A 40,434-nucleotide genomic window follows, 5' to 3' on the forward strand; every position below is an offset into this window, starting at 1 on the left:
GTCCGGCCACTCCACGGCGTCGGGGTCGCTGCCCTGCTCAGGCAGCTCGCGCAGTCCTTTGCGGTAGGCCAGGACCTGAGCCTTTTGCCCATCGTCCAGCGGATAGTCAGGCATCACCGCGTAGTCAGATGCAGTCAGGTCGGAATCACGACTCTTGCGAATCATTTCCCACTTCAAATCTGGATGAAGGTACGGGTCTGGAAATATAGGTTTCATATAGGCTCCTTAGCCAAGTGCCAACATAGCGCCCCAAGCGCCTGGATGAGAAACAACACCTGTACATCCTCCAACCAGTGCCATTTCAACGACCCCTGAAGTTGAAACACGAATTGGGTGCAAGTGGGTGTAATGACCGAAAATGTTATTAGGCTCGTAAACATATGAGCACCAACGCCACTTTCCTTTGGCGGAGCCTGTCGCCCAAGTTCCGGTAATCTCACCGTCAACAATCCTGACAAAGGCGCCGACCGTGATAAACGAATTCATAGGAACAGAAGCAACGCCATTGTTTAAAATGCCGTCAGCAGTTCGCGGATAGACAAAATAAGGCGAAGCCCCTTTTACCGACCAAGTACCACGCCAGATACTGAAATCGCGCCGGAAATACTCAGCCTTCCGAATACTGAAATCTGGATAAACCTCGCGGACATCCGCTTCAATTTCGGCCAGTAATGCAACGTCCTCCGCAGGCCGCCCCGTAGCTTGAGATTGTTGGCTGATGGTTTTCACCTTCGCCCAGCTTACCTCGGTGTGATAACCAAAGTTGTCGGGGCGGCCCAAATTGCCGGGGTCTGACATTGCAAAGTTTTGCGTTACACCAAGCCGTGGGAGCTTGCTTGTCAGGGCTGCTAGTTGAGCGTTGTAAGCAGCTTGGGCAGCCACCACCTTTGCATCGATCTCCCCCACTTTACCGTTGACCGAACTGGTCAGGTTATTGGCGGCTGTTACCAGCGCCTGAATCTGCGTTTCTAAGCTCACTGTTTAAGCTCCTGTTCCATTGATCTTATTGGCCCCGCTATTGAAGGCAGCGGCCAGGCGAGTGAATCCGTCAGCGACCCCAGCTTCGAGCGAAGCTAACCCGGCGGCCGTGGCGAAGTGCGAAGGGAGATTGCCGCCCAACTTGGCAGAGTCCGTTGACTGGGCGGTCTTTAACAGAAACTTGCCGTCGGCCTGAGTGACGGTGTAGGTCGTTGCTTTGTCGGACTTGGCGGCCAAAGCCGTGGTCATGCTGGCCGCGAAGCCGGGGTCGTTGTTCATTGCCGCCGCCAACTCGGCCAGCGTATCCAGCGCCGCCGGCGACGTGCCTATCACTGCCTGTATGCGCGCGTCGATTTGCGCCGGCGTAAGCGTGTCGAGCTTATCGGCCTTATCCGCCAATGCCGGAATGCTCACCATCAACGTCAGCGCGTCCGAACCATCGAACCCGCCAGCCGCGTGAGCATCGCCGGCCAATGTGATAACCCTGGCCACTTTTAGACGCGTCGCCGTAGCCGAGTTTGCGCCTAGGGTCCGTGTCGGGTCGTCGATATCGGTGCGCGTGTAAACCTCAGCCTTGTCGACCTTGTTACGCAACTTGCCATCAATAACCCCCATCAGACCGTTAACGGCCGTCAGCAGGCTTTCGAGGGTCTCGGAAACTGCCCCCATCATTTGCCCCCTTGGGCGCTGATCGCGCCGGCGTGATAGTCGAAAGCGCCTTTGAGCTGCTGCATCAGTCGGTCCAGCACCTGCGCCGATTCAGTCGCTTGCGCGGCCGCATAATTCGCCGCTTGCTCGGCGGCCGCCGCGCGCGCCAGAACGTCCTCAGCCACAGCCCCGACAGGCCCCTGAAAGCCGACGGCGACGACATAGAAGTGCGGCTCAGGCTGAATCGCCACGGCTGCCAGGCGCTCCCCCTGGGTCAGCCTGCTCACTTGCAAAACAGGTCGCGTCAGGGTTACCGACTGCGTTTGGCTAATCACGAATCACCCCCTGATTGATGGCGAGAAAGCCAGAAGGCAGCACCGGATAGGCATCCCCCGAAGGGAAGTAAACGCGAAGCTCATAGACAGCCTGTCCAATAGGTCGTGACGACAGCCCCCGGGTCACGTCAGGGCCAAGCGAAACCTTGATCAGCCCGTCAGGCCCGGCAGGGATCTCAATGCCACGCCCGCCGGTCTGCGCATCGATCAGCAGTTCGTCAGTCTTGACGTCTCGCACTTGGAAGCGAGCGGTACACCCGGTTATGTCGATGGGGGCCAGAGCGTCGCCATTCTTTTGCTGCCAGGTGACGGAAAACGCGAAGGTTGTGCCGGCGGTCAGCTCTATATCGCTCGCTGCCATATCGCCCCCTTAACCTTTTTCCAACGCCATCAGGCGGAACAGCACGTCGACATGTCGCGCCATGTTATCGACGATGGCCGCCGATTGGGCCGCGAACTGCTCTCCCCAAACCGCAAGCGACAGGTTTGCCCCGGTTCCTACCACCGTTACAGAACCAGCGGGCAACGCATCCAGCACCAAATCGAATGCCAGCAACAACGGCACAAGCGCGGACTTATAGGCCAGCGCGCCGGTCGACGACCAGACAGCAAACAGGGTGCCGTCCTCCAGATAGAATCCGACCTCTTTAACCCAAAATTCACTATCGTCATCCGCCAGGGCGGTGACATGAATTTGCGTATCGCTGACACGCTGGCCATCCGCAATGGCGTAACGTTTCTTTTCAGCCTGAAGGCTGATTTGCCCCTTGCTGGGGATATAACCGCTTGTGCCGAGCGCGATGTGCGTGACTTTCGCCGCAACGCCCGTATTTTCTGTGTTCCACACGGCCGCCAGGCCCTTGGTGGTAATTACCGGTATAAGCGCCGTCACTCTTGCACCTCCATAGACACACGAACGACAGCGACCCCAACGCAGGCGCAACCCATCAGGACCGCCGCCGGACGCGGGGCCGCGTCGATGAATAATTCGCCAGCGCGCCGGCTCAGCGCGACAGACTCCAGAACAGGCACAGCCGCCAGGCGTGCAGTGCTTGCAAGCGGCTCTTGGGCGACCACAGCATCACGGCGCGTCGCTGCGCCCATGCCCGTGATGGCCGAACCAATTCGAAGGTTGTTCGGACCAAACTTGGCTCCCACCTTGAAAGTGAAGTGGGAGCGCGTGTTTTTGGCGTTATGCACGGCCGCGAACAGTTGGTCGTACAGCACGCCGTTCAGCATGCCGGCCTGGCCGGGCGTGATGTTCTCGTTCGCCCAAGCGATCAGGCTAAACGTGCCGGGCTCCTTGCGCGGCGAAGCCTCGAACCACTCGACCAGCTCGACCTCAACGCCCAATGCCTTCAACGCCTGGACGACCGCCGGCCGCGTACCCTTGATGCGGTGCAGCCCAAGACTACCGGCAACCACCCGGCGCTTGACCTGCTCGGGCCAGTCGCTACGCCACTGGTCTACCGACACAGCCCAGGCTAGGTATGGCAGTACGTCGAGCGGACATTTCCAGGGATCCCACAAAACCGCGATGGGGATCTCGATCAGCTCAATACGCGACAGCGCAGCGTCTAAGTCCTTCTCAAGGTCGGCTAGGTTGGCCGGCAGAATAGTCGCGCTCATACATAGCCACCGATAGTGACCGTCAGAGCCTCGCAGAAAGGCGCCTGACGGGCCGTACAGGCCACGTCAGCCCAACCGGTTAGCCGAACCTCTTCGACGCCCTCAACGCTCATAGCCGCGTGCAAAGCGGATTCGACGACGCGGGCTTTAAGTCGGTGTTGTTTATCCAGATATGCCCGAGCCCACTTCTCGGACGCCTGACGGACCAGCTCAGGGTCGGGGCCTTGCTTCAGGTAAAGCGCAGCCGTCACGCTGAATGGCACTACCTCGGCCGGCAACACCCTCAGCCAGTCGGTCAGTGGCCGACGCGTCTGTAGGTACGCATCAACAGTCGCCAGCAGCTCCGGCGTAGGTACGCCGCTGCCCTGGGTACTCAATATGGTTAGCTCAACCTCAACCGGTTTCGGGCTGAACACCGAGGCGCCTTTAACGTGAGGATGGGCACTTTTTGCCCCGAACTCGTAGGCCCCATCCGGGCCCGCCACCGAAAGCCCTTCGGGCGAATCCTGCAAGCGGGCCCGGTAATCGTCATCCTCTTCACCATCCAGGCGCGTGACTGGCGAGCCGTCCGGGTGCTGGTAGTAGGTCACCCCTAGATGGTCGAGCTGAGGCCCTACCGCGAACGCCAGCAACAGCCCGCGCGCCTGTTCGTTGGCGTCTTGGCGGACCATCAGTTCACGATAAGCGCAGGCCAGGGCCACACGAAACGCTGGGTCGGCTGGGCTCGCATTCTCCAGGCCCGCAGCGGTGGCCACCGCCTGCACAATTTCCTCGTGTGTCAGTTGCTTGATTACCGTCAGCGACGGCAGCAACGCCAGATTAATACCTTCCATAGGCGATCCCCTCTAATTCCACGTCTCGCGCCTGGCCATCAATCAGCAACTGACCGCTTATGAACAACTCAACGTGATTCGGGGCGGGCTGGTCGACGCGCATGGTCGACAGCCTGAAGTCGTCCAAACCGTTGGCCTTGTTGTTGATGGCCTCGGCCAAGCGAATATAGGTTTCCATGTAGAAACCGCTGTCGACGTTGCGGTCGAGCATTTCAAACAGCCGCGAACCGAAGTCACGGCGCCCGACCAGGGAGCCGACAGGCGTTGAAATAACGTCGCTAAGCCGCTGCCACAGATAGGGAATGCCACTGATCAGGCGCCCCGTGTTCCGGTCCGTGCCTTGTTTCATGATGTTCTCTACTGTTGCGGTTCAGGGGGCGGGCTGGAGCCGTGACGGTGAAGGTTGTAAAGGTCGCGGTCCTGGCTCATGTTGCGAACCGCATCGCCGATTTCCGCGTCACCCTTGATGTCTTTCGTTACGCGTAACGAACCAACGATTTCCGTATCGGCAATGATCTTCATGCCGCCCGGCGCCACCACCTCGGCGCGCCCGCCGGCTGGCAGGTCCAGGCGGTGCATATGAGCCTTCCGATCATAGGAAACCGAGCCGCCGTCGCCGTACTGGATAAGGAACAAATCCGGGTCGCTGGATGGCGCGGCAAAGTCTTTGTGATAGCTGCCTGGCAGGATCTCGCCCAAGGCCAAATCACCCTCGCTGATAACCGTGACGCCTTCGCCCTTCTCCGGGGCCCACCAGACAATCGCCTTTCCGGTGCGCAGGGGCTTCCACTGAAGCCAACCGGTAACCATGCCTGGCCCGTATTCAACCTGGGCGACATGGTTGGCCGTGTCCACGGCGTGAATTTTTCCACGCACCACCATTTGAGCGACCCGGCGTTCCAGCTCTTCCAAGCGCTGCAATACGTCCATCAAGGCACCTGCCCGGCATTCGGGTCGGCTTGCAACTCGCCGCCTATGTAGACGTCAACCGCCGGGGCATCGGCGGGCAGCTCCCAAACCTGCCCCAAATGCGCGGTTTGCTTCCAGTTCACGACCCAGCTTTCGAAACCCTTTTCCCCGGGCCTGAACAAACCCGGGAACGCCTCAAGCTCAACGGCACGCGTTACAGCCGTCCCGAGCCCCCAACTGTTGCCGTCGACAAGGCAAAGTACCTGGGCGGAAAAGTTGCGAACTTCACGCTGTACGTTGTCTGTCGCCGAACTCAGCACGCAATGCGCAGACCAGGCCAATTCGACCGGCGTGCGCCCACCCGTAACCCGCCCAGCGGGGCGCATTTCGACCAGCTCCAGCAGCACCGCCGGGGTTTTAATCGTCTTGCTGTCTACGTCGACGGGGTCGTACTCGGCCACTGTCTTAAGCCGTGGCCCGAAGCGGTCGCGCACGGCGGCGACTATCCGGTCGTGCAACAAACTCACATCGTCGATGGTTTGCCCTTCTTCAGCCTTTTCGCTCATGGTTCACCACGTAGTTGATTTCCTGCTCGATCAGCTCAGCGAACCGGGCCAAGGCTCGGCGCTCATAACGGCGGAACACCTCGCCGGCCATTTCGTCTAGCGCGATACCCACCCGCATAACCGGGAAACGGCCTCGGTTACTGGTATCACCAGCACCGCCATAATCCATAAACCGCTGATTGCCCCCGCCCTTCTGCCGGCTCATGGCTGGCAAGTTCAAGCCCAGGGCCTGGGCGCGCCGCTTGCGAATCCAAACCCGGGGCACGCCGTCGTAGACCGAGTGATAGAACGCACCATCAAAGCGCCGCCCGGCGACACTGGTGCCGCGCTTACCCTGCCGGGGGTTGCCGACGTTTTCCGCCGCCAAGGGCAAAGTGCCGAACCATAGAATGGTGACTTGGTCGTCACCCTGGCCGGCTGTGGACGTGCTCCAGCGGGCTTTAAGCCCTTTTTGCGGGATCTTTAAGGCCTGGCTCATTTCGCGCGACATACGCGTCGACAGCCAGCGCATGGTTTTGCGTCGCGCCCGGTCACCGGCCTTCTTGACCTGCTCGGCCGTGGTCTGTATTTGCGCCGTAACCCGAGTGATTTCCCGGGCAAAACTCAGTTGAAAACTAACGCCATTGGCTGCCACCGCGCACGATCTCCGCTTCGGTTGGGTCGTCCAGGCTGGTCGCAAGCCAGAGCGTTGCCCAGCCTGAACCGTCTTCGTAGGGCTCGGCGCAAAAGTACGATTTGCCCTTGATGATCAATCGCCATTGCTTGTTGATGCCGGCGACCTTCTTGTCAGCCGTGGTGAAAACCGGTTGCCGCTTTTTGAAGTTCATGCCGCCGGCACCGCTGCTGCCTTCGCGCTTATGCTCGAAGTCAATTTCCGCATTGTCGAAAATGCCGTCGACGTCAAAGCGCGCGCCTGTGTCGGTCACGACGTTGGCCGTTGCGTCCTTACAAATCAGCATGGTTCGGTCGACGATATCGAATCGGCTCACGGGATCTCCCTCTTTTCGCATGCGAAAAACCACCCACCGGGCGGGCTTTCGGCTGCGAAAAGCCCCGCACCTGGCGGGGCCCTTCGATTAGCTAAATAGCGCTTTAGCTCTAGTTAAATCACGTTTTGCAACAGCAAACCGCACTCCTTGGCGATCACCAGTTCCTTGACCTGCTCACCCACCCGCAGGCGGTAGCCGCCTTTCAGGCCGACGCTTTCGTCGTACCAGGTGCCAGCGAAGCGGTCGTCGTACTGAGCTGTCACACCCCAAGTCAGGGTCCCGGCCGGAATCTCAACCGTAGGCGCCTGATAGGTAAAGGCGGCATGGCCAGCCCATACGCGCTTCACTTCGGCCGGCTTGCCCTTCTTCGCGATGTTGACGCGACTTTCGCCAATGAAGATGTTGTCGAGTTCCAGCAACTCCAGCATCTGCGCAATGCTGACGACGCCTTTGTCGCCGCTGTTGCCGTGGGAGGCGGCCACCATCGAACGGTTTACGCGCAGTTGCGTCCATTCAGCACGGCCGATAGTCAGCGTGTTCGGGCGCATCAGGGGCTTGTCGAGTTCCTGCAACAGGAACGCCAACAGGTCGGCGTCGCGGTTACTGAACTTCTCGACAGCTTCCAACGATTTGCCATAGGCATGGTTGGCCGACGCGAAAACGGTGCGTGCGACACGAACTTCACGATCCAGCAGAATCAGGTCGGTCAACGCTTCGGACGCGTGGTCGAGCGGGTCGTAGTCGGTACCGGCAGCCTTGTCGATGTCGCCTTGCGGCACAACGTCGTCCAGGCCGTAATCAGCGGTCGAGGCATCTTTTTCCGTCGCGCTGAACTCGACTTCTTTGGCCGAACCTTTGCGGCTGATTTCGGTGTCAACGTAGGTCATGCGCTCGGCTTTGTCGTACTCCGACCACTTGAATTGCTCGCCGCCGACGCTCCGTCGCGGCATGACTTCATCCGCGATCAGCTTGTTATTTCGGTAGGCAATTACGATACCCGTGCGGACGGGATCAATAGGAAACGGTGCAGGCATGTTTGTATGCTCCTAGCTCAGGGCTGAGGGATGGTTAAGGGGCCACAGCGGCCGGCACGGTGCCGCGCTCGATGAACACGCGGCCGATGGTGCCCGCATCGCCGGCTTCGTCAGCACGGGCGATATAGGCTTCGCCGGGCTGGGCCACTACGGCACGGCCTGCAATGTCAGCCGTCAGCGGATCACCGAAACCGACGGCGCCGCCATACTCCAGCTCGGTAGGTCCGCTACGGATCACGTCGCAGACCGTGCCGGCCACCGCGCCCAGGCTCCCGGTAATACCCATCAGCGGCGAAGCGCTTGGGCCGGCGGCTTGAGTGAACTCGCCTTCGGTGTCGTCATACGCGGCGATACGGTAAGGCTCCACGTCTGCCGCAGCGCGGCGGCTCTCGATGTACTGGCGCATTAAGACTTGCTCCCCTGGATCATTCGCACTGCGGCGGAAATGGTGATTTTGTTGCCCTTGGTAGCCTCGGCGTCGACCAGGGCACGGGCCTCGGCGGCCAGCGTGCGCGGATCTACGGCAGACTTGCCGGTCTGGCTTTCAGGCCCGCCCTTGACGTTGTTGGCTTCGGTTTTGCCGGCTCCTTCCAGATAGTCAGCGCCGCCTTTTTTCTCGGCGGCGATGATCTGCGCGGCAGCCTCGCCGCCGGTGGTCTTGCCATCCAGGGCAAGCGCCTGGATCAGCTTTTCGTGACCTGGCAGCGTGACCGCGAACACGCTGGCAACCCGTGCGGTTTCGGCGGAGTGGCCTTCGGCGTAGCCCTCCAGCTTGCCAGCGGCATGGGCTTCTTTGCGGGCCACTTCAATCGCCGCGTCTTTGTCTGTAGCGCCGGTGGCGGCAATGGCGGCGAATGCTTCGGGGTGTTGGGCCTTCAGGGCCTCAGCGACGGCGGCCGCCGTCGCCCCTTCAGTGATAGTCAGAGGCATCGTGTTTGCTCCTTGGTTAGTCTTGGCGGCGGCTAGCGCCTTGGTTGGTGGAACGTTGCGGGGTTGGGCGCGGCCGCTTAGCTCGGCAATGAGCCCTTCCAGGCTGCCGAGGCGGTGCGCCATGCCCTGCTTGACTGCTTTGGCGCCAATGAAGGTGCCGCCCCTGCCGAAGTCGGCCAGGACCTTGTCACGCGTAACGCCCATGTTTCGCGTAACGGCGTCGATGAACACCGCTTCAAGGTCATCGACGGTCACTTGCACGGCGGCCTGGCCGGCTTCGCTGGTGGGGTCAAGGCGCTTGTTCGGCGCGTTGCTCGACACGATTTCGATGCGCTGCTCGCCTTCGGCCGCAGGACGAACGACAAAACCCGCCACTGTGCCGACCGAGCCCAGTTCGGCGGTCGCATCGATCACGACTTCGGAACAGGCCGACGCCATCCAGTAGGCCGCCGAGCACGCCATACCCCCGACATAAGCAACGATCTTTTTCCGGCCGCGGGCCTGATAAATCATTTCGGCCATTTCGTTCAGGCCGTTGACCTGGCCGCCTGGCGAGTCGATCCACAGCACCACAGCACGCACTTTTGAGTCTTCAATCGAAGCCGAAAGCGCCTTGGCCAGTGCCTCGGTCGACGTACCGCCGCAGATGTCGTGCATCCAACTGGCATAGCGGGAAACCACGCCCCGTACCTTGATCAGGGCCACGCTGTCGCGCACCTCGACTATGGGCGCGGATTTCAGCGACTCGCCGTCTTTCTCAGTCAGCGCGTCCAGTCGGCCCGCATCGAACTCGCGCCGGGCGATGGCTTCCATATCGGCCAGCATGGTCGAGGGCAGCGCCCAGGCCTGGGAGGCCAGGAACTGCAAGGCCATCAGCTTTTTCATTCGTTACCCCCTGGCAACAAAAAGCCCCGTTGGCGTTTGCCTTCGGGGCTGTTTTCATCGGCTTTACCGCTTTCATCTGGCGGCTCGGCCGCCGGGGCCGCCCGGTATTTGCGGCGCTCTTCGATAACGCGCCGGCTGTTAATCTGGTTCCAGTCCTGGCCCAGCAGGTGGCGGGTTTCGCGCTCGTGCGTACTGATCCCGATTTTCAAGCGTTTCTCAGCCGCGTTTACCGCCTTCAGTTCGTCCAACTCGCCCAGGTTCGGACCATGCCAAAGCGCTTGGCAGTAGGCCCGACGCACCAATGGGTCCTGAAAGAAACCCGGTAAGCGCAGGCGCCCCCGGGCAACCGCCTCGGCGATCACTGTTTCGTAGTACGGCTGGCACACGTCAACGACGAAGTTTGCCCGGTCGACCATGATGTAATGCGCGAACTGCAACAACGACGCACGGCTGGCCGAGTAGCTGGCGGTAAAGTGCTTGATCAACACTTCGAACGGAACACCAATCGCGCCGCCGATCATGCGCCAAAGCGCCGTGACGAAAGGGTCAAAGGCCGCATTTGGCCGCCCCGGGTTGGCTGTTTCGATGCTCTCGCCTTCGTCCAGCTCATACACCAGGCCATCACCCAGGCGCAGGTCGCGCGGGTCGTCATCGTCTTCGTCATCATCGCTAGCCCCACCGCCCATGCCTGCACCTGGGGCGTAGGCATCACCGCCGCCGCCATCGCGGTCAGACTTGATGAACACGGTGAATTTCGAGCTGATCACCGAGGCCATCAGCTCAGCGTCGATGTAACGCCCGGCCTGTTTGATCACCTCAATTACTGGCGCCAAGTCAGGAATGCCGCGTGTCTGGCTAGCCCGCATGTTGTGGTTCGAATGGATCAACACGTTGCGTCGACCCTGCTCGCCAAACAGCGGCACTCGCTGCCATTGTGCTTTCGAGCGCAAGAAACGCTTAGACGGGTTGGTCTGTAGAACCTGCACCGCAACGGCCGCGCCGTGTTCGTCCAGCTCGAAGCCGCCGGACATAGTGTCGCTGTCGGGCTTGTTATGCTGGTTGCAAACCCGGTCGGACTCGACCGACTGGAAATGCGTCGCATACGGTGACCCGTCACGCTCGAAGTGTGGCAGCAGCAAGAACGAGTCACCGTTAACCCGGGCGCTGTGAAATAGCTCCGCTTGTTTTTGATAGAACGTCTTGCGCCTGGCGGCGTCGGCCTCCAGGCAATCGGCCGCCAAATTGAACTCCCGCAGCATTTGCGCCTGGAGTGCTTCGGCCTGCTCCGATGTCAGCCCCAGGAACTCCGCGTCGATACTTGGCTCAGGCCTAAGCCCGGTACCGATTACGTAAATCGTTTTGGTTTTCATCGCACCATGAGCGATAGGGTTGTTTCGCTCCAGGTCACGCGAACGCGAACGCAAGGTCGCCAGTTCAGGATTAAGGTCGCCGTCAGCATCTTTTTTCGAGGTAAACCACGATTTCAGGGCCGGCCGGCTTTTTGATGCGCCGGCGAAGGAATCCAGAGCGTCCAGGCTCATACGATCCCGGGCACGATCCAGTCCCGCAGAGGCGGAAAAGAAACCGACCACACGGTCGATGATGTTTCGACTCATATCGGGATCCCTTGTCGCGCTATCGGCCCACCGCGCAAGCTGCGCCGCAGGCGGTCGCGCTGTGCGTACAGTGTTTTCAGGTCGGCCATTTGAACTTTTCGCGTGCCCGCAGCAGTGGTCACCTCAACGTTTTGGCCACCCTGCAGGACGGCTAAAATTGCATTGTCGATGGCGTCTATCTCCGCGCGAATGGCGCGGCGGTTGTTGCGGCTCATATCTGGCACTCGCTCACAGCACCCCGGCGGCGTTTCTTCCGCTTGGGGGCCGGCAGCGCCGGCTCCGGTGGGGGCTTTGGTTTCTGTTTCGCCGGCGCGCCACTGGGCAACGCCGGCACGTCGGTTGCTTCAGGCGCAGTGCTGTCCGGCGCGTCGAGCATTTCATCCCCCAGGCGTGGCAGGCGGTGCACCTGCTCCAGATGAGCCGCCGTTGCCGCCAGGACCTCAGCGTCGAAGTAGTGGTTATCGGTGCGCAGCTTGTGCCAGAACACACGGCCCGCCTGAGTGACCAGGCGCGCCTCGGCTACCACTTGCTGGCAGTAGTCATCGCTGGCGTCTTGGGCGATATACCAGGCGCCGGCATGCTCGACCGGCCATTCGATACGGGCATGAACCCAGCTTTTGAAGTGGTCGGTATGTACGTGCATCAGCTTCAGCGGCTGGCGTTCGTGGCCCTTCTGATCGACGTCAGCAAACTTGTAGGGCTTATCCTGCTGTTGCCGGCCCTTGGTCGGAATGGCGCGGCCGTAGTAGCGCCGGCAGAACTGATAGACCATGTGCACCGGTGCCGCCTTGCCGCCGGGCTTGTAGCCCGAGTCAACGAGCATTCGCGCAATCGGGCGGCCTTCATAGGTCGTTTCCAGCAACTGCCCCAGGTCTTGCCACACTTGTTCCTGTTCGGTGTCGCCCCATATTTCGCCGTGCTCGATCAGCCACGACGAAAAGTTGTAGCCGAAGCCGCGCACCACGTAGACCAGGCGGTCGCCTTGCACGTCGACGCCGGCGACGATCAGTTGCACACCGCGCGGCACTTCGCCAAAGGCATAGGGCCGGCGCAACGCGGCGACCGACTGCCAGGCCGGGGCCTCCCCCTTGACCATGAACAGCTCGCCAAAGGCGGTATTAATCGCGGCCTGCATACGACCAGGCTCGCCCGACAGCATGGCCACCACGAACTTACGCGCACGCTGGCCAAAGGTCTGCCAGGGCGAGCACAAACCCGATACCCAGAATGATGCAGAACTGTCCGCGTCCAACGGCGCCAGGTAGGTGCCGAACTCGACCGTTACCGTAACGCCGCCTTGTTCAATCTGTACGCCATCGTCGTCGAAGCCGACCAGGCGTTGCCCCGGGGCAACAAACACCCCTCGGTCGTTCATCCACTCTTTCGACTCTTCGGCGATCATGTCCGCGCAATGCGGACAAAACAGCCGGGCATCGTCCAAGGCTTGCTTGGGCGTGGCCCCATCGGGGATGTACAACGTGGTAAAGCGCGGAATGAAGTAACGCCCGCACTTTGCTCCAGGGCACGGCCAGGCCCATTCGTGGCGGGTGCCTTCCTGCCACAGCTTCCACACTGGCGAATGCACGTCGTCGGACGGCTTCCAGCGCTCCAAGCCGTCGTCATCGGTTTCGGTTTCAACGCTGCCAACGGTCGGTGTCGATACGACTGTCACATTGCCGTCGATGAAGTTTGAAATTCGCGCTTCAGCCAGGCTTATCGGGTCGCCTTCACCGCCGACGTTGTTGCCCATGCGGTCGCGTTCGTCGACGAATACGTCGCGCGACGGATGCGACGCCAGTTCGGTCGCCGAGCCGGCCCAGCCGAAGCCGATGCGCTGGCCGTTGATAAACTTTTCATTGATCGTGTCTTGCTTGCCCTTGGCCAGCGCCTCGAACAGCGAAGGCACCGACTTGAGCAACTTTGAGAAACGATCCTTGCTCACCGACTCGACGTTTTTACGGGTCGGACCGATGTACAGCACCGGGCCGGGATCGTCGTCCATCCGCCAGCCGACCGCGTTCAACAGCACGCCATCGGTTTTGGACATCTGCGCGCCCATGACGCCGGTGACCATCTTGTACAGCGGATCGCGGATAGCTTCAGTGATGCCCTTCACCCAGGGCGCGCGGTTGCTGTTCCACGGCCCAGGCTCGGGACTGCCAGGCGGCAAAACACGTTTTTGGTTTGCCCATAGCCAGGCCGCGCGCAGCGGCGCCGGCCGAAACACCTTAGCCGCCCGCTTGAGGATCTTCTTCAGACGGTGCGGCATGGATGTCTAACGCCTCCAGCATGTCGGCCGCGACCGACATGGCGCGGGTCAGTTCGTCGTCGAATATCTGCAAGCCCGCTGCCTCATTGCGAGCCGTGAATACCTTGGGAATCACCTTTCGGCCTACTGGGCGCAGGATCATCGCCATCTGAGTAAGGGCGCTGGCCAACGTCTGCTCGACTAAGTCGATGTCGATAAGGGTCCGTTTCTTCTCGCCCAGCTCCAGGGCGCGCAACTCCGCCTCGGCTTCCCGCGTCTTGCGGTCGGCGCGCAGCTTCATCAGCTCTTCTTGTTCCTTGCTGGTGGCCTCGCCGTCGACCGAACGGCCGTCGCCCAGTTGCTTGGCCACTTCCCGAGCAATCTCCCAGGCGGTCGCCTTGGCCATGTCGATGCGGATGGGGTCGCCCTTCTTGCCGCTGCCCTCATATGGCAACCCTTCAGCAAGCCAGCGCGTGACCGTCCTTTCGGACATACCCCGGGCGTCGGCGTACTCGCGTTTATTCAGAATCAGCGGCATAGAGCGACCAATGCGAAGGGACGGCCAAGCGTTTGGCCTATTTGTCCACCTTGCCGCCTTTTTTTGGCGCATACGGCGCCAGTAAATTCAAGGGCTGCGTGCTGCCGCCTGTTCAATAAATGAACAAAAAAGGTGGAAGAAGGGCGCGATTTTCCGAAAACCGAAAAATTCGCGAGCCGCGCGGGCCTGCCGACCGTAGTCAGCGGTTTAACCGCCAGAGGGACCCAGACCCGGGACGGCCACAGCAGCGGGCATGCCTGCGCCTTGATGGGTCATGCACGCCAGCACCTGGGCGGCGCAGCGCTTCAACGCGTCTTCAGTGCTCAGCAAGGCAGGTTCCCACTGGTCATTGCGCAGGACTGGCGGCCGGCCCGGCAGCAGGCACGCCACCAGGGGGCACGGCTCCCGCTGCGTTGTAAGCTTGGGGGTCGGTGGTTTCAGGGCGGGCGAACTGCACCCCGTAAGCAGCAGGCACAGCGCCCAGCAGATACTCAGCAACGGCTTTGTCATTCGCTTTGATCTCAGCAAGGGTCTGTCGTGTAGCCCGACCATCACGCTCGATGGCCTCAGACAAGGTCATAAACAAGCGACCAGCATGGGTCGCATCGGCCAGGCTCTTTGCCTGGGCGTCAATCACTACAGCCTGTTCCGTTACGCGTAACAGGCTGTCGCCCAACCGCTCTTCAACGCGGGCCGTTTCCTTTTCCGCCGCATCAACTGCCAGCCCAGCCACTTCAACGCGCCACAACGCAAGCAAGGCAATGGCTAAGGCCAATCCCCACCCGGCTAGATTCAGGTTCATACAAAGCCCACCGCGTAACGCCCTACAGAGACCGAGGCAGCGAGTACAGCCAGCGCAACGCTAACCAGCGTCTTCATGCCAAAGCCCTTTGCACGCCGTCGTCTACCAGGCTTTCCTCATAGGGATAGCCGCCGTTTTCGTGGCGCATGATCGACCTGACCAGGCACCCAAGAATGGCCGGGGTCTGAAGGTCCAGCGGACCAGAGCGGCCGAGGCCTTTAGCCCACAACGCGCTCTCGACACTGCGCACATAAGCCGCCGTGTTGTTCTCACTCGCTGGAGCCCAACGGCCGATGATGGCAGCGGCAGTGTTCAACCCGTGCTTCCGGGAGTAGGTCAGCAGCGTTTTAGCCAACGCACGAATCCCATTTTCCGGCCGGTCAAAGCGACAGAAACGGGGCTCAATCGCTGGGTCGTGTGGGAGCTGGCCAACCCACTTTGTCTTGGGGTTGTAGTCAATGTTTCCGGGGTTATTGTTGCGAATGCCACGCGGGATACTCATTGACCGCCCTCCTGTTTTGGCAGCTTGGTATTTGCAAAGCGGTCAGCCCATTGGCCGATCTTCTTCACACCGACAAAACCGACCCAAATGCCCGTCGGCTGGGCCAGCGTCAAAGGCCAGCCCATGAACTCAAAACCCCAAATAATGCTCAGGGCCAACAGAACGCACATGGGCCCTTCAATGAGGGCGTCTTTCCACGTTCCGCCGGTGTAGAAAATTCGCAGAACCGCCATAAACAGCGTCATGCATGCCGTCCATATGGTCGATGAATGCTGGCTCAGCCAGAGGGCCACAAAGGCCCAAGTCTCGGGTTTGTCCGGCATGTTCGGCATTCTCGAAAACCTCCCGAGCTGGGAGCGGGGAATAAAAAAACCCCCAGCCTGTGAGGGCCGGGGGTCAAATGGTCTGTACGCTGATGGTCACCGTGGCCGGAACAACACCACGATGGGGAAAAAGATAGGGGAAACTGCAAACCATGTCAACACCCTAAGTGTTGTAAACACTTAGGGTGTAAAACCGCAACCCTGTCAACCCTGCTTTAAAGCTCCAGGGCTCGACCTGCCTGGGCCGCCAAACACAGCGACTCATTCGCCCAAACGCCGCCACAGCCACGCGGTAGAGGCTTGCGACAGTTCTCGCACAACCGCCCTTCCAGTGCCCCCCGCTGCTGCTGCAACAACTCATTATCGCGACGAATCAGCGTCGCAATGTATTCGGCCCGCGTGTAGGGGCCAGATAAGCCGCCCCGGGTTTCCTGGCCCTCTCGCAACATTGCGGCTTCCAGCGGCCCCAACCTAACCTCAACTTCGACGATACCGGCTTCGGCATCCCGCTCCCGCTGTGCGGCTTTCTTCAGCGCATCCGCGCTTTTCTCTTCGCTGTGACCCGTCACGGCTAAGCCCCCCACCACTGCGCAAGCCAGCCCATGGCCTGGCGCACCCACCAACTGCCGCCCAGGGCGACCAGGCTGGCAACGATCACCCCCAGGGCGGCATAGAAACCGAACCAAAACGCCCCCGACTTGCCGCCCAGGACGATCAGGGTGTCGCTGTTTTTCCGTGGAATCCGCATCAAGTAAATCCTCTTATGACATAGGTTCTTATTTCGGCTGGAACACCAGCCAGTCAGCGGCCTGCGCCTCGGTCGGCTCTCCGGCCCGTCTTAGCACTGTCTTATCGTGAAGCGCGGCAAAGCCCTGGCCGTCGAGCCAGGCATGCCAGCGGGTCAAGGCGTCACGCTTCAGCTCTTCCCCATGGGTCTGGACGTAGGTCGAGTCGAGTTCGCCCAGGGCGTGGTTAAGCAGCAACTTGCCTATCAGGCTGTCGATACCCAGCTCAGCCCAACGGGTGCGGGCCAACTTGCGGAGGTCGTGACTTGTCCACTCCCCCGACCCAAGGCGCTTGAAGATGTCGAATGATTTGCTTCGGGCCAGGGGCTTGCCGGAACGGGTCGAGGACGGGAACAGATAGACGCCGGTATAACCCCGACTTTTCTGCCATTCTCGGTACCGACTCAAAAGGGCCACAACCTGGGGAGTCAGTGGCAACACATGGTCGCGCTTGCCTTTGGTATCGCTGGCCGGGATGAACCATTCCCCGGCGGTCAAATTGACGTTATGCCACTTGGCCAAACGGGTTTCGCTAATCCGGGTGCCACAGGCCAGCATCAGTACAGCGAAGACGATATCAAGCGCTGCCTGTTCGAATCGTTCAGCCCAAACGGCCAGCAACTCAACGACAGACACATGTCGCAGGCGCGCGCCCTTGGGCTTGATTTTGGCTTTGCTGAAGTCGCCGAAGGTCACGTCGGCAATGGGATCGGACACGATCAGCCCGAGGCGGCGAGCACGCCGAAGCGCAACCTTCAACACGCCAAACACGCCTTTTACATGGGCCAGGCTGTACTCAGCTTGCATGGGCACATAGAGCATTGAATCGATTACAGGCCGGCTCAACTCAGCCAGACGCACAGCGCCAAGGCGCGGCAACAGATGGCAACGAATGGCCGATTGCTTGGTCGACTTCCGCTCATGGGATAGATGCCGGTCGACCTTCACTCGCTCGGTGTACCACTCCAGCACCTGGGCGAGCGTATCCCAGGCGTCAACGGTGGCAGCGGCCGCAGGGTCAGCCAACAGTCTTGCATGCACTTTAGGCAGGCCGTCGAGCATGGCCTTGGCGGTCACGTCAGGCCAGTTACCGGCCTTCTTCCATTTGGCTCCTTTATTAAAATGAATGACATGCCAGCTTCCCCGGGTGCGGTCACGGCGATAGCGGAATCGAAGAGGGTGTCGAGGGTCTTTCAACTCCCCGACAGTAAGGTCAGACGCGTACTTCTTGATAGCCGCGTCGGACAGCAGAACTTGCATGGTCTTCGGCATGGTTTGGCCTTTCTTCGGGCAAAGCGAAGCCATGAGCGCGCACGGACGCCCATGTAGCTAAATAGCTATATCGCTAAGGGTGTATGAGAAATGCAGCCCGTTTGGGCGTGAGGATCAGAAGCAACAACAGTTAGTGAGAGAGCCCCACTTGCCACCAGGCGGCCGCCATGGCGGTTAATGGCTTCGCGAACATCAAGCAATGAACGCCGGGAGCCTCCCAGCCTCCAGCCCACTGAAAGCCAGACAGGTCACCACCGAACGCCAATCGGTCGGCATGCTCCACTGGCAAACCTACAGGCAGAGGGCCCAAGGCTGTTTCAACATGAATAGCGAACCCCAAGGCCGCCCCCAAAGCGTGCGGGCTATGTCCTTTGAATCCAGCAAAAAGAGGATGAATGCTCATAAGTACCCCAACAGTTTCGCTATGGTTTCTCGCGCTTCAGCCAATCGACTACGGTATGTGCGCAAACTCACTCCCAGGGCGGCAGCCTTCTCAAACTGACCAATACCGCGCGGGTCATAATCTTCAATCCCTCGGCGCGCCACTACCTGCCAATAAGCCGCGTCGTACTCAAGCCGCAGGACATCAGCCCGGAGCGGATCGGCCACGAACATCGAATAAACACCCGCTTCGATTTTGCTTTCCAGGCCATCCGCGCCAGGGCCCTGCCCGCCTCCACCGAAAAACAGTTCGCCCTTGTTGTCGATCAACTTGGCGAGCATCGTTCGGCCCGTAGCCCCTTGGTCTACGCCTGGATAGCTCCAGCGAACCCACATTTCTAAGGCCGTATCCAGACGATTGTTTGTTTTACGCCTTGCCATGGCACCCCCTCTAACCGCCGGCTTCGGGCGTTAGCTGGTGGCCGTTTTTTCGATCCTGGCGGCAAGCCGGGAACTTCAAATTGCTTTTGCACACCGGCAAGCCAAATATGTATTCCGCACGCACACAAACAGAACAGCCCTTCGCGCGGATCTCTTGGGCCTCGACGATCTTTGCCGGGTCGCCATAGGCGAACCCAGGCAGCGCCTGGCTAACAGGCCTATTCATTTGCCAAGCGTCCCAAGGCAGCCCGGGTCATCGTGCCGCCAGGGCTGGCCAAACGCTCAAGCAAGGCCTCTGAAAGCGCCTCCATCGGCTCACGAACATGACGAAAGCCGACCGAAGCGTCAGTCACCATCAGGTCGCCTATTCGGTTCACCACCAGGCCGGACGGCTTGCCGTATACATGCCAAACCGAGCCGCCCAACTTACGGACCTGCTCGGCTTCCTCTTCGGTCAAGCAGTGGACCACCACCACCCCACCGACTATGGCCGGTTCGCTGTCTTGCGGCTCAAGCCCTACCAGGGCCTCGCGCAAGATCCTCGCCCGACTTTCGCCATAAGCAGACTTAGGCGTTTCTTGAGCGAACGCCACAAGCTGCCCCTTCCCCGATTCAACCAGGCGATCAGCAATCGCCAAACGCTCGGCGGCAGTGCCGCCAGACAGTGCAATCAATAACAACAGACTTCCCCTTTGCCCTGCCGGTTATCGGCGGGCACGTTCTATTTTGGTATTGCGCACAGTCTTCAAATAATCATGTAAGGCAGCGGGCAGCGGTGCTTCCTTCGCCTTAATCGCCAGCTCTACGGCGGCTTCTACTTCTGCTACGGTCACATTTGTGGCGCACCACCGGCGGAACAGATACCGGGTAGCTGCGTCATTCGCCAGGTACGGCGGGCAGTTCAAATCAGCAGCGAACCACTCGGCCCACTGGTCATCTGTTTCGAACAACACCGGCCCGGCAGCAACAGCCGGGACCACGGGAGCACTGGCCATCAGCGCAACCAATTCACCGCCAAGCGTCACAAGCAATTGGCCCGCGTCACGCGTTACGCGTAACGCCTTGGCTTCCTCGCAATAACTCAAGAACTCGCGCGCATGCATATCGCCCGCCTGCAAGCTCTCCAAAACATCGGCCCAAGGCAGGGCAATCGGCTCGCCTTCAGCGACCGGACCGCACGCACTGATCAACTCCAGCAACTTGACCAGGCGCGCATAACCCGCGAAGCCAAACCGCTGCTCAACCTTGCGAACCACCACCAGGGCAGAGAGCCCCGTCACCTTAAGAAAACCTTGCATACCCTTCCTTTACCGCCTTCACGAACGGCATATAGATGCCGTTGAAGTCGACGCGACCACCCGATTTTTCGTAGATGTTCAACGCCGCTTTAAACGAGGGCACACGCTCATAGCGCAGCCAAGATGCAACAGTGCGTGGCTTCTCCCCCAATAGCTCAGCCGCGACGCTGACAGCGTCACTTTTAGCCAAGCTATGAATCCAAGGGGCCAATTCCACACTTAAAGACCGATAAACACTAAGAGTGTTAAGACTGGCCGGCCTCTATCCACAATGCAAGCAATTTTTGTAGTTTTTTACACTTAGAGTGTATATTCAGAGGGTACACGCAACGAACAGTGCTTAAACTGTCGCTACTAGACGCTTGTGGGACTCAAGAAAACATGACGGATATCCGCCGCAAAATTGCCCAGCGCATTCGCTCTTGCAGGAGCGCAGAAGGCTGGACAGTGGAAGAAACCGCACGGCGCCTTTCTTTGATTTCAAGCGAAAGCATTTCCCCTTCCCGGTATGGAAATTGGGAACAGCAAATCAGGATTCCAAAGCTTGAACAGTATTTCGAGCTGGCCGCCCTCTTCAAAAAAAGCCCGGAGTATTTGGCGGGATTCACAGACAACGATGGGACGGCACCAGAGACATCGCTTTATTGCGTGCCCAAGCCTTCAGCAATCCCAACAGAAGCCGGCGTGCTTGATGTCGGAGACGACGCCTTGGCCTTTCGGCTGACGTTTCTGGATGAGTTGCACCTTGATCGTGACAAGCTGCTGCCCTTCGCTGCGCCAGACGACAGCATGCGGCCGCTGATCAATGAAGGCGACCGCGTATTGATTGATCGCAATGTCACTAACGCAGCAGCACGAGACGACGTTTTCGCTTTGCTGATCAAAGGCCGCGTGTGGCTGCGCTGGATTCGTCAGGATCTAGACGGCGGCTACTTGATCCAGGCAGAAGACCGAGAGCGCTACCCCGACCAACCTATTTCAGCCGAAAAACTGGCTACTTTGCAGGTGCTGGGCCGGGTTAAAATAATCACTCATATCCGCTAACCGACTGCCCCACATTGGGGCATTCGTATACCTATAATTTACACTTAAAGTGTAATTAACACTTATACAAGGTAGTATTCATGTCCGAAGGAAGCATCATCACCCGCGACCACAGCACGGCCATTGCGACTCTCACCGAGGCAAACCGTCGGGCGTTGGTTGTTGAAATTAATCACAAGGCGGCCGTAACGGCCGGTGTCGAGGCTCTAGCCGTGGGGGCAATGCAGTCAGGCGACATCGAAGGTGTATTGGAAAACATCGCCGATATCACAGCGGTCCTCAGCAAAGAACTGAGGAAGCTGGCCGTACTTGTCGGGGAACTGAAGGCTTCACACGCAGCGTAATCACCATGCAAACCAGGGACGGTAGAGACCCATGCAAGCGATTCTAGAAGTAACAGGCGAAGACGTGGTCGGCTTACCTGGGCAGAACCTGACCCAGGAAGAATTGTTTGTGCTTACCGGCCTGGCCAACGGTGAAAACCCCAGCTCAATAGGGGCACGCCTGCAAATCGACTCGTCCACCATCCGCCATATCGAAACGAGCATTAAGGCCAAGCTAGGGGCCAAGACTCACCCTCACATGATCGCCCGGGGCTTTACCCTGGGCGTCCTTTTCTCTCGCGCACTGTGCCTGTTCCTGGCAGTTATCAGCGTCGCCGAGCACCCAGGCGACACGATGCGCACCCGCAGCGGCCGCCGCTCACGAACAACCCCAGCTTCCACTCGCGTCGTTCGCACAAACGGCAGCGCAGGCGGCAAAGGCCACAGCAACCACACCCGACACGCCGAAGCCTTCGCTTATGGCGGCACTCAATTTTATATGAGCTAAATAGCTATTTAGCTATTTAGCTTGCATTGACCAAAGCACTGCTTATACTCTGCCCATCTTTAGCTATTTCGCTAATTAGCAACGGAGACAGCAGCATGGCAGCAATAGTCGCAGTCGTATCGCAGAAGGGCGGCGCCGGGAAAACCTCACTCGCCCGCGCCATAGCCACGGCCTTCGCGGCCGCAGGATGGCAAACCGAAATTGCCGACATGGATATCGACCAGGGCACCGCGACCGCCTGGCAACAGCGCCGCTTGCGCGCCGGTACCGAACCGACAATCACCGTTCGCCAGTTCGGCAACCCCGAACAAGCAATCAGCAAAGCAGGCTCGTGCGACATGCTGATTTTCGACGGAGCCCCAAAGGCCAGCAAAGCAACGGCCGTCATGGCCAAAGCTGCCGACCTCGTCATCATTCCTACTGGTTTGGCACTTGACGACTTGGAGCCTGCTGTTGCGCTGGCCAACGCACTGGTAGACCGCGACGGCGTACCGGTTGCCCGAATCGTTTTCGCATTGAACCAAACAGGCACAAGCGCCCTGGAGATTGAAGAGGCCCGGTCCTACCTGAACAAAACTCGCTTCGACGTTCTGGACGGGGAGATCCCCAAGAAACCAGCCTTTAGTCGCGCCCAAGACGCGGGACTGTCGCTGATAGAGACGCCATTCAAAGGCCCGCGCGAACAAGCCGCCCAGGTTATACGCGCGGCTGTTGCCCGCTTTGAATCTCTGACCGCCTAAAGTAGCTACTTCGCTAAATAGCTATTAAGCTAATCGCAATCGAATACGGAACCGACATCATGCCTGCAAAAAAAACCACCCCCGTCGCACCCGCGCCACTGGTCAGCGTTAAACCCCCAGCACGCCGCAGCAGCGGCAAGGGCGAACCGCCGGCAACCGCCAGTGATACCGCAGCCATGGGCAACCACACCGCGAAGCCATCGAGCGGGGATATCGTCGATTTCAATATGAAGGTGCCGGCCGAATTCAAGGCAGAGGTAGACATCTTTCTGGCAACCCATCGCTTGACCCGCAAGGCCTATGTCATGGACCTGATAGAGCGTGACATGAAAGCAAAGGGCTGGACGCCGCAGAATCAGGGTTAGTGCCCCGTGTTGCATTACCAACCCCGCCAGCAAGCGGGGTTTTTTATGGCCCCAAAAAAAAGCCACCCTAACCGAAGCTAGGATGGCTTTTCCCTCAGTTCAATCCCTTACAGCAGATCGTCCCAATGGTCCCGCAGAAACTCATAGAGGTGATAAGCCCCTAATCCGTTTCTAACGAGGTTCCACGCACGCTTAAATTTCTTAAACATACTTTGGCCTCCTACAATGAGGCCAACCTCCGACGGGCTTGTCCGGCTTACCGCCCATCTTCGGGAATACATTGCGAGTGCATCCACTAAGGCGGCCGGGTGTGGGCCCTCATGCTGCACCGGCACGGCTCTCACCCCGTTTTAAGGGCATGGGAAACTGTTACGTACCTGGCCAGACCTCGTGGACGACTCACATGCAAGGAACTCGTCACCTCGCATAGTAGCCGATTTGCGCACGGTTTCCGCTACCCATAATGGCTAAATGCCGGGCAATTTGCGGACGGGCACCAGGGGATAGGCGTTATTTATGCTTGTCTGTAGGAGCAAAGGCGAATAGAGTAAGCCCATGCGAGTGCATCCACTGAGGATGTGCAGGCCTTGGCCTCACCGAAGCCTGCAACCAAAACCGCCCCTCAAGGCGGTTTTTTTTCGCCTGTCGTTTGCTCGTGACCCGTCACGCGCACCCGCACAGAGAAAAGAAGTAACCCCGCCGAGGCGGGGCTTGTATCAGTTCAACCGGTCGAGATCGTCCAGCCGGTCGCGAAACCAGGCGAAGGCATGGCCAAGCTGAATCACTCTCAGCACGGCGCCGAAGGCCCGCCAGGCACGGCGAATCCATTTGATCAAAAGGCGCATAAGCGGCTTCCTCAAAAGAAGCCTGACACCCGCCGCCCTTACCGGACAGAACAGCGGGTTGCTGAAAGGTGTCGATGCCTTCAGCGAGCCAGGTATCCGTCGGCCCTTCTGTTCCGGCACGTTTTCCAGACGTGGCGAAGGGGCCCCGGGCACAACATCGTGACCGTTGGGTTACTTGATACTCCAAAACCCCTGACAGAAAAAAGCACTTTGACGCTTTTTTGAAGTTTATTTTTCAAAGCGACGAAAACCCTTGACGGCGCCCTGTCGTGACGATCTAGGTTGACGCGTAGCCGGCGCGTTCTGCCTCTATCGCCTTGATATAGTGACATTTCCCGGTAGTTAGCGACGTTTCGCCATTTCGTCATGAGTGCCGATGAAGCAAAAAGATGGCCGATTAAGCGGCGTGAATATCCGTGAACGTGTTGCGGCGACTATTGCGCAACAAATAGACCGTAATTTATGATCGATTCGTCGATGCCTTCAGCGAACCGCCAACCGAACCTCCAATTCGAATGGCACAAATCAACCGCCCCTCCAACGGCGGTTTTTTTGTGCCCGCCGTTTGTGCCGGCAAACGCTCACCCGAACGACACGATAGGAAACACCGTGAAAATCACCCTCGACTTGACCGAACACCAGCTCGACCTGTTGCGCCAGTTCCGCGAACAACACGCGCTCAACCGGAGTACTCCGGCCAGCGCGCCCATGCTGGAGCTGCAAAGGATCTACAGCAGCCTGAGCACCTGCGCCATCATCCTGGCCGAAGCGGTCGACCAGGCGGCCAAGGACCAGGGCATTTAAACCGGCGCGCTACAGCTCGACGGTAAAGCCGCGCAACCCCACCGCGTCGGCGTACTTGATCACCGCCTTGGCGCTGGTCCAGATCCGCAGCGGCTCGCGCCGCGAGCGCACCGGGATCAGCCGCGCCGTGGGCCCGCCCAGGCGCACCGACAATGTCCATTGATGGTTATCACCGGCCACCCGGCCCACCACCACCTCGCGCACCACGTGCTGGCTGACCAGGGCTTTGAGCGTGTCGTCGTGAATCGCCTCGCCAATCATCCTCCCAGCTCCGCCAGGCGCGCCAAGGCGACGTCATCGAAATGGATGTAGAGCGCTTCAATGGTGCTCGCATTCAGCGCGCCGGCGGCCTCCAGGCCTTCGATCAGGCTTTGCGCGCGGTCGAGCCAACGGCGCACCTCGTCGCCTGCCTGGGCGCGCTCGATGCCGCCCAGGTGCTGGTCCACGCATTTGCGCACCTTGGGCGGCAACGTAATGCCGGCCAGCCGATCCGCGCCGCTCATGCCGGCACCGCCGGCAGCTCGCCCAGCAGCGCGGCCAGGTCGTGCCAGGGATGCCTGGCAAAATCACTGGCCAGGCGGCAGCCTTCGGCGTGAGGGAACGGCTCCCCCGCGTCCCGGGCGCACTGCCCGGCGCAGCACCCGGCGCACAGCACCGCATAGCCGTCCAGCACCCAGTTCATCGACCAGGCGTTGATCCCCCCGTCGAGCCGGTAGCGGTCGGCGTTTCGCTCATGAGCGCCCATTACAGCCACCCCGCATCGCGGCCACGGTCCAGGCGCTGGCTCAGGTCGCGCGCCTGCTCGGGCGTCAAGGCGCCGGCCGCCATCAGCCCCCACAGGAAGCCGCGCAACTGATTTTGCGTGCGCAGCATGCCGGCGTGATGGAGGGTTTCATACCGCAGGTCCTCGACCACGGGCCGTAGATGCGGCAACCCGCCGGCAGGATCCACCAGGGCGATCAGGTCATCAAAATACTGATTGGCGGCGGCCTTGGCAGCCGGGTCGGTCAATGGCTCGTACACCGTCGATTCCTTTTGCGAGTGAGGGGCCCCCGTTGCGTAAAACCAGGGGTGGGGGTTCTGGTCATCCAGTCTAGGGGGTTCTGGTCGCCGTGCCCAATAAAAAAGGCCCCCAGTCACCGCTCGGGTGTAGGGGGCCTTTGAACATAAACGGCGTTACTCGTAACGCGCGGTCACTCGGGCATCGGCACCGCCTGCAAAACGCCACCAACCTGGAAAGAGCTGGTGGGCTCGGCTGGCTTGCCCAAATGGTACTCCACGTATTGGTCATTGCCGTCCTGACGGTCGAACAACCCCAACAGCACCCACCCGGCGTTTAGCAACTCTTGCGCCTGGCCCTCGGTTCTCACGGTCTTTAAGGTCTTAGTGTCTTCAATCGCCATCGTTGCAACTCCTTTTGGGTGATGGCCCATTGTAAGCACAGCGGCTGGCAGGGCGGGGGCTCCTTTATGTTCGGTTCGTGATGGGTAACGCGGCGGCCTAGTCTTCGCGCGCCAGGCGCAGCGCCGCTTTCTCTTCGACCCACTCGGCCTTGCGCCGCCAATCGTCGGCCTCGGCCTGTTCAATGGCGCCGACCGCGACCAGGGCGTCAACATAGCCGGCGGCATAGGTCTTGTTCCGCTCGACGTCTTCCAGGGATACGGCACTTTCAATATCGGTGATTTGCGCCTGCACCTGAGCGCGGACGGTAGCCCGGTCTTCGGCGGTAAAGGTCGGCATGGCGGGGGTTCCTTTCAATTCGGTTCGTTATGGGTAACGACTGCCTATGCCTCGTCGTAGGTCTTGCCTGCGCGCAGACCTTCCAGCTTGGCCGCCACGTCGGCCAACAGCACCGCCACCCCTTTGAGGTGCCAGTCAACGGCAAACGGCAAATCCGGGTACTTGCTGTGCAAATCCTGGGTATGGGCCGCCGCTGCCTGCACTTCCTGTAGTAGCGTCAGGTTGGAACTGCCGCGCTTGCGTTCTTCTTCTTCGGTCATGGACTGGGTTCCTTTCAGTTCGGTTTGTTTTGGCGGGCTTTCGGGCGCAACTTCCAGGCAGCGACCTTGACCGGGAAAAACCAGCGAGCCGCCATGCGCGGCGCCAGGACGGCGTGCACCTTGGCGTCGGCCATGGCCCGGTCAGCCTCGGTGTTGAATGCCCGCCACGGGTCGTCAGGGTCACCCAGCACCAGGGGCGAACCGTCCTCATGGAACACCCGGCCATAGCAGCCCGAGCAATAACGGCCCAAGTCAGCCGGTGCAGCCGTGCAGTAGAGACAAGTCGCCATGGCAGGGTTCCTTTCGTGACGAGTAACGGCACGGCTTAGGCCGCATCCAGCACCAACGACAACCGGCGGCCCAACAGACCCAGGGCGCGCTCGACCTGCTCGATTTTCGAGCTGTGCAGGAAGTCCACCAGGCGGTCGACCATCTGGCGCGTGACGCCCATGCGTCTAGCCAGTTCGGCACGACCCACGCCTTCGTCACACATGGCGTTCCACAGCATAATCTTAGCCACGGTCAACGCCGGCAGATGCAGCACCATCGCCGGGTCACGCGGCGCCGTGGCGGCCGGTATCTTGCGCCGCTGCTCGACATACAGCGATAGGGCGGACTCCAGGCCGTCCAAGGCTTCGACAAAGGCCTCGGCCAGGGTATCGCCGGAGGCGTTCATTTCCGGGATATCCGGGCACGACAACCAGACGCCGGTCGGTTCGGTGTGCAGTTCGAGCGGATATTGGTACATGGGCTCACCTCTCAAGGGTACAGCCGAGCCTCAATCCTTGAGGCCCAACTGTTTGATGATGGTTTTGCGTAACCCTTCGCGCATTTCCTTGCTGCCGTGGTCCGCAAAGACGGTTGACTTGCCATTCAAGTAAATCTTGAAGTGACTGCCCTTGGCACTCTTGAACTCCACGCCTTGGGCCAACAACCACCGCCGAAACTCGCTGCACTTCATTGCTGTCGTCCTGTCCGTTTCGGTGAAGCCATTATGCATCACTTATGATGCATAGGCAACACTTATGCTGCATGCTTTATTCGCCAGGTTGCCGCCGGTAATCCGTGGGGAGGCCAGCTTTTTTAAGCCGTGCTGTCAACACCTGCACCGCCTCGAACGCTTTCGCCCGGTCAGCCACTTCCAAGGCGTTTTGTTCCTCCAAGGCTTCAATCCGGCGGCGCAACTCGCGCGGGCTCACCGGGTCGCGCTCCATCTTCATCGGCGGGCCGCCCAGCGATTCCGCCAGTTGCTGAAGGTCGGCCAAGCAACCAATCAGGTTTTGATTCTCTCGCTGCAAGCTTTCGCGCTGCTCGCGGTAATGCGCCGCCTCGGCGCGCGCTTCGGCCAACTGACCCGGCCTGATCGCCAATTCAGCTTCGGCCCTTTCCGCGCGGACCTGCCATTCGCTTTTCACGGGCCGCTTACCGAAGTTTGCAAAGCGCTCCCGCGCCCATTGCTGCCCCTCAGTGGCCGCCGCGATAGCATAGCCTTCAGAATGTCGTTTGTACTCCCGCAAGAACTTGGCCGGGTTGCTCAGGCGTGGCGTGTGCTGCGCCAAATCAACCAACTCGTAAAGCTCCATGGCCTGATCTAACAGCACCTGATAACGACTATTGAGTTCATGCTTGTCGTTCAATGCCTTACCCAACAGGTTGCGCATTTCCGGGTCAGTCGGATAGGCCTGATCGGCCGGAGTTTCGCGCACCAACTGCTCGTTGCGCCGAGCCCATTCCAATAGCGTGCGATCCTTGAAGGGCAGCAGCTTAAACACCAGCTCATCGAACGTCGCGTGAGCGGGCTCCTTGCCGGCCATACGCGCTTCATAGTTGGCAAGGTTGCCGGCCACGATTCGCCGACACTCCGCACGCACCGCCGCCGCCTCGTCCTCTTCAACATACCCGCCCGACAGCTCCCGGCGCGCAATGAACACTTCGTCTTCATTGTTGGCAAACAGCTTAAGCAGACGCCCATCCACCGCGACCACTTCATTAATCCAGCTATCAACCTCTTGCTTGCGACGGCGGCCACTGTCGAGGCTGCACAGGGACAAGCTGAAACAGCTAAGGCCTTTCCACGATTGGCGCGTTACTTCTTTCACCAGATAAGGGCCGGTGCCGTAAGTGGTCCATACCGTATCCCCGGGGAACACCAGGGCGTCGACTTCCGGCTGTCCGTGCGGGGTCTGCCGATAAACAGACAAATCACGCATGCCGATGTCGGCTTGATAGCCGGAGTGCGCCGGCCACTCGGCCGCCCCTTGCTGGGCCGCATCAGACAACCACGCCGAATCCCCCGGAAAGGCCTGCGCAATCGACGGGACCGGCACCCGTGGCAACAGCGCCTCGACGGCGGAAAGCTTGCTCGGTACCCGTTTCCAACGGTCGCGGAACTCGCCCAGCGCAACCCCCAACAAGGCCAGCTCCGGGGCCTTTAGGTCCAGCTCTGCGCGGCGGCCAGCCTCTTTTTCTTGCTTCTTTTTGAGGCGGTGCCTGCGCGCACGCTCAGCGCCGCTCAAAGGCTCTTCGCAGGCCGCGATAAGGTCCAGGGTTCCCGGGTCGTTGGGATCGATCATTGTTGCGCACTCCATGGCGCCCCGGCGCTGGCCGGGGCGACTTCCTTACAGGTGGGTATCAAGGCCAGTCAGGCGAGTGAAGGCGCGTTGCAGATCCTCACGGTAGATCCCCTCTTCGCGGCCCTTTTCCTTGAATTCGAAGCGCGCCCAACGACCGGCGATTACGTCGTAGGTGTCCATGGCATTCAGCTCGACACGGATCATGTTGACGCCGCCGCTGGCAAAGTTCGCCGGCAATTTGAATTGCAAACCTTGGGGAGTGGTGACCATGTCGCGCGCGCCGGTCATGACCAAAAAGCGACGGGCGCCAAGCTGGTCGAAAATGGTCGCGGCGACTTGCTGGGCGTTGGTTTGGTTTTTTACGTGGGCCATCGGTAGAACTCCGGTATTGGCCTGGGCGGTTTCGCCTGGCCGTAGCGTCATTCTACATCAATAGCTATTTAGCACAATAGCTATTTAGCTTTACTGTAAAGGGCCGGCTCAGAGAGCCTTAAAAAAACGGCCAAGACGTGCCAGGCGGCCCAAGGCATTGAGCTTTCCCCACCGACCCAAGCGCGGAACTTCCGTGGGTCACTGCCGACCAGGCGAGCTACTTGCGTTCCATTTAAGCCAGCAACACCTACCAAAGCGCGGACCTCATCGCTGGTCGGCCTGAGCCCTTCGGGCCGGGGCACGTCAAATAAACCAGGCCGGCCGAGCCCCAGGGACCCCAAGCGGTCCACCACCTGGCCATCCCTCTCCAGCACTGCGTCGACACGCAACGCCTCGATACAAGCATGGGTTAATTCAACCGCTTCACTGTTCAAGCGTGACCCGTCACGCGCTACCAAAACAAACACTCTCACCCCCAAAGCTGTCGCCAGTCGAAAGAACTCATAAGTCTACAGCTATTTAGCTCAATAGCTATTTAGCTTGCGAGCGCACGCGGCAAAATTCCGTTCTGCGGTGCAGATGGCGATAATGCCGGCCGCCAACACAGAGGAGCCAAGCCGTATGGCCATTACAAAATGCAAGGAATGCCACAAGGAAGTATCGAACAAAGCCGAGGTCTGCCCGCACTGTGGCGTCAAAAGCCCCGGCCTCAAAATGAAGGACGTGATTGTCGGACTGGTCGTCGTGGGCTTGATTGCCTTCGTTGCGGTCAAATGCACCGGCAGCAACAACAGCGACCAGGCGCAAGCCTCGACCGACTGTAATGCAGACTTGCAATGCTGGGGCGACAAAAACGTGATGCAGGCCACGGCCCAATGCAAGCCACGAGTAGAACGCCTGGCCAGCTACACCGCACGTTGGACCGACGGCACCTTGGAGGGAAAATTTCCAAAGTTCCGATGGCTCAACAAGGACAAGGGCTCGCTAACTTACATTGGCGACAAGGTGGAGTTTCAGAACGGTTTCGGTGCCTATCAGGCACACGTCTACGAATGCGATTTTCTACCAGGGCAAAACCTTGTGCTCGATGCCCGAGCACATCCCGGCCACCTATGATTGTCCGCCCTGGGCGACCAGGGCGAATTACCCATTGCAACGCACGATCCAACGCACGCGAGAGGGTACCCGCCGGAAACGTATTGCCTTCCTTCGAAAACGTCCCAGCCGCGCCCAGGGGAAGCCAGCAAGCCCACGACAGTGCAAGCCCACCCCCCAACCTGATCGACCGCGACGCGTAGCGGCGCAAGCCGTAGGCAGGCGCGTGAAGGCGCGAAACGCCATAGCAGGGTGTGCGGCCGGGCGCGTAGTTGGTTGGCGTGCAGCAACTGGAACGGGCCTTAAACTGGAGGAATGGCGGCGGCGCTGCTGGCCTTCACGTCCCGCCGTGCCGTAGGCACGAACTGCGGGCGACATTGTTGCAGCCGGGACGGCTGCGTCATAAACAGGATCTCGGCTTGCCGAGGCATTTAAAGAAGGGCTAACCACTGCGAAGCTGAGGTTAGACCTAAAGATTCTTCTTGCAGAAGTAACAGCAGAAGCACAGGGGGGACCTAAAAACACCCTGGAACGGCTAAATTCGCAATGGCAACACTTAATATTTCATCTAAAAGCACTGCCGGCGGCCGGCGCCTTCTTGGGCGCGCGCGCCGGCCTGAAAACACCCAAAAATGAGCCGGCTTGGGGGCAGCCAGGCAGCGTAGCGAAGCGTCAGGGGGATAAACCGCACCAGGCAGGCACGGCAAGGCGCTGTCAGGTCAGACAGCGCAAAGGAGGGGGTAGGGGAGGGGGCGGTGGGTTAACCGCCCTGGCGTTCTCGTAGCCAGTCATCGAAGGCAGGGAACTCCCGCATGACGCGGCGCGCGACTTCCGGTTGCGATAGGTCAGGATTGCTACGCAACAGCTCAGCATGCCTGTCGCGGATCTCCGACGCGTATTCCGCTTTCGCGTCGTCGTAGTTGACGGTCTTGGCGCGACGCGTGCCAACGGCAAATGTTATGACGCCGTCTTCGCCCTGGGCACGGCGCAAACCGCTACGGGCCTTCTCGGCGTCAGACTCCCGAGGGAACTTCTCTTTGTAGCCCCTGCGAAGCTTCTTCAACTCGTTCGAGCAATGGGTGCGAAACTTCTTCAGGGCCTCGAACGAAACGGCGCCCAGGGCGACAAGGAAGTTCTCATTTAACCGCTTGATCGCCGGCCGGGCCCGCTTGCTGCCGTCTGGCTTTTCGACGTACTGCAAATGAACATCGAAGGCGCCCGCCTTGCGCAGGCGCCTGAAGGCCCGCCAGAAACGCTCTGAGGGCTCGTCGGGCTCGTCCGGGGTTTTCTTGTCCTTCAGTAAGCCGGCCACCCTGGCCAGCTCCACACAACTGCGCGCGATGAACTGGCCGTCCGCCTTCGGCGTACCCACCCGTAACGACGCGTAGTCCGTGAAATACAGGATGGCACGCATAACCAGCACTTCGGCGGCGCGGGCTTCTGATCGGTTCTTGCGGGGGTCGCCAGACTTGTTACGCCGTCCGTTCAGATTGCCCAGGCTGGGGAGGATGTGTAGCGGGGAGTAGTAATAGCCCTTTACCGCCTCGATCAGCTTGCGCATGACCTGGGGAATTGAGGCTGACCAGTCCGGCTCATTGAAGAGATGGAATTCCGGCTTGAGTGGGTCATGCCCACAACGGTTTCCCGTCCCCAGGTTTTCCCCCGAGTGCGGGTAAGGCATCCGCCCCCACATGATGGAAGGCCGACCCAGACAGGTCGTTATGTCGGTCATTGACTCTTTCCCCTGAGCAATACGCTTGCTTAGAAGAAGACCGACGGCTAAACTCTGACCTTGCTGCGGTCGCGTAGAGTTTCTTTCTCGCCGATCTCCAAAAAGCCTGGGGCGCCAACCCCGGGCTTTTTTCTTTTCTAAACCCTTGTTTTATCTACTTCTTCACTCTGTGGCCACCAGGCCAACCAGCGGGAATATACCACGCTGCTCGCCTCGCAACACTAAAAGTGTTCAAGTTTTTTTCTCTTCCTCCGGCGCCTTCAGGCTGCCGACTGCCCCCAAGACTAGCCGCAATGAGCAAATCATGCCTTTGGGGGTCTGGTCGTCGTTGTCAGTGACCTGCAACAACCATGTCATGTAATCGTGAATTCCAGCGATGGTATCGCCGTTGGTCGTACCTATCAAAGGGTTTCCGTTGTGTGTCATTTTTTTCAATCCTTGTTGACGCCAATGCGCGGCATTCTACTCAAGCCTAAAACATATGGATATATATACAGTAATGGCGTAACGCCTTGTTACTTAGACGGCGTCACGCATTCCACCGAGGTCGATGCCACCTCGCCCGATCCAATGACATGGGTAACCGACTCAACGGCCCACACGCGGTTGGCACAGGCCGTGTGATTGCTGAGCACAATTTGCCCCTCTGCTACGATTTGCGGGGTCAGCGGCCGGGTAATGGACATGGTCGACTTACCCCGCTGCATCTGCTTCAGCTTGGCCGCTGCCGCTTCCTGGGCGCTTTTTTGGTCCGGGTAGGTTTTCCGAATGATGTAGCGCGGGCCTCCCGCCTTGGCCGCGTCCTCTTCTGCCTGGCCCGGGCTACTGGGTTTTTCACCGGGAACCGCAACCTTCCCTTCGACGACTTCGGCCACGGCCGGGACCTTGCGTTGCTCCTTTTCGTCGAACCAGTACGCGACCGTAGAGCTGTAGTCGTTACGCTCTTGAATCGTAACGCGACCGCTGCTGTTCTTCGGGTCGCTGATCGAAACAGCCGACAGGGCCTTGCCGCTTACGCTCTTAGCCTGGCCCTTGGGCACAACTACCAGCTTGCCACCGACCGGCTTGGCCACCGCGCCCAGGTCACGCGACAACCGCGTCAGTAGGTTCATGTCAGACTCGGCGCGCTGGTCAATGTGCTTGAACACATGCCCAGCCAGCTCCGGCGCCACGGCAGCTTCATAGCCGTGCTCTTTCGCAATCTTGGCCACCAGCGCGCCCAGCGTCATATCGTCGAACGTCGCGTCTCGGGGCGACTTGATCCCCCCTAACATCTTGGCGGCCTTGCCGTGTATCACCAGGGCTTCGTCATCTAGCGGCACTTCCAGCTCGTCGACTTGATAAGCGCCCTTGAAGACCAGGGCACCAGGCTCGCCAATCCACACCTTCAGTTCAGCGCCTGTTGCCGGCAAGCGGATCATGCTGTCGCGGTTGTCCAATTCAATGGCCACCGTGTCGCTGTCCTCGCCGGCGGAATCCTGAAGCGTCAGCTTGATAAAGCGCTTACGGATCATCCCCGTAATGTCCGCGTCGTTTGCGGTGATTCGATAGTCTGCTTTCGCCATGACTTACCCCTAGGTTATGGGCCGCGTTGGGCCCCTCACTTTGTAAGTGCAAGCACGAAGCCCCCCCAAATCGGAGGGTGAAATGCGCCGCGCAGAAAAATAAAACCACGTATCGCCAGGAACCCAAGGTCTATTCGCCCCCGTCACGGGGACGGATTAATCCCATAGCGACACTTGGCCAGGTTCAACAGCCGCCGGAAGCTCGGGCAGGTCGATCAGAAGGCCGTCAGGCAGCACAGGGCCTTTCTGGCACAGGAAGGGGTTAGCCTCTAACACCGCCTCGGTCGCCCCGGGGCGGCCGCTGTAGTAGCGGTAGCAGATGGCATCGAGCATATCGCCGGGGCGGGTGCGGTACTGCATCGCTTACACCTCGTCTTCGCCGTATTCGGAAATGGACAACGAGCCCTTGCGTACCAGGGGCGTGCCGTCCTGCATGAAATGATCGTCGGCCACGTTCAGGCTCTCGATAACCCATAACCCCAGGTCGGCGCCGGATTGCTTCAGCTCGCCATCGACCAGGGCCGAGCCACCCGCAACCAGGCGCAGCGGCTCGCCAGCGTCACCCATAACGCGCAAGCGATCGAACAGCACCACGTCGGCGCGGCTCTGCGGATGGATTGTTATTTCCAGGGTCTTGGTAGTGCTGTCTGGCCCGTGAAACTGCTTGCCAGGCTTATGTTTGTAACGGTCCTTTTTGGCCCAGCGCCACGCCATCGAGGTCGTTAGGCTTTGGTACTCGGCTGTTTTCACGCTGAAGCGAAAGTCGCCCAGCGCCATCATTACTTCGGCCATATAGCCCCCACGAAAAAGCCGCCCGAAGGCGGCGTAGCTATTTCGCTAAATCGCTAAGTAGCGTTGTCCGCCAGGCGCCCGCGCTGACCACGGGCTGCCTGTCGGTCCCGGGCATCCAGCTCAGCCCGAACCTTCTTCGCGACCTGCTCTTCTGACATTCCAGGCGCGGCGTTAACGGTAATACCGCCGTATTGGTTAACCGGTTGCGGCGCGGCATCCTTCCCGGCCGGAGACGCCACGCCACCGACAGCCGCCACGCGCGACCCACCCGGCACAGGCGGCGAACCGTCGGGCCCAGCTGCGGCGGCGGCCGCTGCTGCCGCTGGCTGGGTTGCCGCCGCTGGCGAGTCGCTGCCGAAGATCCCGCCGGCAAAGTTCTTGACGGCCTCAATCGGCCCCATGATCTTGCCGGCAATCCATTCGATAGCTGACCCGCATGCGTTCTTGATGCCATCCCATAACGTTGAGAAAAACTCCGTCAGAGGCGCCCAAGCCTGCATCACTGGCTCAAGGGGATTGAAGGAAAGCATTCCCTTGACCATGTCCCAACCAGCGGCACATACCGACTTGATGTTCTCCCACAGCCCCCCAAAGAAACCGGACAAAGGCCCCCACAGTTGAATCAGCAACTCCAGGGGCGAAAACATCAACAGCGATTTAATGAAGTCCCAACCCGCCGCAAACGCCGCCTTGATGCTCTCCCACAAGCCTGCAAAGAACGCGGAAAGCGGCTCCCAATAGCGCACCATCAAAACCACCGCGGCTATCAGTGCCGTAATACCGATGATGATCAACCCAATAGGGTTAGCCGACAGGGCCACGTTTAATGCCCATTGCGCGGCGGTCATGATCGCGGCGGCTATGGCATAGGTCCGCGACGCGACGCCCATCAACAAGACGCCGGCAGCGGCGGCATGTGCGCGAATTCGCGTTACGAGTAACACGGCCTGCGCGCGCAGGTTCGTCAGCGTGAAGAACGCCAGGGCGCGCCCTGCCATCATCACCCCGTCAGACATAAGGGAAAACGCAAAGCGACCCGCAATACTCGCCGCGCCGAGCGAGACAAGCCCGATGACGGCGTAGGCCAATACTTGGGTTAGGAACGGGAAGCGCTCGGCCAGGCCGGCGACCCACAACGCCAAGTCTCCCAACACGCCGGCGGCATAGATCATGGACGGGGCGAACACCTGACCAATGGTTGCGCTGGCATTGCTGGTGCGCTGGCTGAGACGTTTGAAGGCTTCGGCCGGGCCGGCGTTCATCGTGGCCGCCATCTTCTCTACTTCGGTCAAACCACCCTTCAGGCTCTTACCCATGGTGTCGATATTGCCGCGTAGGGTGTCAATCTCGGGGTACAGCAATTTAATCAGCGAGATGGCCTCATCCGTACCGAAAGCCTCTTTCAGCTCTTGCGACTCCAGTGCGTCGAGCGTTTTCCCATACTTTTTCTGGATCGTGGCCAAGATGTCAGGCATACGCTTCAAATTATCTTCAGCGTCGAGAAACGATAGGCCCAGCTTCTTGCCAGCGCCGGCGGCTCCCGTGAGGAATGCCCGGTATTTGGTGGCGGCCTCACTGCCCGTCATGGTGGTTTGTAGCTGCCCCATGATGGCTAGCTGTTCGGCAAAGCTCACGTTTGCCGACGTCGCGGCCGCGCCCAGGTTGGAAATGGCGGCGGCCATCTGCGGGCCATCAGTCTTGTACAGGTTCGCGGTGGCCGAGATACCCGCCGCGAAGTACTCGCCAAACTTGATGTCGCGCTCTTCGGCCGAAAGGTTCTTCCAGCCCGTCACCACGCCGGCGCCGAACTGGTCAAACTGGCGTCGGTAAATACCGTAGCCGGTGGCCATCAGGCTTGTCATTTCGGCCGTACTGGATTTGGTGGCCTGGCCGGTAAGCGCTGCAATACGGGTAAATTCGCCGACCGCTTCATCGCTGATCGTGGAAATAGCGGACTTGATGTCGTATGCAGCCCGGATGAATTCGGGCGTAGTGGTGCCCGCCCACTGGTTCGAAAAAGCCTTCGCCTTGGCGGTGATAACGTCGATACCCTTGGTATCAATCCCAAGCGACGCGATTTCCCCCTGGGCAGAGGCCACCTCACCATAGGCGTCGACCAGTTGCTTAATACTGAATACCGCCGCCCCCACACCCACGGCGTCAGCGGTGGCCGACATCCGCATGTCGCTGTTACGTTTCTTTATCTCGCCCAGTCGCTTCTGTTTCTCGGCGACCGCATCCAGGGCCTTCTGCTCTTTGGCCAACTGATCGTTATAGCGCTTGGTCTGGACCTCAATCCGCCGCGTCGCCTCGGTCAGCTTACCGGTACTGACGCCGGTCTCTTTCAGCCGGGCGCCCGTCTGTTGCAGCTCCAGGCGTTCGGCCTGCTGCTGGGCCTGCAAGCGCTTGACCTGGGCGGTAGCCCGCTCGAACTCGGCGGTCATCTTGCGCGAAGGCTCGGCCGTAGCGCCCATCTGTTGTCCCAGGGCTCTTGCCTTGGCTTGTGCCTCAGCCAAGGCGGCGCTTGTTTTGGCACCGCGCTCCTGTAGGGCCTTGAAGTGCTCAATGTCCTTTGTCGTGCTGCCCAGCCTGGATAGCTCTGCCTGGGTCGCCTTGATCTTGTCGCCCATCCGGGTCGTTTCGCCGGTGACTTTCTGAATGGGCGCCGTGATTTTATCCACCAGGCCCATAATCAGGTTGAGCCGCATAGAGTTAGACATTTCTCCCACCCCATAAAAAAAGGGCCGGGCCGCCCATCAGGACTGCCCGGCCTTGCCTTGCTCGTAGCGCTCCAGGGCGATGCGGTGCCAGCGCATCAACTCCGTAAGCGACATGTGAACCGTCGTCAGCGCGTCCCAGCCCGTGAAGACCAGAAAGATGTCGGCCTCTGCCTCCATCACGTCGCGCGGGACGGCGGTCACTCCATGAAAAAAGCGACCACCTCCGTTTGCAGGGACATCAGGTCTTTCGGGGCAAGCATGTCGTACTCGTTGGCGGTGATGTTGGCGATACGTGGCACCAACGTGCGATGGGCGGTGACGTTCATGCGAATGACATCGAACATGTCCAGACCGCGCAATTCGCCAGCACCGGGCTCGCGCATGGTTACCTCAGTGATTTCAGTTTCGCCACGCTTGATTGGACGGGTCAGTACTACCGGATTAGCCATGGTTTAAATCCTTAAAATTCGGGGGTTCAGAAAGAAAAAACGCCGGCCCTATTGGGCCAGCGCCTGGCGAATTTCCTTGTTCCGGTCTTTGCCATTGACGCGGAAAATGTTGTTCAGCTTGTCGATGTAGATGCGCTCCGAGCCATCAACCTCGAAGTGAAAGAAGTCGACCGCAATGGCGAACTTCATAGTTGCTTCTTTCTCCGGGGCCCACTCGTTGAACTCGGCCGATTTCCAGAAGCCTTGCATACGCACGACCACGGTTTTAATCACCCCATCACGGTCGAGCGCGCCGCGCAGGGTGAAGACTTCGTCGCGGCTCTCACGCGAACCGAGCAAGTCGGTAACCTTCTCCGGGTAGTCGGAAATGGTGACCTCGGCTTCCAGCTTCTCCAGCCGGCCCAAATCGCGCTCAATGTCACCGGCAACGCCAGACATCACCGCGTCCATAGTCTTGGTTACGATCTTCGGCAACGCGACGGTATTGCACAGGCCGGCAAAGGATTCGTCTTGAAAGAACGAATTCATGTCGACCAAAACGCTAGGCAGCTTTGCGCCCATAGATCACCCCTTATTCAAAAATGGCTTCGTTGTAGCGCGTGGTAACGTGCTGGCGGAACGTCATGCGCTCGGCCACGTCGTAGAAGCCCAAGTCGTAATCCCAATACACCTGGGCGGTGCCGATGGCGGCGACGTTGAGTTCCTTATCGACCCAGCATTCACCGCCGCTGATCACCTCACGGGACATCAGCCGGCGCAGCAGCTTGTTCACTCGATTTTTCACACCGTCGACATAGCCTTTGGTGATGTTGCGATCCAGCAATTCTTGGTGTGCATACAGGATCGAATCGCCAACGATGTAGCGAATCCGTTGATGTGGAAGCATCACCTTGTTCGCCAGGCGGTTGCCGTACAGGTACCAGCCGCCTTGCTGGTTAACGATGGTCGTGACGTTCTTGCTGTTGTACAGGTTGGCCTTGCTGGTCGTGCTGCCGATGGCGTGGTCGATCACTTCGTCGGTGCCGAGGATCCCGAAAATCTTGCGGCTCGACGGGCTATGCCAATAGCCCTCTTCGTTGTCCACCCGCACGATATGACCCGCCACAGTGGCCGAGGCCTTGCGGGTCACTACCTGGCCCGTGTCATCGTCCAGCAGCTTGACGCCGCAATTGACGAACAGCGCTTCCTTGTACAAAGCGCACTCCGCGATTACCGCCGAGTAGCCGCTTTGCGTACCGTCGATGATAGGAATAGCGTTCAGCTTCTTGGCGACAGCCTCCATTTCGGCGCCGATGCCCACCAGGTGGCTGAACTCCGGGGCGATGATCAAACGCGGACGCACGCCGACCACCGATTCAGCAGCCAACAGCGCCTTGAGGCCGGTGTATTGGCCGGTTTCGTTATCGACGTTGCCGACCACACTGGCCAACTGCGGCGCCTCTTCGTCGTCAGAAGCCACGCGCACGACCACCACCACAGCGCCTGTCTGGCGGTAGATGTCCTTCAGTGCGTTGCGCAGGGTGCCAGTCGTGCCCGCCTTGGCGATCAGCTTGTCGCTGTTGCACAGAACCGGAACGTTGAGCGGGAACACCAGCGGGTCGGCATCATCGCCGGTGGCCACCAGGCCGATGGTCGAGGCTGCCAGGACCTCAATAGGACGCTCGAGGTTTTCGAGGAAGTACTGTTCAACCCCGTGCAGGTAATCTGCTGCCATTGGTTTTACTCCAGTAAAGAAAAAGCCCCCGACTGGGGGCCTTGATGCGATGCCAGGCGCCGACGGCCCGACGCTAGATTTCTTTGGCTAAGTTGACCTTGAAGGTCATGCCCTTGGCCGGCTCGGCGCTGCCTTGATGCTCCGGCTTGACCTTGAAGCCCAGGCGCACCACGCGCGCTGTGGTACTGCTCAGCTCACGAACGGCATAAAAGCCATACCAGCGGGACAGGCCACCCCGCCGCGTCGCCCTGACGAACTGCCAACCCCCTTTGCCGGGCTTATCCTCGACGCTGTATTGGCCCAGATAGGCAAAATCGCATTCAGCAACCGGGCAACTGATCCCGGCCACCAGGCGCAGGTTATTGACCGGGTTGCGTACCGCTGCCCACCACCAGCGCGAAAGCCAAGACGTTACGGGTAACGGCCCGACCGGAACGCCGAGGCGACGCACCAGGGGAAACAGGCCAAACAACACCAGGGCGTCGCAGTTGTCGGCCCACCATTGCCGCTTATCGCCATCCAGGCCGTCGAAGTCGTTACCGAACAGCCAGGCCCAGCTCGGCAAGTTGACGATCAGGCGGCCATCACTCAGCGAATAGCCCGGCACAGCGAAGGGAATGGCAAACGCCGCCACCACCAGGCCAACAACGATCAGCACCAGGCGCACCACCAGCAATATCAGCCACTGCACCACAGCAGGGATAAAGTCGAGCCATAGCCAGGCAGCGGCTCGACCTTCGGAAAGTACGGACATTCAGCACCTCAAAATGCAAAAGCCCCCAGGACGGGGGCTTATTCAGGGCGAAAAAAAACCGCTTTCGCGGTCTGGTTTAACGCAGGAATACCGGCTT

General features: G+C 59.8%; 61 protein-coding genes. 7 read left to right on the forward strand and 54 right to left on the reverse strand.

The features are described from left to right. The 30 genes from V7773_RS27305 to V7773_RS27450 all read right to left on the reverse strand — a co-directional run. Positions 1–216, reverse strand: a 216-nt coding sequence (locus V7773_RS27305) for a tail fiber assembly protein (protein WP_336076194.1), incomplete at its 3' end; no start/stop codon positions are given. Between the two features lie 9 nt (positions 217–225). Next, a complete protein-coding gene (locus tag V7773_RS27310) occupies positions 226–978 on the reverse strand; it encodes a hypothetical protein (protein ID WP_336076195.1) in 753 nt (250 codons plus the stop codon). Between the two features lie 3 nt (positions 979–981). Continuing rightward, a complete protein-coding gene (locus V7773_RS27315; RefSeq protein ID WP_336076196.1) occupies positions 982–1,647 on the reverse strand; it encodes a hypothetical protein in 666 nt (221 codons plus the stop codon). Further along, a complete protein-coding gene (locus tag V7773_RS27320) occupies positions 1,647–1,961 on the reverse strand; it encodes a hypothetical protein (RefSeq protein WP_336076197.1) in 315 nt (104 codons plus the stop codon). Before V7773_RS27320 ends, V7773_RS27315 begins: the two co-directional genes overlap by 1 nt. Next, the gene (locus tag V7773_RS27325) at positions 1,954–2,322 is read right to left on the reverse strand and encodes a hypothetical protein (protein WP_336076198.1); all 369 of its coding nucleotides are present in this window, start codon (positions 2,320–2,322) and stop codon (positions 1,954–1,956) included. The genes V7773_RS27320 and V7773_RS27325 overlap by 8 nt, the downstream gene beginning before the upstream one ends. Before the next feature lie 9 nt (positions 2,323–2,331). Next, entirely contained in the window at positions 2,332–2,853 is a 522-nt protein-coding gene (locus V7773_RS27330; protein WP_145133406.1) for a phage tail-collar fiber domain-containing protein, read from the reverse strand. Then, positions 2,850–3,590: a phage tail protein I gene (locus V7773_RS27335; protein WP_336076199.1), complete on the reverse strand. Its 741-nt coding sequence runs from the start codon at positions 3,588–3,590 to the stop codon at positions 2,850–2,852. The genes V7773_RS27330 and V7773_RS27335 overlap by 4 nt, the downstream gene beginning before the upstream one ends. Next, positions 3,587–4,423: a baseplate assembly protein gene (locus V7773_RS27340; RefSeq protein WP_336076200.1), complete on the reverse strand. Its 837-nt coding sequence runs from the start codon at positions 4,421–4,423 to the stop codon at positions 3,587–3,589. The genes V7773_RS27335 and V7773_RS27340 overlap by 4 nt, the downstream gene beginning before the upstream one ends. After that, entirely contained in the window at positions 4,410–4,772 is a 363-nt protein-coding gene (locus V7773_RS27345) for a hypothetical protein (protein ID WP_145133401.1), read from the reverse strand. The genes V7773_RS27340 and V7773_RS27345 overlap by 14 nt, the downstream gene beginning before the upstream one ends. An 8-nt stretch (positions 4,773–4,780) precedes the next feature. Continuing rightward, a complete protein-coding gene (locus V7773_RS27350) occupies positions 4,781–5,353 on the reverse strand; it encodes a phage baseplate assembly protein V (RefSeq protein WP_336076201.1) in 573 nt (190 codons plus the stop codon). Then, on the reverse strand, positions 5,353–5,898 hold the full coding sequence (locus V7773_RS27355; protein WP_336076202.1) for a hypothetical protein: 546 nt from the start codon (positions 5,896–5,898) through the stop codon (positions 5,353–5,355). The genes V7773_RS27350 and V7773_RS27355 overlap by 1 nt, the downstream gene beginning before the upstream one ends. After that, positions 5,882–6,532, reverse strand: coding sequence for a hypothetical protein (locus V7773_RS27360; RefSeq protein ID WP_336076203.1), 651 nt, complete (start codon positions 6,530–6,532; stop codon positions 5,882–5,884). The genes V7773_RS27355 and V7773_RS27360 overlap by 17 nt, the downstream gene beginning before the upstream one ends. Further along, the gene (locus tag V7773_RS27365; RefSeq protein WP_145133394.1) at positions 6,513–6,887 is read right to left on the reverse strand and encodes a head-tail joining protein; all 375 of its coding nucleotides are present in this window, start codon (positions 6,885–6,887) and stop codon (positions 6,513–6,515) included. Before V7773_RS27365 ends, V7773_RS27360 begins: the two co-directional genes overlap by 20 nt. A 113-nt stretch (positions 6,888–7,000) precedes the next feature. Continuing rightward, a complete protein-coding gene (locus tag V7773_RS27370) occupies positions 7,001–7,921 on the reverse strand; it encodes a phage capsid protein (protein WP_145133392.1) in 921 nt (306 codons plus the stop codon). A gap of 34 nt (positions 7,922–7,955) precedes the next feature. Further along, positions 7,956–8,327 carry a DUF2190 domain-containing protein gene (locus V7773_RS27375; protein ID WP_336076204.1) on the reverse strand — a complete coding sequence of 124 codons (372 nt, stop codon included), beginning with the start codon at positions 8,325–8,327 and terminating at the stop codon, positions 7,956–7,958. After that, positions 8,327–9,736: a S49 family peptidase gene (locus V7773_RS27380; RefSeq protein ID WP_336076205.1), complete on the reverse strand. Its 1,410-nt coding sequence runs from the start codon at positions 9,734–9,736 to the stop codon at positions 8,327–8,329. Before V7773_RS27380 ends, V7773_RS27375 begins: the two co-directional genes overlap by 1 nt. Beyond that, a complete protein-coding gene (locus V7773_RS27385; RefSeq protein ID WP_336076206.1) occupies positions 9,733–11,352 on the reverse strand; it encodes a phage portal protein in 1,620 nt (539 codons plus the stop codon). Before V7773_RS27385 ends, V7773_RS27380 begins: the two co-directional genes overlap by 4 nt. Then, a complete protein-coding gene (locus V7773_RS27390) occupies positions 11,349–11,567 on the reverse strand; it encodes a hypothetical protein (RefSeq protein WP_145133383.1) in 219 nt (72 codons plus the stop codon). Before V7773_RS27390 ends, V7773_RS27385 begins: the two co-directional genes overlap by 4 nt. Then, positions 11,564–13,621: a terminase gpA endonuclease subunit gene (locus tag V7773_RS27395; protein ID WP_336076207.1), complete on the reverse strand. Its 2,058-nt coding sequence runs from the start codon at positions 13,619–13,621 to the stop codon at positions 11,564–11,566. The genes V7773_RS27390 and V7773_RS27395 overlap by 4 nt, the downstream gene beginning before the upstream one ends. Then, positions 13,581–14,138 carry a terminase small subunit gene (locus tag V7773_RS27400; RefSeq protein WP_336076208.1) on the reverse strand — a complete coding sequence of 186 codons (558 nt, stop codon included), beginning with the start codon at positions 14,136–14,138 and terminating at the stop codon, positions 13,581–13,583. Before V7773_RS27400 ends, V7773_RS27395 begins: the two co-directional genes overlap by 41 nt. 346 nt (positions 14,139–14,484) lie before the next feature. Beyond that, positions 14,485–14,940: a hypothetical protein gene (locus V7773_RS27405; RefSeq protein ID WP_336076209.1), complete on the reverse strand. Its 456-nt coding sequence runs from the start codon at positions 14,938–14,940 to the stop codon at positions 14,485–14,487. Positions 14,941–15,013: 73 nt separating this feature from the next. After that, positions 15,014–15,442 carry a structural protein gene (locus V7773_RS27410; RefSeq protein ID WP_336076210.1) on the reverse strand — a complete coding sequence of 143 codons (429 nt, stop codon included), beginning with the start codon at positions 15,440–15,442 and terminating at the stop codon, positions 15,014–15,016. Beyond that, the gene (locus V7773_RS27415; protein ID WP_145133487.1) at positions 15,439–15,774 is read right to left on the reverse strand and encodes a phage holin, lambda family; all 336 of its coding nucleotides are present in this window, start codon (positions 15,772–15,774) and stop codon (positions 15,439–15,441) included. Before V7773_RS27415 ends, V7773_RS27410 begins: the two co-directional genes overlap by 4 nt. A 206-nt stretch (positions 15,775–15,980) precedes the next feature. Beyond that, a complete protein-coding gene (locus tag V7773_RS27420; RefSeq protein WP_336076211.1) occupies positions 15,981–16,334 on the reverse strand; it encodes a hypothetical protein in 354 nt (117 codons plus the stop codon). Positions 16,335–16,336: 2 nt separating this feature from the next. Then, positions 16,337–16,513, reverse strand: coding sequence for a hypothetical protein (locus tag V7773_RS27425; RefSeq protein WP_336076212.1), 177 nt, complete (start codon positions 16,511–16,513; stop codon positions 16,337–16,339). Between the two features lie 28 nt (positions 16,514–16,541). Further along, complete coding sequence (locus tag V7773_RS27430) at positions 16,542–17,822, reverse strand: tyrosine-type recombinase/integrase (RefSeq protein ID WP_336076213.1); 1,281 nt, start codon at positions 17,820–17,822, stop codon at positions 16,542–16,544. 399 nt (positions 17,823–18,221) lie between these two features. Beyond that, positions 18,222–18,644: a hypothetical protein gene (locus V7773_RS27435; RefSeq protein ID WP_336076214.1), complete on the reverse strand. Its 423-nt coding sequence runs from the start codon at positions 18,642–18,644 to the stop codon at positions 18,222–18,224. Positions 18,645–18,862: 218 nt separating this feature from the next. After that, positions 18,863–19,180 (reverse strand): hypothetical protein, encoded by a 318-nt coding sequence (locus V7773_RS27440; protein ID WP_336076215.1) that lies wholly within the window; start codon positions 19,178–19,180, stop codon positions 18,863–18,865. Between the two features lie 168 nt (positions 19,181–19,348). Beyond that, positions 19,349–19,942 (reverse strand): hypothetical protein, encoded by a 594-nt coding sequence (locus tag V7773_RS27445; protein WP_336076216.1) that lies wholly within the window; start codon positions 19,940–19,942, stop codon positions 19,349–19,351. Next, on the reverse strand, positions 19,926–20,132 hold the full coding sequence (locus V7773_RS27450) for a hypothetical protein (RefSeq protein ID WP_336076217.1): 207 nt from the start codon (positions 20,130–20,132) through the stop codon (positions 19,926–19,928). The genes V7773_RS27445 and V7773_RS27450 overlap by 17 nt, the downstream gene beginning before the upstream one ends. Positions 20,133–20,323: 191 nt before the next feature. On the opposite strand from V7773_RS27450, the gene V7773_RS27455 reads away from it, so the two are divergent. The 5 genes from V7773_RS27455 to V7773_RS27475 all read left to right on the forward strand — a co-directional run bounded on the left by V7773_RS27455 (position 20,324) and on the right by V7773_RS27475 (position 22,922). After that, positions 20,324–20,986, forward strand: a complete 663-nt coding sequence (locus V7773_RS27455; protein WP_145133471.1) for an XRE family transcriptional regulator — start codon at positions 20,324–20,326, stop codon at positions 20,984–20,986. A gap of 80 nt (positions 20,987–21,066) precedes the next feature. Beyond that, positions 21,067–21,330: a hypothetical protein gene (locus V7773_RS27460; protein WP_145133469.1), complete on the forward strand. Its 264-nt coding sequence runs from the start codon at positions 21,067–21,069 to the stop codon at positions 21,328–21,330. A gap of 31 nt (positions 21,331–21,361) precedes the next feature. After that, a complete protein-coding gene (locus V7773_RS27465; RefSeq protein ID WP_336076218.1) occupies positions 21,362–21,817 on the forward strand; it encodes a helix-turn-helix transcriptional regulator in 456 nt (151 codons plus the stop codon). 95 nt (positions 21,818–21,912) lie between these two features. After that, positions 21,913–22,557 carry a nucleotide-binding protein gene (locus tag V7773_RS27470; RefSeq protein ID WP_145133465.1) on the forward strand — a complete coding sequence of 215 codons (645 nt, stop codon included), beginning with the start codon at positions 21,913–21,915 and terminating at the stop codon, positions 22,555–22,557. A gap of 59 nt (positions 22,558–22,616) precedes the next feature. Beyond that, positions 22,617–22,922 carry a hypothetical protein gene (locus V7773_RS27475; protein ID WP_336076219.1) on the forward strand — a complete coding sequence of 102 codons (306 nt, stop codon included), beginning with the start codon at positions 22,617–22,619 and terminating at the stop codon, positions 22,920–22,922. A 716-nt stretch (positions 22,923–23,638) separates the two neighbouring features. Here the strand turns inward: V7773_RS27475 and V7773_RS27480 are convergent. Beyond that, a complete protein-coding gene (locus tag V7773_RS27480; protein ID WP_336076220.1) occupies positions 23,639–23,767 on the reverse strand; it encodes a hypothetical protein in 129 nt (42 codons plus the stop codon). 609 nt (positions 23,768–24,376) lie between these two features. On the opposite strand from V7773_RS27480, the gene V7773_RS27485 reads away from it, so the two are divergent. Further along, the gene (locus V7773_RS27485) at positions 24,377–24,571 is read left to right on the forward strand and encodes a hypothetical protein (RefSeq protein WP_336076221.1); all 195 of its coding nucleotides are present in this window, start codon (positions 24,377–24,379) and stop codon (positions 24,569–24,571) included. 9 nt (positions 24,572–24,580) lie between these two features. On the opposite strand, the gene V7773_RS27490 is transcribed toward V7773_RS27485, so the two are convergent. From V7773_RS27490 to V7773_RS27545, 12 genes are all read right to left on the reverse strand, one after another. Continuing rightward, positions 24,581–24,832, reverse strand: a complete 252-nt coding sequence (locus tag V7773_RS27490; protein ID WP_336076222.1) for a hypothetical protein — start codon at positions 24,830–24,832, stop codon at positions 24,581–24,583. Continuing rightward, positions 24,829–25,074: a hypothetical protein gene (locus V7773_RS27495; protein ID WP_336076223.1), complete on the reverse strand. Its 246-nt coding sequence runs from the start codon at positions 25,072–25,074 to the stop codon at positions 24,829–24,831. Before V7773_RS27495 ends, V7773_RS27490 begins: the two co-directional genes overlap by 4 nt. Further along, a complete protein-coding gene (locus tag V7773_RS27500) occupies positions 25,071–25,316 on the reverse strand; it encodes a hypothetical protein (RefSeq protein ID WP_336076224.1) in 246 nt (81 codons plus the stop codon). Before V7773_RS27500 ends, V7773_RS27495 begins: the two co-directional genes overlap by 4 nt. Continuing rightward, a complete protein-coding gene (locus V7773_RS27505; protein WP_336076225.1) occupies positions 25,316–25,594 on the reverse strand; it encodes a hypothetical protein in 279 nt (92 codons plus the stop codon). Before V7773_RS27505 ends, V7773_RS27500 begins: the two co-directional genes overlap by 1 nt. Positions 25,595–25,764: 170 nt before the next feature. Then, the gene (locus V7773_RS27510; protein ID WP_336076226.1) at positions 25,765–25,974 is read right to left on the reverse strand and encodes a hypothetical protein; all 210 of its coding nucleotides are present in this window, start codon (positions 25,972–25,974) and stop codon (positions 25,765–25,767) included. Positions 25,975–26,071: 97 nt separating this feature from the next. Beyond that, positions 26,072–26,311 carry a hypothetical protein gene (locus V7773_RS27515; protein ID WP_336076227.1) on the reverse strand — a complete coding sequence of 80 codons (240 nt, stop codon included), beginning with the start codon at positions 26,309–26,311 and terminating at the stop codon, positions 26,072–26,074. A gap of 44 nt (positions 26,312–26,355) precedes the next feature. Continuing rightward, complete coding sequence (locus V7773_RS27520; RefSeq protein WP_336076228.1) at positions 26,356–26,571, reverse strand: hypothetical protein; 216 nt, start codon at positions 26,569–26,571, stop codon at positions 26,356–26,358. Positions 26,572–26,585: 14 nt separating this feature from the next. Next, positions 26,586–26,861 (reverse strand): hypothetical protein, encoded by a 276-nt coding sequence (locus tag V7773_RS27525; protein ID WP_336076229.1) that lies wholly within the window; start codon positions 26,859–26,861, stop codon positions 26,586–26,588. Positions 26,862–26,896: 35 nt separating this feature from the next. After that, complete coding sequence (locus V7773_RS27530) at positions 26,897–27,319, reverse strand: type II toxin-antitoxin system HicB family antitoxin (RefSeq protein WP_336076230.1); 423 nt, start codon at positions 27,317–27,319, stop codon at positions 26,897–26,899. A gap of 30 nt (positions 27,320–27,349) precedes the next feature. Further along, complete coding sequence (locus tag V7773_RS27535) at positions 27,350–27,532, reverse strand: type II toxin-antitoxin system HicA family toxin (RefSeq protein WP_336076231.1); 183 nt, start codon at positions 27,530–27,532, stop codon at positions 27,350–27,352. Positions 27,533–27,608: 76 nt separating this feature from the next. Then, positions 27,609–29,144: a hypothetical protein gene (locus tag V7773_RS27540; RefSeq protein ID WP_336076232.1), complete on the reverse strand. Its 1,536-nt coding sequence runs from the start codon at positions 29,142–29,144 to the stop codon at positions 27,609–27,611. A 45-nt stretch (positions 29,145–29,189) separates the two neighbouring features. Beyond that, entirely contained in the window at positions 29,190–29,567 is a 378-nt protein-coding gene (locus V7773_RS27545; protein WP_336076233.1) for a hypothetical protein, read from the reverse strand. 570 nt (positions 29,568–30,137) lie between these two features. Here V7773_RS27545 and V7773_RS27550 point away from each other — a divergent pair. Next, a complete protein-coding gene (locus tag V7773_RS27550) occupies positions 30,138–30,632 on the forward strand; it encodes a hypothetical protein (protein ID WP_336076234.1) in 495 nt (164 codons plus the stop codon). A 739-nt stretch (positions 30,633–31,371) separates the two neighbouring features. On the opposite strand, the gene V7773_RS27555 is transcribed toward V7773_RS27550, so the two are convergent. From V7773_RS27555 to V7773_RS27605, 11 genes are all read right to left on the reverse strand, one after another. Beyond that, complete coding sequence (locus tag V7773_RS27555) at positions 31,372–32,343, reverse strand: hypothetical protein (RefSeq protein ID WP_336076235.1); 972 nt, start codon at positions 32,341–32,343, stop codon at positions 31,372–31,374. 231 nt (positions 32,344–32,574) lie between these two features. Further along, positions 32,575–32,769: a hypothetical protein gene (locus V7773_RS27560; RefSeq protein WP_336076236.1), complete on the reverse strand. Its 195-nt coding sequence runs from the start codon at positions 32,767–32,769 to the stop codon at positions 32,575–32,577. 89 nt (positions 32,770–32,858) lie between these two features. Then, positions 32,859–33,908 (reverse strand): contractile injection system protein, VgrG/Pvc8 family, encoded by a 1,050-nt coding sequence (locus tag V7773_RS27565; protein ID WP_336076237.1) that lies wholly within the window; start codon positions 33,906–33,908, stop codon positions 32,859–32,861. Between the two features lie 156 nt (positions 33,909–34,064). Then, positions 34,065–34,268, reverse strand: coding sequence for a tail protein X (locus V7773_RS27570; protein ID WP_336076238.1), 204 nt, complete (start codon positions 34,266–34,268; stop codon positions 34,065–34,067). Between the two features lie 3 nt (positions 34,269–34,271). Next, complete coding sequence (locus V7773_RS27575; RefSeq protein ID WP_336076239.1) at positions 34,272–34,700, reverse strand: phage tail protein; 429 nt, start codon at positions 34,698–34,700, stop codon at positions 34,272–34,274. Positions 34,701–34,753: 53 nt separating this feature from the next. Beyond that, a complete protein-coding gene (locus V7773_RS27580) occupies positions 34,754–37,420 on the reverse strand; it encodes a phage tail tape measure protein (RefSeq protein WP_336076240.1) in 2,667 nt (888 codons plus the stop codon). Positions 37,421–37,456: 36 nt separating this feature from the next. Beyond that, positions 37,457–37,621, reverse strand: coding sequence for a GpE family phage tail protein (locus V7773_RS27585; RefSeq protein ID WP_145133424.1), 165 nt, complete (start codon positions 37,619–37,621; stop codon positions 37,457–37,459). Further along, positions 37,618–37,869: a phage tail assembly protein gene (locus V7773_RS27590; RefSeq protein ID WP_145133422.1), complete on the reverse strand. Its 252-nt coding sequence runs from the start codon at positions 37,867–37,869 to the stop codon at positions 37,618–37,620. The genes V7773_RS27585 and V7773_RS27590 overlap by 4 nt, the downstream gene beginning before the upstream one ends. 48 nt (positions 37,870–37,917) lie before the next feature. After that, positions 37,918–38,430, reverse strand: coding sequence for a phage major tail tube protein (locus tag V7773_RS27595; RefSeq protein ID WP_145133420.1), 513 nt, complete (start codon positions 38,428–38,430; stop codon positions 37,918–37,920). A 10-nt stretch (positions 38,431–38,440) separates the two neighbouring features. Further along, positions 38,441–39,583, reverse strand: a complete 1,143-nt coding sequence (locus V7773_RS27600) for a phage tail sheath C-terminal domain-containing protein (protein WP_336076241.1) — start codon at positions 39,581–39,583, stop codon at positions 38,441–38,443. 73 nt (positions 39,584–39,656) lie between these two features. After that, complete coding sequence (locus V7773_RS27605; RefSeq protein WP_336076242.1) at positions 39,657–40,337, reverse strand: DUF7338 family protein; 681 nt, start codon at positions 40,335–40,337, stop codon at positions 39,657–39,659. Positions 40,338–40,434: the final 97 nt, after the last annotated feature.

The sequence above is a fragment of the Pseudomonas sp. 3JA genome (genome assembly GCF_036961705.1).
Taxonomy (GTDB): domain Bacteria; phylum Pseudomonadota; class Gammaproteobacteria; order Pseudomonadales; family Pseudomonadaceae; genus Aquipseudomonas; species Aquipseudomonas fluorescens_Q.

Bases quoted from the DNA above. Each gene is read 5' to 3' on its own strand.
- V7773_RS27315 (WP_336076196.1), bottom strand. From the start codon at position 1,647: ATGGGGGCAGTTTCCGAGACCCTCGAAAGCCTGCTGACGGCCGTTAAC.
- V7773_RS27325 (WP_336076198.1), bottom strand. From the start codon at position 2,322: ATGGCAGCGAGCGATATAGAGCTGACCGCCGGCACAACCTTCGCGTTT.
- V7773_RS27335 (WP_336076199.1), bottom strand. From the start codon at position 3,590: ATGAGCGCGACTATTCTGCCGGCCAACCTAGCCGACCTTGAGAAGGAC.
- V7773_RS27340 (WP_336076200.1), bottom strand. From the start codon at position 4,423: ATGGAAGGTATTAATCTGGCGTTGCTGCCGTCGCTGACGGTAATCAAG.
- V7773_RS27345 (WP_145133401.1), bottom strand. From the start codon at position 4,772: ATGAAACAAGGCACGGACCGGAACACGGGGCGCCTGATCAGTGGCATT.
- V7773_RS27350 (WP_336076201.1), bottom strand. From the start codon at position 5,353: ATGGACGTATTGCAGCGCTTGGAAGAGCTGGAACGCCGGGTCGCTCAA.
- V7773_RS27355 (WP_336076202.1), bottom strand. From the start codon at position 5,898: ATGAGCGAAAAGGCTGAAGAAGGGCAAACCATCGACGATGTGAGTTTG.
- V7773_RS27370 (WP_145133392.1), bottom strand. From the start codon at position 7,921: ATGCCTGCACCGTTTCCTATTGATCCCGTCCGCACGGGTATCGTAATT.
- V7773_RS27375 (WP_336076204.1), bottom strand. From the start codon at position 8,327: ATGCGCCAGTACATCGAGAGCCGCCGCGCTGCGGCAGACGTGGAGCCT.
- V7773_RS27380 (WP_336076205.1), bottom strand. From the start codon at position 9,736: ATGAAAAAGCTGATGGCCTTGCAGTTCCTGGCCTCCCAGGCCTGGGCG.
- V7773_RS27385 (WP_336076206.1), bottom strand. From the start codon at position 11,352: ATGAGTCGAAACATCATCGACCGTGTGGTCGGTTTCTTTTCCGCCTCT.
- V7773_RS27390 (WP_145133383.1), bottom strand. From the start codon at position 11,567: ATGAGCCGCAACAACCGCCGCGCCATTCGCGCGGAGATAGACGCCATC.
- V7773_RS27395 (WP_336076207.1), bottom strand. From the start codon at position 13,621: ATGCCGCACCGTCTGAAGAAGATCCTCAAGCGGGCGGCTAAGGTGTTT.
- V7773_RS27400 (WP_336076208.1), bottom strand. From the start codon at position 14,138: ATGCCGCTGATTCTGAATAAACGCGAGTACGCCGACGCCCGGGGTATG.
- V7773_RS27405 (WP_336076209.1), bottom strand. From the start codon at position 14,940: ATGAACCTGAATCTAGCCGGGTGGGGATTGGCCTTAGCCATTGCCTTG.
- V7773_RS27410 (WP_336076210.1), bottom strand. From the start codon at position 15,442: ATGAGTATCCCGCGTGGCATTCGCAACAATAACCCCGGAAACATTGAC.
- V7773_RS27415 (WP_145133487.1), bottom strand. From the start codon at position 15,774: ATGCCGAACATGCCGGACAAACCCGAGACTTGGGCCTTTGTGGCCCTC.
- V7773_RS27425 (WP_336076212.1), bottom strand. From the start codon at position 16,513: ATGCGGATTCCACGGAAAAACAGCGACACCCTGATCGTCCTGGGCGGC.
- V7773_RS27430 (WP_336076213.1), bottom strand. From the start codon at position 17,822: ATGCCGAAGACCATGCAAGTTCTGCTGTCCGACGCGGCTATCAAGAAG.
- V7773_RS27435 (WP_336076214.1), bottom strand. From the start codon at position 18,644: ATGGCAAGGCGTAAAACAAACAATCGTCTGGATACGGCCTTAGAAATG.
- V7773_RS27445 (WP_336076216.1), bottom strand. From the start codon at position 19,942: ATGCAAGGTTTTCTTAAGGTGACGGGGCTCTCTGCCCTGGTGGTGGTT.
- V7773_RS27455 (WP_145133471.1), top strand. From the start codon at position 20,324: ATGACGGATATCCGCCGCAAAATTGCCCAGCGCATTCGCTCTTGCAGG.
- V7773_RS27460 (WP_145133469.1), top strand. From the start codon at position 21,067: ATGTCCGAAGGAAGCATCATCACCCGCGACCACAGCACGGCCATTGCG.
- V7773_RS27465 (WP_336076218.1), top strand. From the start codon at position 21,362: ATGCAAGCGATTCTAGAAGTAACAGGCGAAGACGTGGTCGGCTTACCT.
- V7773_RS27470 (WP_145133465.1), top strand. From the start codon at position 21,913: ATGGCAGCAATAGTCGCAGTCGTATCGCAGAAGGGCGGCGCCGGGAAA.
- V7773_RS27475 (WP_336076219.1), top strand. From the start codon at position 22,617: ATGCCTGCAAAAAAAACCACCCCCGTCGCACCCGCGCCACTGGTCAGC.
- V7773_RS27480 (WP_336076220.1), bottom strand. From the start codon at position 23,767: ATGCGCCTTTTGATCAAATGGATTCGCCGTGCCTGGCGGGCCTTCGGC.
- V7773_RS27490 (WP_336076222.1), bottom strand. From the start codon at position 24,832: ATGATTGGCGAGGCGATTCACGACGACACGCTCAAAGCCCTGGTCAGC.
- V7773_RS27495 (WP_336076223.1), bottom strand. From the start codon at position 25,074: ATGAGCGGCGCGGATCGGCTGGCCGGCATTACGTTGCCGCCCAAGGTG.
- V7773_RS27500 (WP_336076224.1), bottom strand. From the start codon at position 25,316: ATGGGCGCTCATGAGCGAAACGCCGACCGCTACCGGCTCGACGGGGGG.
- V7773_RS27510 (WP_336076226.1), bottom strand. From the start codon at position 25,974: ATGGCGATTGAAGACACTAAGACCTTAAAGACCGTGAGAACCGAGGGC.
- V7773_RS27515 (WP_336076227.1), bottom strand. From the start codon at position 26,311: ATGCCGACCTTTACCGCCGAAGACCGGGCTACCGTCCGCGCTCAGGTG.
- V7773_RS27520 (WP_336076228.1), bottom strand. From the start codon at position 26,571: ATGACCGAAGAAGAAGAACGCAAGCGCGGCAGTTCCAACCTGACGCTA.
- V7773_RS27525 (WP_336076229.1), bottom strand. From the start codon at position 26,861: ATGGCGACTTGTCTCTACTGCACGGCTGCACCGGCTGACTTGGGCCGT.
- V7773_RS27530 (WP_336076230.1), bottom strand. From the start codon at position 27,319: ATGTACCAATATCCGCTCGAACTGCACACCGAACCGACCGGCGTCTGG.
- V7773_RS27535 (WP_336076231.1), bottom strand. From the start codon at position 27,532: ATGAAGTGCAGCGAGTTTCGGCGGTGGTTGTTGGCCCAAGGCGTGGAG.
- V7773_RS27540 (WP_336076232.1), bottom strand. From the start codon at position 29,144: ATGATCGATCCCAACGACCCGGGAACCCTGGACCTTATCGCGGCCTGC.
- V7773_RS27545 (WP_336076233.1), bottom strand. From the start codon at position 29,567: ATGACGCTACGGCCAGGCGAAACCGCCCAGGCCAATACCGGAGTTCTA.
- V7773_RS27550 (WP_336076234.1), top strand. From the start codon at position 30,138: ATGGCCATTACAAAATGCAAGGAATGCCACAAGGAAGTATCGAACAAA.
- V7773_RS27555 (WP_336076235.1), bottom strand. From the start codon at position 32,343: ATGACCGACATAACGACCTGTCTGGGTCGGCCTTCCATCATGTGGGGG.
- V7773_RS27560 (WP_336076236.1), bottom strand. From the start codon at position 32,769: ATGACACACAACGGAAACCCTTTGATAGGTACGACCAACGGCGATACC.
- V7773_RS27565 (WP_336076237.1), bottom strand. From the start codon at position 33,908: ATGGCGAAAGCAGACTATCGAATCACCGCAAACGACGCGGACATTACG.
- V7773_RS27570 (WP_336076238.1), bottom strand. From the start codon at position 34,268: ATGCAGTACCGCACCCGCCCCGGCGATATGCTCGATGCCATCTGCTAC.
- V7773_RS27575 (WP_336076239.1), bottom strand. From the start codon at position 34,700: ATGGCCGAAGTAATGATGGCGCTGGGCGACTTTCGCTTCAGCGTGAAA.
- V7773_RS27580 (WP_336076240.1), bottom strand. From the start codon at position 37,420: ATGTCTAACTCTATGCGGCTCAACCTGATTATGGGCCTGGTGGATAAA.
- V7773_RS27590 (WP_145133422.1), bottom strand. From the start codon at position 37,869: ATGGCTAATCCGGTAGTACTGACCCGTCCAATCAAGCGTGGCGAAACT.
- V7773_RS27595 (WP_145133420.1), bottom strand. From the start codon at position 38,430: ATGGGCGCAAAGCTGCCTAGCGTTTTGGTCGACATGAATTCGTTCTTT.
- V7773_RS27600 (WP_336076241.1), bottom strand. From the start codon at position 39,583: ATGGCAGCAGATTACCTGCACGGGGTTGAACAGTACTTCCTCGAAAAC.
- V7773_RS27605 (WP_336076242.1), bottom strand. From the start codon at position 40,337: ATGTCCGTACTTTCCGAAGGTCGAGCCGCTGCCTGGCTATGGCTCGAC.